This window comes from Bradyrhizobium sp. USDA 3315 (assembly GCF_054056795.1).
This window is the reverse complement of record NZ_JBSRYP010000001.1, coordinates 6,347,562-6,403,290: the sequence shown is the minus strand read 5'-3', so window position 1 is coordinate 6,403,290 and position 55,729 is coordinate 6,347,562. Positions and strand designations below refer to the sequence as shown.

General features: G+C 64.2%; 55 protein-coding genes (2 of these 55 only partly in view). 16 read left to right on the top strand and 39 right to left on the bottom strand.

Annotation, left to right across the window (positions count from 1 at the left end; all coding sequences use genetic code 11):
- Nucleotides 1-253, bottom strand: the 5' portion of a protein-coding gene (gene clpS, locus ACVIYL_RS29915) for an ATP-dependent Clp protease adapter ClpS (protein ID WP_028336409.1). It extends 80 nt beyond the left edge of the window; 253 of the gene's 333 nt are visible here — the first part of the coding sequence; its start codon is at nucleotides 251-253; its stop codon lies beyond the left edge, outside the window.
- Here clpS and ACVIYL_RS29910 point away from each other — a divergent pair.
- On the top strand, nucleotides 246-422 hold the full coding sequence (locus ACVIYL_RS29910; protein ID WP_176936713.1) for a hypothetical protein: 177 nt from the start codon (nucleotides 246-248) through the stop codon (nucleotides 420-422). The genes clpS and ACVIYL_RS29910 overlap by 8 nt on opposite strands.
- Nucleotides 423-766: 344 nt before the next feature.
- Entirely contained in the window at nucleotides 767-2,461 is a 1,695-nt protein-coding gene (locus tag ACVIYL_RS29905) for a TadE/TadG family type IV pilus assembly protein (protein ID WP_253608334.1), read from the top strand.
- Between the two features lie 72 nt (nucleotides 2,462-2,533).
- Here ACVIYL_RS29905 and ACVIYL_RS29900 read toward each other — a convergent pair whose 3' ends face one another.
- The gene (locus ACVIYL_RS29900; RefSeq protein WP_016844841.1) at nucleotides 2,534-2,872 is read right to left on the bottom strand and encodes a phasin family protein; all 339 of its coding nucleotides are present in this window, start codon (nucleotides 2,870-2,872) and stop codon (nucleotides 2,534-2,536) included.
- Nucleotides 2,873-3,295: 423 nt separating this feature from the next.
- Between ACVIYL_RS29900 and ACVIYL_RS29895 the strand changes: the two genes are divergently transcribed.
- On the top strand, nucleotides 3,296-5,089 hold the full coding sequence (locus tag ACVIYL_RS29895) for a serine hydrolase (protein ID WP_253608333.1): 1,794 nt from the start codon (nucleotides 3,296-3,298) through the stop codon (nucleotides 5,087-5,089).
- A gap of 238 nt (nucleotides 5,090-5,327) precedes the next feature.
- Here the strand turns inward: ACVIYL_RS29895 and ACVIYL_RS29890 are convergent, their stop codons facing one another.
- From ACVIYL_RS29890 to ACVIYL_RS29875, 4 genes are all read right to left on the bottom strand, one after another.
- Nucleotides 5,328-6,047, bottom strand: coding sequence for a DnaJ domain-containing protein (locus tag ACVIYL_RS29890; protein ID WP_076834525.1), 720 nt, complete (start codon nucleotides 6,045-6,047; stop codon nucleotides 5,328-5,330).
- An 84-nt stretch (nucleotides 6,048-6,131) separates the two neighbouring features.
- Nucleotides 6,132-6,872, bottom strand: a complete 741-nt coding sequence (locus ACVIYL_RS29885; protein WP_253608332.1) for a vWA domain-containing protein — start codon at nucleotides 6,870-6,872, stop codon at nucleotides 6,132-6,134.
- 89 nt (nucleotides 6,873-6,961) lie between these two features.
- Nucleotides 6,962-7,903 carry an alpha/beta hydrolase gene (locus ACVIYL_RS29880; protein WP_050999547.1) on the bottom strand — a complete coding sequence of 314 codons (942 nt, stop codon included), beginning with the start codon at nucleotides 7,901-7,903 and terminating at the stop codon, nucleotides 6,962-6,964.
- Between the two features lie 390 nt (nucleotides 7,904-8,293).
- Complete coding sequence (locus ACVIYL_RS29875; RefSeq protein ID WP_057020819.1) at nucleotides 8,294-9,217, bottom strand: division plane positioning ATPase MipZ; 924 nt, start codon at nucleotides 9,215-9,217, stop codon at nucleotides 8,294-8,296.
- A 280-nt stretch (nucleotides 9,218-9,497) separates the two neighbouring features.
- Between ACVIYL_RS29875 and panC the strand changes: the two genes are divergently transcribed.
- The gene (gene panC, locus ACVIYL_RS29870) at nucleotides 9,498-10,349 is read left to right on the top strand and encodes a pantoate--beta-alanine ligase (protein WP_028336416.1); all 852 of its coding nucleotides are present in this window, start codon (nucleotides 9,498-9,500) and stop codon (nucleotides 10,347-10,349) included.
- A 141-nt stretch (nucleotides 10,350-10,490) separates the two neighbouring features.
- Nucleotides 10,491-11,237, top strand: coding sequence for a hypothetical protein (locus ACVIYL_RS29865; protein ID WP_253608331.1), 747 nt, complete (start codon nucleotides 10,491-10,493; stop codon nucleotides 11,235-11,237).
- Between the two features lie 43 nt (nucleotides 11,238-11,280).
- Here ACVIYL_RS29865 and ACVIYL_RS29860 read toward each other — a convergent pair whose 3' ends face one another.
- The 5 genes from ACVIYL_RS29860 to ACVIYL_RS29840 form a co-directional block, all read right to left on the bottom strand.
- On the bottom strand, nucleotides 11,281-11,721 hold the full coding sequence (locus ACVIYL_RS29860) for a DUF1489 family protein (RefSeq protein WP_028336418.1): 441 nt from the start codon (nucleotides 11,719-11,721) through the stop codon (nucleotides 11,281-11,283).
- Nucleotides 11,722-11,859: 138 nt separating this feature from the next.
- Nucleotides 11,860-12,807, bottom strand: a complete 948-nt coding sequence (locus tag ACVIYL_RS29855) for a hypothetical protein (protein WP_253608330.1) — start codon at nucleotides 12,805-12,807, stop codon at nucleotides 11,860-11,862.
- A gap of 153 nt (nucleotides 12,808-12,960) precedes the next feature.
- Nucleotides 12,961-13,164: a hypothetical protein gene (locus ACVIYL_RS29850; RefSeq protein ID WP_018272021.1), complete on the bottom strand. Its 204-nt coding sequence runs from the start codon at nucleotides 13,162-13,164 to the stop codon at nucleotides 12,961-12,963.
- 217 nt (nucleotides 13,165-13,381) lie between these two features.
- Nucleotides 13,382-13,750 (bottom strand): YidB family protein, encoded by a 369-nt coding sequence (locus ACVIYL_RS29845; protein ID WP_253608329.1) that lies wholly within the window; start codon nucleotides 13,748-13,750, stop codon nucleotides 13,382-13,384.
- Nucleotides 13,751-13,867: 117 nt separating this feature from the next.
- Entirely contained in the window at nucleotides 13,868-14,521 is a 654-nt protein-coding gene (locus ACVIYL_RS29840) for a glutathione S-transferase family protein (RefSeq protein ID WP_253608328.1), read from the bottom strand.
- A gap of 119 nt (nucleotides 14,522-14,640) precedes the next feature.
- Between ACVIYL_RS29840 and ACVIYL_RS29835 the strand changes: the two genes are divergently transcribed.
- A complete protein-coding gene (locus ACVIYL_RS29835) occupies nucleotides 14,641-15,318 on the top strand; it encodes a DUF599 domain-containing protein (RefSeq protein ID WP_076834541.1) in 678 nt (225 codons plus the stop codon).
- A 193-nt stretch (nucleotides 15,319-15,511) separates the two neighbouring features.
- Here the strand turns inward: ACVIYL_RS29835 and ACVIYL_RS29830 are convergent, their stop codons facing one another.
- The 14 genes from ACVIYL_RS29830 to psrA all read right to left on the bottom strand — a co-directional run bounded on the left by ACVIYL_RS29830 (nucleotide 15,512) and on the right by psrA (nucleotide 32,815).
- Nucleotides 15,512-16,420 (bottom strand): hypothetical protein, encoded by a 909-nt coding sequence (locus tag ACVIYL_RS29830; protein ID WP_253608327.1) that lies wholly within the window; start codon nucleotides 16,418-16,420, stop codon nucleotides 15,512-15,514.
- A gap of 205 nt (nucleotides 16,421-16,625) precedes the next feature.
- Entirely contained in the window at nucleotides 16,626-17,411 is a 786-nt protein-coding gene (locus tag ACVIYL_RS29825; protein ID WP_310880562.1) for an aldo/keto reductase, read from the bottom strand.
- A 63-nt stretch (nucleotides 17,412-17,474) separates the two neighbouring features.
- Nucleotides 17,475-18,806, bottom strand: coding sequence for a cytochrome-c peroxidase (locus ACVIYL_RS29820; RefSeq protein WP_253608325.1), 1,332 nt, complete (start codon nucleotides 18,804-18,806; stop codon nucleotides 17,475-17,477).
- Between the two features lie 109 nt (nucleotides 18,807-18,915).
- Complete coding sequence (locus tag ACVIYL_RS29815; RefSeq protein ID WP_256558989.1) at nucleotides 18,916-20,562, bottom strand: phospholipase C; 1,647 nt, start codon at nucleotides 20,560-20,562, stop codon at nucleotides 18,916-18,918.
- Nucleotides 20,563-21,036: 474 nt separating this feature from the next.
- Nucleotides 21,037-21,921: an alpha/beta fold hydrolase gene (locus ACVIYL_RS29810; RefSeq protein ID WP_253608323.1), complete on the bottom strand. Its 885-nt coding sequence runs from the start codon at nucleotides 21,919-21,921 to the stop codon at nucleotides 21,037-21,039.
- A gap of 45 nt (nucleotides 21,922-21,966) precedes the next feature.
- Nucleotides 21,967-23,379: a dihydropyrimidinase gene (gene hydA, locus ACVIYL_RS29805; RefSeq protein ID WP_253608322.1), complete on the bottom strand. Its 1,413-nt coding sequence runs from the start codon at nucleotides 23,377-23,379 to the stop codon at nucleotides 21,967-21,969.
- Complete coding sequence (locus ACVIYL_RS29800) at nucleotides 23,379-24,143, bottom strand: aspartate/glutamate racemase family protein (RefSeq protein WP_253608321.1); 765 nt, start codon at nucleotides 24,141-24,143, stop codon at nucleotides 23,379-23,381. The genes hydA and ACVIYL_RS29800 overlap by 1 nt, the downstream gene beginning before the upstream one ends.
- Entirely contained in the window at nucleotides 24,140-24,898 is a 759-nt protein-coding gene (locus tag ACVIYL_RS29795; RefSeq protein ID WP_057020880.1) for a GntR family transcriptional regulator, read from the bottom strand. The genes ACVIYL_RS29800 and ACVIYL_RS29795 overlap by 4 nt, the downstream gene beginning before the upstream one ends.
- A gap of 63 nt (nucleotides 24,899-24,961) precedes the next feature.
- Nucleotides 24,962-25,738: a maleate cis-trans isomerase family protein gene (locus tag ACVIYL_RS29790; protein ID WP_076834556.1), complete on the bottom strand. Its 777-nt coding sequence runs from the start codon at nucleotides 25,736-25,738 to the stop codon at nucleotides 24,962-24,964.
- A 52-nt stretch (nucleotides 25,739-25,790) separates the two neighbouring features.
- On the bottom strand, nucleotides 25,791-27,095 hold the full coding sequence (locus ACVIYL_RS29785; protein ID WP_028336433.1) for an MFS transporter: 1,305 nt from the start codon (nucleotides 27,093-27,095) through the stop codon (nucleotides 25,791-25,793).
- A gap of 440 nt (nucleotides 27,096-27,535) precedes the next feature.
- On the bottom strand, nucleotides 27,536-28,852 hold the full coding sequence (locus tag ACVIYL_RS29780) for an MFS transporter (protein ID WP_253608320.1): 1,317 nt from the start codon (nucleotides 28,850-28,852) through the stop codon (nucleotides 27,536-27,538).
- A gap of 84 nt (nucleotides 28,853-28,936) precedes the next feature.
- Nucleotides 28,937-30,385, bottom strand: a complete 1,449-nt coding sequence (phnY, locus tag ACVIYL_RS29775) for a phosphonoacetaldehyde dehydrogenase (protein ID WP_253608319.1) — start codon at nucleotides 30,383-30,385, stop codon at nucleotides 28,937-28,939.
- Between the two features lie 26 nt (nucleotides 30,386-30,411).
- Nucleotides 30,412-31,659: a phosphonoacetate hydrolase gene (phnA, locus tag ACVIYL_RS29770; protein WP_375166701.1), complete on the bottom strand. Its 1,248-nt coding sequence runs from the start codon at nucleotides 31,657-31,659 to the stop codon at nucleotides 30,412-30,414.
- Between the two features lie 25 nt (nucleotides 31,660-31,684).
- On the bottom strand, nucleotides 31,685-32,815 hold the full coding sequence (gene psrA, locus ACVIYL_RS29765; protein WP_253608317.1) for an iron-containing alcohol dehydrogenase PsrA: 1,131 nt from the start codon (nucleotides 32,813-32,815) through the stop codon (nucleotides 31,685-31,687).
- A gap of 80 nt (nucleotides 32,816-32,895) precedes the next feature.
- Here psrA and ACVIYL_RS29760 point away from each other — a divergent pair, with 80 nt between their 5' ends.
- A complete protein-coding gene (locus ACVIYL_RS29760) occupies nucleotides 32,896-33,804 on the top strand; it encodes a LysR substrate-binding domain-containing protein (protein WP_253609994.1) in 909 nt (302 codons plus the stop codon).
- Here ACVIYL_RS29760 and ACVIYL_RS29755 read toward each other — a convergent pair.
- The 4 genes from ACVIYL_RS29755 to ACVIYL_RS29740 are packed head-to-tail and all read right to left on the bottom strand — an operon-like array spanning nucleotide 33,773 to nucleotide 36,400.
- Nucleotides 33,773-34,939 carry an MFS transporter gene (locus ACVIYL_RS29755; protein WP_253608316.1) on the bottom strand — a complete coding sequence of 389 codons (1,167 nt, stop codon included), beginning with the start codon at nucleotides 34,937-34,939 and terminating at the stop codon, nucleotides 33,773-33,775. The two genes, ACVIYL_RS29760 and ACVIYL_RS29755, sit on opposite strands and share 32 nt — an antisense overlap.
- Nucleotides 34,936-35,358: an arsenate reductase (glutaredoxin) gene (gene arsC / locus ACVIYL_RS29750; protein WP_253608315.1), complete on the bottom strand. Its 423-nt coding sequence runs from the start codon at nucleotides 35,356-35,358 to the stop codon at nucleotides 34,936-34,938. The genes ACVIYL_RS29755 and arsC overlap by 4 nt, the downstream gene beginning before the upstream one ends.
- Nucleotides 35,355-36,041: an aquaporin gene (locus tag ACVIYL_RS29745; RefSeq protein WP_253609993.1), complete on the bottom strand. Its 687-nt coding sequence runs from the start codon at nucleotides 36,039-36,041 to the stop codon at nucleotides 35,355-35,357. The genes arsC and ACVIYL_RS29745 overlap by 4 nt, the downstream gene beginning before the upstream one ends.
- Nucleotides 36,041-36,400, bottom strand: coding sequence for an ArsR/SmtB family transcription factor (locus tag ACVIYL_RS29740; protein WP_253608314.1), 360 nt, complete (start codon nucleotides 36,398-36,400; stop codon nucleotides 36,041-36,043). The genes ACVIYL_RS29745 and ACVIYL_RS29740 overlap by 1 nt, the downstream gene beginning before the upstream one ends.
- Before the next feature lie 49 nt (nucleotides 36,401-36,449).
- Here ACVIYL_RS29740 and ACVIYL_RS29735 point away from each other — a divergent pair, with 49 nt between their 5' ends.
- A complete protein-coding gene (locus tag ACVIYL_RS29735) occupies nucleotides 36,450-36,977 on the top strand; it encodes a DUF6428 family protein (RefSeq protein WP_253608313.1) in 528 nt (175 codons plus the stop codon).
- Between the two features lie 768 nt (nucleotides 36,978-37,745).
- On the opposite strand, the gene ACVIYL_RS29730 is transcribed toward ACVIYL_RS29735, so the two are convergent.
- Together ACVIYL_RS29730 and mgtE are read right to left on the bottom strand one after the other, a co-directional pair.
- Nucleotides 37,746-38,066: a helix-turn-helix domain-containing protein gene (locus ACVIYL_RS29730; protein ID WP_456780426.1), complete on the bottom strand. Its 321-nt coding sequence runs from the start codon at nucleotides 38,064-38,066 to the stop codon at nucleotides 37,746-37,748.
- Between the two features lie 126 nt (nucleotides 38,067-38,192).
- Nucleotides 38,193-39,614 (bottom strand): magnesium transporter, encoded by a 1,422-nt coding sequence (gene mgtE, locus ACVIYL_RS29725; RefSeq protein ID WP_253608311.1) that lies wholly within the window; start codon nucleotides 39,612-39,614, stop codon nucleotides 38,193-38,195.
- Between the two features lie 84 nt (nucleotides 39,615-39,698).
- On the opposite strand from mgtE, the gene ACVIYL_RS29720 reads away from it, so the two are divergent.
- Nucleotides 39,699-40,514, top strand: a complete 816-nt coding sequence (locus ACVIYL_RS29720; protein ID WP_253608310.1) for a polysaccharide deacetylase family protein — start codon at nucleotides 39,699-39,701, stop codon at nucleotides 40,512-40,514.
- Between the two features lie 96 nt (nucleotides 40,515-40,610).
- Complete coding sequence (locus ACVIYL_RS29715) at nucleotides 40,611-41,990, top strand: polysaccharide deacetylase family protein (protein WP_253608309.1); 1,380 nt, start codon at nucleotides 40,611-40,613, stop codon at nucleotides 41,988-41,990.
- 6 nt (nucleotides 41,991-41,996) lie between these two features.
- Here ACVIYL_RS29715 and ACVIYL_RS29710 read toward each other — a convergent pair whose 3' ends face one another.
- The 4 genes from ACVIYL_RS29710 to ACVIYL_RS29695 all read right to left on the bottom strand — a co-directional run bounded on the left by ACVIYL_RS29710 (nucleotide 41,997) and on the right by ACVIYL_RS29695 (nucleotide 46,748).
- Nucleotides 41,997-42,371, bottom strand: coding sequence for a hypothetical protein (locus ACVIYL_RS29710; protein WP_057020844.1), 375 nt, complete (start codon nucleotides 42,369-42,371; stop codon nucleotides 41,997-41,999).
- A 660-nt stretch (nucleotides 42,372-43,031) separates the two neighbouring features.
- On the bottom strand, nucleotides 43,032-43,208 hold the full coding sequence (locus tag ACVIYL_RS29705; RefSeq protein WP_456780425.1) for a hypothetical protein: 177 nt from the start codon (nucleotides 43,206-43,208) through the stop codon (nucleotides 43,032-43,034).
- A gap of 140 nt (nucleotides 43,209-43,348) precedes the next feature.
- Nucleotides 43,349-44,221: an alpha/beta fold hydrolase gene (locus ACVIYL_RS29700; RefSeq protein WP_456780424.1), complete on the bottom strand. Its 873-nt coding sequence runs from the start codon at nucleotides 44,219-44,221 to the stop codon at nucleotides 43,349-43,351.
- Between the two features lie 40 nt (nucleotides 44,222-44,261).
- Complete coding sequence (locus ACVIYL_RS29695; protein WP_456780423.1) at nucleotides 44,262-46,748, bottom strand: alpha/beta hydrolase; 2,487 nt, start codon at nucleotides 46,746-46,748, stop codon at nucleotides 44,262-44,264.
- A 98-nt stretch (nucleotides 46,749-46,846) separates the two neighbouring features.
- Between ACVIYL_RS29695 and ACVIYL_RS29690 the strand changes: the two genes are divergently transcribed.
- The 5 genes from ACVIYL_RS29690 (at nucleotide 46,847) to ACVIYL_RS29670 (ending at nucleotide 50,275) form a co-directional block, all read left to right on the top strand.
- Nucleotides 46,847-47,806, top strand: a complete 960-nt coding sequence (locus ACVIYL_RS29690) for an alpha/beta fold hydrolase (RefSeq protein ID WP_456780422.1) — start codon at nucleotides 46,847-46,849, stop codon at nucleotides 47,804-47,806.
- A complete protein-coding gene (locus ACVIYL_RS29685; protein ID WP_456780421.1) occupies nucleotides 47,803-48,408 on the top strand; it encodes a hypothetical protein in 606 nt (201 codons plus the stop codon). Before ACVIYL_RS29690 ends, ACVIYL_RS29685 begins: the two co-directional genes overlap by 4 nt.
- Before the next feature lie 92 nt (nucleotides 48,409-48,500).
- Complete coding sequence (locus ACVIYL_RS29680) at nucleotides 48,501-49,148, top strand: CoA transferase subunit A (protein WP_456780420.1); 648 nt, start codon at nucleotides 48,501-48,503, stop codon at nucleotides 49,146-49,148.
- A 3-nt stretch (nucleotides 49,149-49,151) separates the two neighbouring features.
- Nucleotides 49,152-49,811 (top strand): 3-oxoacid CoA-transferase subunit B, encoded by a 660-nt coding sequence (locus ACVIYL_RS29675; protein WP_456780419.1) that lies wholly within the window; start codon nucleotides 49,152-49,154, stop codon nucleotides 49,809-49,811.
- Nucleotides 49,812-49,816: 5 nt separating this feature from the next.
- Nucleotides 49,817-50,275, top strand: a complete 459-nt coding sequence (locus tag ACVIYL_RS29670) for a MaoC family dehydratase (RefSeq protein ID WP_456780418.1) — start codon at nucleotides 49,817-49,819, stop codon at nucleotides 50,273-50,275.
- Between the two features lie 15 nt (nucleotides 50,276-50,290).
- Here the strand turns inward: ACVIYL_RS29670 and fabI are convergent, their stop codons facing one another.
- Genes fabI through ACVIYL_RS29650 form a run of 4 tightly spaced genes read right to left on the bottom strand, consistent with a single transcriptional unit; the run spans nucleotide 50,291 to nucleotide 55,501 of the window.
- Nucleotides 50,291-51,082, bottom strand: coding sequence for an enoyl-ACP reductase FabI (gene fabI / locus ACVIYL_RS29665; protein WP_456780417.1), 792 nt, complete (start codon nucleotides 51,080-51,082; stop codon nucleotides 50,291-50,293).
- Nucleotides 51,079-52,293, bottom strand: a complete 1,215-nt coding sequence (locus tag ACVIYL_RS29660) for an acetate/propionate family kinase (protein ID WP_456780416.1) — start codon at nucleotides 52,291-52,293, stop codon at nucleotides 51,079-51,081. Before ACVIYL_RS29660 ends, fabI begins: the two co-directional genes overlap by 4 nt.
- A gap of 5 nt (nucleotides 52,294-52,298) precedes the next feature.
- Nucleotides 52,299-53,264, bottom strand: coding sequence for a phosphate acetyltransferase (locus tag ACVIYL_RS29655; protein ID WP_456781903.1), 966 nt, complete (start codon nucleotides 53,262-53,264; stop codon nucleotides 52,299-52,301).
- A 26-nt stretch (nucleotides 53,265-53,290) separates the two neighbouring features.
- Nucleotides 53,291-55,501 carry a DUF3141 domain-containing protein gene (locus ACVIYL_RS29650; protein ID WP_456780415.1) on the bottom strand — a complete coding sequence of 737 codons (2,211 nt, stop codon included), beginning with the start codon at nucleotides 55,499-55,501 and terminating at the stop codon, nucleotides 53,291-53,293.
- Between the two features lie 115 nt (nucleotides 55,502-55,616).
- Between ACVIYL_RS29650 and ACVIYL_RS29645 the strand changes: the two genes are divergently transcribed.
- A protein-coding gene (locus ACVIYL_RS29645) for an N-acetyltransferase family protein (RefSeq protein ID WP_456780414.1) crosses the window boundary here: on the top strand, nucleotides 55,617-55,729 show its start. It continues 406 nt past the right edge of the window; only the first 113 of its 519 coding nucleotides appear in the window; it begins with the start codon at nucleotides 55,617-55,619; its stop codon lies beyond the right edge, outside the window.

Sequence of the window (55,729 nt, the reverse complement as noted above, 5' to 3'; positions counted from 1 at the left end):
CGATCTCGTAGGTAAAAACGCCGCACTCGCCGATCCCGTGGTGATGAACGTGCAGCATGATCTTGGTCGCCGCCTCGGCGTCCTTGTTGAAGAATCGTTCCAGCACATGAACGACGAACTCCATCGGCGTGTAGTCGTCGTTCAGGATCAGGACGCGGTACAGGTTCGGCCGCTTGGTCTTCGGCTTGACCTTGGTGATGACCGAGGTCGACGGGCCGCTGCCCGCCCCATTGCGGTTGTCGTCATTGTTCATTTTCGGCGCCGGCGCGGCGGCCACCGCCGGCATCGACGAAACCGGCTCGGAAATCGGGACTGTCAACGTGGATCGCAACATGGCTCAGGCGTTCGAATTCCCCAAGGGAAGCCGGATGGCGGGAAACCGGATGGCAATTGGATGGTGGTCGCGATTGCCGCAAGACTGATCGCGGAACCCCCAGCAATGCTTTCCAGATTGCCGCTCCCGGTCCGATCCGGCGGCCGGATCGACTTCCCGAATATGGGCCTCGCGAGGCCCTGCCGCAAGCGCAGACCCGGCGCGGCCCACCGGTCCGATTCCCGGCGCGGCAACCCTCGAAGGTTAATCATTTCTGCCCGATTTGACAAAGGAGCCGGGCCGCCAATTTAGACGTCATTGAGGATAGCGAGCGCTTTTGCCCGGCTTTTGAGCCTCCCCCGCGCCACCCTGCCGGGTTTCCCGCGCCCGATTCACCATCTGTTTAGCGGCGCCGGTCGAGATGCCACCGCAATCCATTTCGACGAGAGTGCCATGCTTGGTTCAGCCATTTCCGATCGCGTCTGTGCGGTTGCTCGCCGGTTCTCCAGGGCAAATAACGGCAATGTCGCGGTGATCTTCACCTTCGCAATGCTGCCGCTCCTCGCTTTCGTGGGAGCCGCGATCGACTATACCCGCGCCAACAACGCCCGCTCCGCGATGCAGGCGGCGCTCGATTCGACCGCGCTGATGCTGTCCAAGGATCTGACCATGGGCAACATCACGGCCGCGGACATCCCGAGCAAGGCGCAGACCTATTTCACGGCGCTTTACACCAACAAGGACGGCCAGGGCATTTCCGTCACGGCCAACTATACCACCCCGACCTCTGGCGCGGCGGCCAACATTCTGCTGGGCGGATCCGGCCACATCAAATCCGATTTCATGCAGCTGGCCGGTTTTCCGACGCTGGGTTTCAAAAGCTCGACGACCACCACATGGGGCAACACCCGTATGCGTGTCGCGATGGTGCTCGATAACACCGGATCAATGGCCCAGAACGGCAAGATGGCAGCACTCCAATCCGCTGCCAAAAGCATGATCGATACGCTGTCGACGTACAACAAGCAGACCGGCGATGTTTATATTTCGATCATTCCGTTCTCGAAGGATGTGAATGTTGATCCGTCGAATCTGAACCAGTCTTGGTTGAATTGGACGGAGTGGGAGGGTGAGCCGCCGATTCTCAAGAACAACTATCCGAGCGGCTGGAACACGATCCAAGCAGGATCGGATTGCCCGTTCACGAACAAGACGCACGGCTTTACGTGCACGGACCGGCCAGCGACCGTGAGCGGTGCCCGAAGCACGAGCACAATCCCCTCGAGCGGCACGTATGCAGGTTACATCTGCCCCAGCATGGACAGCGGCAGAAAGCTACCCGGCAAGACCAGCATCTACTACAACGGGTGCTACACGACTGTTACCGTGCCGGGCACGACCGTGGCTTCCGGCTCCGGCGCAAGCTGCGGCTCGACCAGCAATTGCACCTGCTCCGGGAGCGGCAGCAGCAGAGTCTGCAGCACGCCGACGACGTATTCTCACCTCTGGCGCGGCGACGGTACCACCGCGACCGCGGCAGCCGCACCCAGCCACAGCACGTGGACCGGCTGCGTGAACGATCGCGATCAGGACTACGATACGAAGAATACGGGCCCCTCCTCCGGCAGCGGGACGCCGTCCACGCAGTTCTATGCCGAGCAGTTCGCGGATTGTCTTCCCGGCACGGTGACGCCAATGAGCAACCAGTGGAGCACGCTCAAAACCCAGATCGACAATATGTATCCAAGCGGCAACACCAATCAGGCGGTGGGGCTGGCGTGGGGATGGCTGTCGCTGAACACCGCAAACCCGCCGATCACGGCACCGCCGAAAGAGAGCAACTACGCATACAAGGACTATATCGTCCTGCTGTCCGACGGACTGAACACCCAAAACCGGTGGAGCACGACCCAGTCGGACATTGACACTCGGCAAGAGTTGCTGTGTTCGAACGTCAAGGCCGATCCGACCAGCAGCATCACAATCTTCACGATTCAGGTGAACATCAACAACGCGGACCCGAAATCGCAGGTGCTGCAGGATTGCGCGACCGACGGCAACTTCCAGATGATCACGTCAGCCGGTCAGACGGCTGACGCCTTTCAGAATATTCTCACGCAGATCTCGAAGCTGCGGCTGGCCAAATAGTCGCCCACCTCAGGCACAACAAAAAAGCCCGGCCAAACGGCCGGGCTTTTCGCTTGTCTTGGTCCGCTGCGCTTACTGAGCGGCGGGCGCGAACTTGGAGACCAGGCCCTCATAGGGCTTGAAGGTCTGCTTGGCGCAGTCGCTGTACAGCCCGGCGATCTTCTGCGATTCCGCAACGAAGGTCTCGTAGGACGAGCGCAGGTACTCGGTCTGCGCCTCGAGCGCCTTGTCCAGCGACTTCACGCCCGACAGCTTCTCGACGAACGACTTGGTGTCCTCAAAGGACTTCTTGGCATAGTCGCCATAGGCGGTAGCGATGGCCTGAACGCCGCTCTGCAGGTTGTTCGCCGACGCGGTGACCGACTCGAAATGCTCTTTGCCGTAGTTCTGAATGTCTTCGATCTTGACCATGGATGGAATTCCTTTTCCCAGACTTGAAGGCGCAAATTCCCATTGCCGGGAAGCTCCCGGCCCCCTGACGCCGATAGCCATATCGCATCGCACAATAGAGTCAATGAATATTGTGCATCGCACAATCACACAGCCCCGAATCTCCGGCATTCGCGATAAACCCCGGGGGACTACGCAACGGTTGCTTAATCTTTTGGAAACTCGGTCCGCCTAACCTGATTCCCGGACTTTGTTCGCCTTCCGACAGACAGCCTCGAAAGCTGTTTGTGAACAACACCTTAGCTAGAAGAGCGACCTGAGCCGCCACGTGGGCCGATGGTTCTGCCCGAAGTGGTTTGTTGCGCAGGCAAGGATCGATGGCCGCTGGGCACAATTTCGCCTCACGAGCCAGTGATCTAGATAGAAATTGGGACGGGGAAGTAGATGCTTCGAACAACCTTGGCCTCCTCGCGGGCGCTGCGAGTTGGCGTTCTTGGGCTCGTGACCGTCACGACGGCGATCCTGATCACGAGTGATAGCGCCGAGGCGCGCCGTCACCGGCGCCACTACGCCCGTCACCACCACAGCCAGGAAGCGCGCGAGAGCTACAGCCCGCAATTCGCGTCGATCATCGTCGACGGCAACACCGGTTCGGTGCTGACCGCCACCAGTCCCGACGGCCTGCGCCACCCCGCCTCGCTGACCAAGATCATGACGCTCTATCTGCTGTTCGAGCGCCTCGATTCCGGAAAGATGAAGCTCGACACCGAAATGCCGGTGTCCGAGCACGCCTCCGAACAGGACCCGACCAAGCTCGGCCTGCGGCCCGGCTCGACCATCAAGGTCGAAGACGCCATCAAGGGCCTGGTCACCCGCTCCGCCAATGACGCCGCGGTCGTGATCGCCGAGGCGATCGGCGGCAGCGAAGACGATTTCGCCCGGATGATGACCCGCAAGGCCCGCGCGCTCGGCATGAGCCGGACCGTTTATCGCAACGCCTCCGGCCTGCCCAACGATGAGCAGGTGACGACGGCGCGCGATCAATCGACCCTCGGCCGCGCGATCCAGGACCGCTTCCCGCGCTATTACCGCTACTTCTCGACCTCGGTGTTTAACTTCCGCGGCCAATCGATCCGCAACCACAACCATCTGCTCGGCAACGTCGAGGGCGTTGACGGTATCAAGACCGGCTACACCCGCGCGTCCGGCTTCAACCTCGTGACCTCGATGCGCCGCGGCAATCGCTTCCTGGTCGGCGTGGTGCTTGGCGGCCGCAGCGGCGGCTCGCGTGACGCCATCATGCGCAACCTGCTCGCCGAGAACGTCGCGAAGGCCGCGACCACCCGCACTGCCGCAGCGATCACCGAACGCAATCCGGCCGACGCCAATGTCGAGGTCGCCGACGCGGATAATGCGCGTGCGCCGGACACTTCGCCGGTCGCGGCATCGGAGCCCGCCTCTGCAGCTGCCGCGATCCAGGCGCCGCGCCCGGCCAGCAAGCCCTCGCTGATGGCGGCGGCCGCTGCCGCGCTGCCGCCGCTTCCGGCCAAGCCGGAGCCGCAGGCCAAGCCCGAGCCGGCGCCGCTGACCTCAGGCGTGATCCAGACCCAGCCGATCGCCGCGATCCCCGGCTCGGCTGAACCGATGAAGCCGGTCAAGGTGAAGACGGTGCAGGTCAAGGCCGGCCAGATCAAGCTCGCCGCGGCCGGCCCCGCGCAGTCCGCGCCTCCGATCACCAACACGATCCCCTCGCGCGGCGAGGTCCCCGAGACCTCCAATGCGATGATGGCGCGGGCCGCCGAGACCTCGAGGCCGGAAATGCCGCCGCAGCCGGCCAATTTCGGCACCGGCAACGGCATCCTCGGCGTGCTGCCGGCCTCGGCCGTCCATGCGCCCGCTACCCCGGCGCCGCAGGCCGTGGCGTCGATCGAACCTGCAACCCGCAGCGTGCAGGCCGCCCCGCCGACCAGCGCGGCCAAGCCGAGCGCCGCGCATACCGGCTGGATCATCCAGGTTGGCGCGCTGGAGTCCGAGGGCGAGGCCAACAAGCGCATCGACCTGGCGCGCAGCTCCGCTCGCGGCCTGCTCAGCAAGGCGGATCCGTTCACCGAGGTGGTCGCCAAGGATAATCGCAAGCTCTATCGCGCCCGCTTTGCCGGCCTCGAGCGCGATCAGGCCGAGGCGGCTTGCAAGACGCTGAAGCGCGCCGAGATCTCCTGCATCACCGTTCGCAACTGATCGTCAGCGTCTGCTGATTTCAAACGGCCGGCGCCGCGAGCGCCGGCCGTTTTGTTTTTGCCGCCGCGAAAACAGCCGGCCGGCCGCGCGCGGCGCAACCATGAAACTTCTCGTCAAGATTTTACGGTTAAGTTTTCCCGAAAGAGCGATCGGCCACGCCGGACAGCGGCGGGCCAACGGGGCATCAATCAGAAACGGAAGGCAGCTCTCGGCTGTGGCGTTGGTAGCGTAGCCGGAGTTAGAGATGCGTGCGAAGCAGAGTGTCCTTGGCCTCGTTCACACGGGCCGCGAGGTACGTCGAGCCCCCCTGGTCGGGATGGAGTTTCTTCATCAGGGTACGGTGAGCCCGGCTGATGTCGTCGCGCGTCGCTCCCGGCTGCAGGCCAAGGATCTGATAGGCCTCCTCGTTCGTCATTTTGCCGCCCGACGCCGCACGGCCCTGCCCCCGTGCCCGGTCGCCCTGTGCGTCCTGACGCCAGGCGGGAAAGCGGCGGTCCAGATAGCTTTCAAGTAGCGCGACGCTCTCGGCGTCGAAGCTCGGGACCATCGCCAATAGCTGCGACAGGTCGAACTCATCGAGCATGCGGCCGGCCTGCGGTCCGGCCACGATCTGGCCCCTGAGCACGCCGCTGCCGTGATCGAGGGTCATATCGAGATATTGCGAGCGCACCCGCGAGCTTTGTCCCTGGCTGCGCGAACCGCCGAACATACCGCCGAGATTGGGAAATCCGGTGCTTCCGAACGGCGACCAGCCGAGCAGTCCGGCGCCGAAAATGCCGAGCGGAATTGCCACCGCCAGTTCGCCCCGCACGCCGGTAAAGGCCGCGACCGCCAGCGCGAGCACCCCGCCGCCGATCTTGATCGCGCGCGCAAGCACGGCGGGATTGGCCGCACGGAACATCTGCAGCGCGGAATAAAGGACGACAACGGCGATGACGCCGGCGATCAGCGTTGGCATGTCGGGAATATAGGCGGCCCGGCGGCAAAAAGCATGCGAAGCTTCGTCTCACCGGCATCAGGCGGAGCCTGACGCGACGCGGCGCTATTTCATCTGGCCGATCAGCTTCGCCGCGCCGCTCGTCGTCTTCGCCAGTTGCAGCAGCGCCTCGCGGCCGCCGGCGGCATAGGCTGCGGCGGCACGCAGCAATTCGCGGAGCTGGGCGGCCGCGCCGGGATCGAACCTGCACCAGGCGCCGCCGGTCAGTCGCGCGATCTCGCGAAACGTTTGCTCGGCGGTCGCATCCCTGCCCTCCTGGAACATGAAGACCGGCACCTTGAGCAGGCCGAGCTCACCGGCTTTGGCGCAGAGATCGTCGGCGCTCTCCTCCATCGCGTCGCCGACGAACACCAAGGCGCGCACCCCTGCCTCGACCGCTTCGCGACGCGTCTCGGACAGCACCTTGCCGATCTGGGTGTTGCCGCCCTGGCAATCGATCTTGCTCATCAGCCGCGCGAGCTGCGCGCTGTCGGAGATCCAGCCCGACGCACGGCATTCATTGAAGCCGCGATAATAGACGAGGCGGATATCGAGACTGCCGAGCGCGCCGGCCTCGCGGAACATGTCCGCCTGCAGCGCGCACGCCATGTCCCATGTCGGCTGCCGGCTCATCGTGGCGTCGAGCGCGAACACCAGCCTGCCGTGGGCGCCGGCGCGATGCGGCGACATCGCCCGCGCCTTGGCGACGAATGCCGCGATGTCGTTCGCGCTGGATGCCGGCACGCCAGGCGCATGGGCCGGGCGTACATCGCTTCCGGATGTCGGTTTGATCGTCTTGCCGGCCATCAGCGCTTGCCTCGTACAGCAAACACTATGTGGGCCGCGGCAGTGGATTGGTCAACTTGACCGGCGAGCCTCGATCGCGGGCCGCCCGGTCAATTCGTGACCGACGGATCCTTCTTCGTCTCGGTCTTGGTCAGCGAGAGCGACTTCTTGAGCTTATCGGTCAAGGTCTGAGGTTTCTCGACCGGCACGTAGAGCGAGACGGGACCGGGCTCCAGAATCTTCGGCGGCGCATTCCTGGTGTCGACCGGCGCGACAGCGCTGTCGGTGTCGGCGAGGAATTTATCGAGCATGGCCTGGATCGAGTCCTTGGCCTTCTCGGGCCCGGTGTCACGCATGTCGTTGTGCTGGAAGTTGGTGTTCACCACGGTGATGCCGGCCTTCTCGCATTCGTCGGCATCGGGAACGACACCCGGATCCGGCTTGAACTGCGAGTCATGCGAACGGAATGACAGGATCTTGAACTTGCCGTCGGTCATGAACGGCACGCGCAGATTGTCCAGCGTCACCACCTTCTTGATCTCGTCCGGATACTGCTTGGCGAAATACATCGCGATGTCGCCGCCATTGGAATGGCCGACCATCGTCAGCTTGCTGTAGTCCGCGTTCGGCTGGCGCTTCTTCATCTCCTCGATCGCGAACTTGATGTTGGTGATGCCGCGCTGGTACTGCGGCAGGCGGCCGACATAGAGCTCACCGACCTTGGTCACCATCGGTCCGTCCGACGGCAGGTCGTTCTGAATGCTGATGGTCAGATAGCCGCGCGCCGCGAACACGTTCGCGAGGAAGGAATATTCGGTGAATTTGACGGTATTGCCATGATTGAGGATCGCAACCGGCAGCGTGATCATGCCAGCGTCGGCCTGCATCTCCTTGTCGAAGCGCACGGCAACGTCGACCGCGACCGGCCGCTCATCGCGCGTCGGGTCCTTGAACATGAGAGTTTCGTGACGGATCGCCCACTTGCTCGCGGTGAAATAGGCCGCCGTGATCACCACGGAGAGAGAAAGCAGAACGAGAATTCCACGCTTCATGACGTCCTCGAGGTGCCCGCCTTTTCAGGGCTATTCTTGGCCGGAGACTCTTCGGCCTCCTTTTGAGAATATATGTCACAGCGCTGTGACAGGAAGTCTAAAAGTTGGGACTTCGCAGCACGTTCATTGTGCGGTGCACACAACCTTTGTGCATTCGCTTCTGGCGCCATGGCTCTGCGGCACGATAATACCTCAAGACCAACCGACGGGGAGCGGAAACGCGGCTGGCTTGGGAAAACCGGATCTGGCCAGCTTTGTTCCGGCATATTGGCGACGGAGTGGCCGAAAACCCCGCAAGACTACCGTACTTCTGGACGGGCCAGGAAGTGACGATAGTCACTTCCTGGACGCCCGACGCCCTGGAACCTGCCAGAAGGAGTGCCCGGCGGTCTAGCTGCCGATGATGTCGTCGACTTCCAGCGGCTTGTCGACCTGGCTGAACCATTCGGCCCGGTTGGCGGCCCTGCGGCGGCCGCGCTCGTCGAGCGGCAGCTTGAGCTGGCGCAGCAGGCTCATCACCTCCTCGCGGGCGGTGACGTGACCGAGGCTCGGGCGGGTGCCGAGCGTCGCCTCGTCGATGTCGTCGAGCGCCGTCAGCCCGCGCGGGAAGAATTCGCGATAGACCACCCGCTCGGCAAAGCCGTCGACCGCACGGAACCCGAGCCGCAGCGAGAGCTGTTTCAAGCCGTCGGCCACCAGCTGCTTGTTGCGCGAGCCGAGCATCGAGAGCCGGTTGCGCACCACGATCCAGTCGGTCGAGGCGCCATCGAGCTGGCGGCGCTTGCGTCTGGTGTCGCGCACCATCTCCGCATAATGGCTCTCGCCGGTCACCGCATAGGTCGCGGGATCGACGGTGCCGAGCACGTCGAAATCGAGGAAGCTGTCGTTGATCGGGGTCACCAAAGTGTCGGCCATCGAATGCGCGAGCCGCATCAGGTAGCTGTCCGCGCCCGGGGTATCGATGACGATGAAATCGCAGGCGCGTTCCACCGCGCTCACAGCGGCCATGAACTGCTGGAATTCCGCGTTCTCGTTCTCCTCGATCTGCATCGTCTCGCCGTACTTGATGCAGTGGTGTGCCGGGAGCTCGAGGTCGAGCCCGGTGCGTCGCGCCCAGGCCTGGCGATTGCTGATGTAGCGGGTGAAGCTCTGCTGGCGGCAGTCGAGATCGATGCTGGCGACGCGTTGCCCGGCCTTCAGCAGCGCGACGGCGATATGCAGGGCGGTGGTCGACTTTCCCGATCCACCCTTCTCGTTGCCCAGCACGATGACATGTGCGGAGCCGGATTGACCCTGACGAGCCTGCACCAACATGATTCAAATCCCCGCAATGATCTTCAAAGCGAGCGCCGCTGCGGTCAAGTGAAATGCATCGCTGCGACAGGAAATCGATTGCGGCCGTGCTGATGAATCGATCAAGCAAGACTGCTGCGTCGATCGGCGGCTTTGATCCGCGCACGTTCGAGATCGTGTAAGGCTTATCGGCCGGTTTGCCGATCGTGGTTCGGACTTGGTAAGCTGCGTGACCTGCCGAACGCCAACCCGTCCCGCCCAGATTCGTTCCCACCCGGATTGCCCCACGAGCCGAGACCAGATGCCGAGAAATCCCACCGTCGTCCGTACCGTCCCCGCCCTTCGTCGCGCCGTCGACACGCTGCGCGCCAAGAAGGCAACCGTCGCGCTGGTCCCAACCATGGGAGCGCTCCATGACGGCCATGTGTCGCTGGTGCGGCTCGCCAAGCGCCGCGCCAAGCGGGTCGTCGTCTCGATCTTCGTCAACCCGACCCAGTTCGCGCCGACCGAAGATTTCGGCTCCTATCCGCGCACCTGGAAAGCCGACGTCGCCAAGCTCGCCGCCGAGGGCGTCGACCTGATCTGGCATCCCGAGGTGAAGGCGATGTACCCGGACGGCTTCGCCACCAGGATCGTGCCGGAGGGGCCGGCCACCGCCGGGCTCGAGGATCGCTTCCGGCCGCATTTCTTCGGCGGCGTCGCCACCGTGGTCGGCAAGCTGTTCACCCAGGTCCGGCCCGACGTCGCGATCTTTGGCGAGAAGGACTTTCAGCAGCTCCGGGTCGTCACTCAGATGGCCGCGGACCTCGACCTCGGGGTCAAGGTGATCGGATCCAAAACGGTGCGCGAGCGCGACGGTCTCGCGATGTCGTCACGCAACGTCTACCTCTCGCCGGAGGAACGGCGCGCCGCCCCTGAGCTTCACCGGGTGATGAAGCAAACGGCCGGCCGCCTGCGCGCCGGCGAGGATACCGCGACCGCAATGGCTGACGGCGCCGCGGCGATCACCAGGGCCGGCTTCGTGCTCGATTATCTCGAAGTGCGCCACGCCGCCTCCCTGGCGCCGATCGGCTCGCTGAAGGACGGCCCGATGCGGATGCTGGTGGCGGCAAAGCTCGGCAGCACGCGCCTGATCGACAATATCGCGGTCTGAGACCGGACCGGAAAAGTGTGAAACGGTTCATGCGCAGAGAGGATGCGAGCCTGTAATGAGGGCTCGGCCTCATCTGTGCGGCCGGGTGCTTGCGCCACGCTCGCGACGCATGGATGATCGCGCCTTTCAAGGGCGATCGGAATGAACCATTACTTCAGGCAAGGCATTGTTCTTGGCATCGCGCTGCTGGCCGCGGCTGGGGCGCAGGCACAGACCCGGCCGCCGGTCGGCGGCGTCAATTCGGCGCCCGGCGCCATGATCTTCTACGTCGCGCATGGTGCGCCTGATGCCTGCGGCCCCGGCTGCTCGGACTGGATCGCGGCCGAAGGCGCGGTGCAATGGGACACCTACAAGCGCCTGCTAGCGATCCTCGACCGGCAGAACGGACGCAAGCTGCCGGTGGTGATCAATGTCAAACCGGGCTCCGACCTCACCGTCGCTGCCAGCCTCGGTCGCATCCTGCGCGGTCGCGGCATCGATGCGGCGGTGGCGGCAACCGAGGTCGAGGCATGCAACGGAAAACCCGAGGAGGAATGCTTTGCACTGAAGCGGCCTGGCGGCCCGCTGGATGCGAAGGAAAAGCTCTCCGGTGTGCCCTGCGAGCTTGCATGTGTATTGATGCTTGCGGGCGGCGTGCATCGTAACCTGCCGCCCGGCAACCGCGTCATCCTGACCGCAAGGATGCAGATCTACGACCGGCTTGCACCCAACGTCTCTGCCGAGCACCGCGAAGGCCTTACCACAATCTTCACCGATCAGTTCCGGAGATATCTCAGCGAGATGGGGATCGGCCATGAACTGTTCGACGTCACCGCCGACAGGGCGGGTGGCCGTTATGTCGAGGTCCCGGCCTCAGAATGGGCTCGGCTGCATCTCGTGACCCAGTGATCCCGGATCACTGCCGTTCGATTGCTCAGAGCAACCCGATTGCTTACAGCAAGCCGAGGTCGCGCAACTCGCGGCGCATCGGCTCGGGCATCGATGCCACGCTGGCGGCGCTCGACTTGGTGAGATCGGCCGGCGCGGAGTCTGCGGTCAGGTAGCGCCAGCCCTGGAACGGCCGCATCGGCCGCGGCGAGACCGCGATCACCTTGGGCTGCATCACCAGCCGGCAGCGTCCGATGCCGTCCTTGTCGCGGAACGGCTCGATGGCGATGATCTTCTCGCGCGCGGCGATCTCGCCGCGGATCACCCAATAGAGCGAGCCGCCGGCAAGGATCTCCTCCTCGCGCTTCGGCGTCATCCGCGTGATGTGGACGTGACGGAGCGGCAGGCCCTTTTTCTTCGCGGTCGCCATCCGTTCGGCAACCCAGCCCTTGAGTTCCTTGACGGAGTCGCAACCGACGGCGAGCTTGATGAGATGAAGCGGCATGCGCCGGATGTAGCGGCCGGCGAGCGCTTTGAAAAGGGAGCGCTCTCCGCGGCGGTGGATATCGGGACTAGAGCGCTTTTCGAGCCAAACGAAGCCGGAACAGCGCAACGACGGCGGCTCAAGCCGCCGTCATCACGCTCATTGCTCGTTCGCAGCCGCCGGTGCGCTGGCGGCGGCAGGAGGCGACGCCGGCGCGGCCGGGGCCGGCGCGATCTGGACCGGGCGCTTCGCCGCCGGCGGACGCTTCGGGGCTGCGGCGGGCGGCGCGGCGGCGCGCGCGGCCGGCGCTGGTGCGGCGGCGGCCGGCTTTGCCGGCTCGGGCGTCATGATGCTGACCGGCGGCGTGTTCGCTGAGCTCGGAAACTCCGCATTGGTCGGCTTGCCGGTGGGCAACGACTGCGGCAGCGCCGCGACCAGGCCGGAGGCAGCCGATGCCTGGGCGCCGGCCGGCGCGTTCCACGACCCTGCGTAGCGCGTGATCAGGTTCTCGTAGGTCCGCTCGTTCATGTTGGCGATGATCTGATGGTTGTCGCCGAGCGAGCGGAACGCGGGGCACGCGGTCGGCGTGCAGTGGTCGCGCGCCATCAGCGCATAGGCGACCAGGCCGTAGCGGTCATGCTCGATGGCGCGGCGCAGCGCCTGCAACTCGGTGGTCGAATTGCGCTCGGCGGTCGCGAGGTCGCCCAGCGCGGTCAGGCGCGAGACCTGCGCCGCCGCGTAGCTGACCGCCGCCGCGGCCGTATCCGATGAACCGAACAGCACCTTCTCGCAGGCGTTGAGAACGGCGTCTCCGGCGAGGTCGTCGACGCAGGCCAGCGCCGGCACCGTCTGGCTGGCCAGTTGCGCCGTCCGTGTCTCGGCCGGCGCCGCCTGCCCGCCCGGGCCGAAGCCACGGATCGTCGCGGCGACCGCAACCGCGATCGACAGCAGCGTGATCACGGTCAGCGCGCCGTTGGCGACGGATTTTTCCGCACGCAGCAGCGTGACCAGAACGACGATCCCAAAGAACCCCGCAGCGGCCAGCGTCAGCCACATCGGGAAGGTCGGTGAGCGCCAGATCTGATCCAGCGAGGAAGCCCAGTTCATGCGCGATGTCCCTCAACGCAGCGTAAGCACAATCGGCGACGGCGAACGCCGCCACCCCGACGTCCAACCTTCAGCACAATGGTTCTGCGAACAGGGCCTTTTGACGGCGGCGGCGCGGAACCCGCTCCAGCCTCCGGCTTGCGCACAACTCCTTCAGGACAGCGCGAGCTGACTCTCCTTGGCCACCCGTTCGAAAGCTTCGGTCGAGCTCTTGATGCGATATTGGCAATCATCACCGTCGGTCGGCAGCAGACGGATCACTTGATAGGTGCCGCTCGCGGCGGGGCGCGCCACGTTGCTGGCCGTGAAATAGACGGTCTCGCCAATCGAGTACTTATGCTTCAACGCCCTCTCCATTTTCTTAGAGATTGCTGGCTGAGCTGACAGTCCCGATAGCTCAGGCCGGCATTTTGAGAACCCTGCGGCAAGCTAGCACATCGCACCTCCCCAAATCCAGCAAGATTGGGGCATAGCGAAGGTGCGATTTTGCAGGTTTTTCAGGGCGATAGGCAGCAATTTGCGTGCCAGCCGGAAATTGCCCACCGAGCCCGGTTGGAACCCTGATTCCACCGGCTCAAGCGGTCTGCGGCAGCTTGCCGCCCGGGCTCGCGCCGTCGACCGCAGCCGGAAGTTGTTGGGCGAGCACCTTGGACAGCTGGTCCACCGGAATGTTGAACCTGGCGGCGAGCTGCTTGACCGTGTCGCTGCCGAGCACCTGCTGGAGCTGCTCAGCGGTGATCGGCAGGTTCTTACCGGTACCGATCCAGGATTTGACCTGCTCGCCGAGCCCGGCCTGCTCGAGCTTGGCGACGATCGCGGACAAGCCGCCCTGCCCGCCATTGCCCAGGACCTCGCCGAGCACGACGGGGATCACCGCCGCGCCAAGCTGGCCAAGCATGCCTTTCAGCTCCGGCGAATTCTCCAGGGAATCGAGAATGCCCATGGTCTAAGTCCTTTCACGACTTGCAAAACCAGCCTTCCGGGATTCGACGCCTTCGGCCCCGCGGCGTCAAGCCGCGATCTTTGCGACCGCTGTCACAATTCGGAAGCGCAGCAACCGTCAGACATCCTCGAATCGGGCGATCCGCAGCGTCTCGGCAACGCCGTCGCGGGTCCATTCCTGGAACGCCGGAAGCTGCATCATGGCATCGACATAGTGCTGCACTTCGGCCTTCACCGGGATCGCGTAGGTGCGGAAGCGATGCACCACGGGCGCGTACATCGCATCGGCCGCGGAGAATGCGCCGAACAGGAACGGACCCCGCTTGCCGTAGCGCGCATGGCACTCGGCCCAGATCTCCTGGATCCGCGCCACGTTGGCGCGCGCATCATCGGAGAGCGCAACGGCGCGGATCGGCCGGTGCAGGTTCATGCCGCATTCGTTGCGCAGCGGCATGAAGCCGGAATGCATCTCCGCCGAGATCGCGCGGGCATGCGCGCGCGCGGCGCGATCCGCAGGCCAGAGCTTCGCCTCGGGAAATCTCTCGGCGAGATATTCGATGATCGCCAGCGAATCCCACACCGTGACGTCGCCATCGATCAGCGTCGGCACCTTGCCGGCCTTGCTGAAAGATAGGATGCGGTCCTTGTCGACCTGGTCCGTGTAGAGCGGAATGAAGACCTCTTCGAACGGGATGTTGTTGGCGCGCAACGCCAGCCAGGGCCGCATCGACCATGACGAATAGTTCTTGTTGCCGATGACGAGCTTGAGCATGTCCGGGAATCCTGTTGCCTCGGTAGTTTGCCATAGTGCATTGCACGCGTTCAACCTGTACATGACGCGGATGCGGCCCGGCGCGGACAGTCAGCCGCGCGCTCACGAAGGAAGGCAACATGACCGGCTATTGGACCGACATCCTGGCCGTCGGCTTCTTTGCGCTGGAATGGCTGGTCTACGCCATCACGCTGGAGCACACCGCGTATGGACGCGACAGCCTGTCGGCGCGGATGCACGTCTATCGCGAGATCTGGGTGCGGAATCTGCTCAACCGCGACGCACGGATGGTCGACATGCAGATCATGGCGAGCCTGCAGAACGGCACCGCGTTCTTTGCCTCCACCAGCCTGATCGCCATCGGCGGCGGGCTGGCGCTCTTGCGTGCCACCAATGACGCGCTCGCCGTGCTCGGCGCGCTGCCGGTCAACCTCACGCCCTCGCCCGCTTTGTGGGAGGTCAAGTGCATCGGGCTGATCCTGATCTTCATCTACACCTTCTTCAAATTCGCCTGGGCCTATCGCCTGTTCAACTATGTGGCGATCCTGTTCGGCGCGATGCCGCCGGCCGACCAGCGCGATACGCCGGAGGCCGAGGCCCATGTGATCCGCACCACGCGGCTGTTCGAGACGGCGGGCCGGCACTTCAACCGCGGCCAGCGCGCGTTTTTCTTCGCCCTCGGTTATCTCGGCTGGTTCGTCAGCCCCTGGGTGCTGTTCGTCACGACAGCCGCCGTCGTGATCGTGATCTGGCGCCGGCAGTTCGCCTCGAATGCCTGGCAGGCGATGGGAAGCTGACGCGACGGTCGAGGCCGTGCTGCGCTCCCTCTCCCCGTTCTTACGGGGAGAGGGTTGGGGTGAGGGGCTGTTTCCGCATCGACGGAGAGAGACGCGTTCGCGGAGACTCCCCCTCACCCGGATTGCATCTGGCGATGCAATCCGGCCTCTCCCCGCACGCGGGGCGAGGCCGAGTGCGCCGCTCGTCCCTGGTCTACGACGCGAAATCGCGCGGGCTGAAATCGAGGTCGAGCACCTTCCATTCGCCATAGCGATCCCGCGGCAGCATCGCATAGGGCTGGCAGGCCTGCAGCGCATCGGTCGCGCTCTTCAGCAACAGCGGCCCCTTTTCCGAGGCGGTGGCTTCGATCAGCAAGGGTGACGCGGCGAGCTTGCCGTCAGGCTTCATGAACACCCTGAGCTTGATCTTCACGTCGTCGCCCGCGCTCAGCGTCGGCGGGAGCTTCAGGCAGGTCTTCAGGTGACGGCGGAATTCGGCAACCACGCTCGAGCCGACATCGGCCTGCTCGGTGGCGGCCGCGTCGAAATTGTCCTTGCCGGGTCCGGGGCCGGACGGCGCGCTGGCTGGCGGTTTCACGGAGATATCGGGCGGCAGGCCGAGCATGACGTTGTATTTGACCGAAAGATCAGGCTCGGGCTGCGCATAGGCAGGCGGCGACGCTGCCGCCTGTTGCTGCGCCGCTGGCTGGGGCATCGGTGGCGTTTGCTGTGCCGGCGTGGGCGGCGGCTCGGCCGCGGCACGTTGCGGTGCCGGGCTGGGCTTGGGCGCCGGCGGCGTCGCCTGCTTCTCCGGCGGCTGCGGCGCGGCCTGCTGCTTCTGCGGCGCGGGCGCCTGCGCCGATGGTTCGGGCTTGGCCGAATCCACCGGCTTATCGAGCGACGGCAACTGCAACTCGGGCGTCGGCGACGGGCTCGGTGCCGGTTCGGGCTTGGTCTCGACCTCGGACTTGGCGACCTCCTGCGGCGTCACGATCTCGACCGGCACCGTGTCAGCGGCAACGGGATCGAATTGATGGACCTCCGAATAAAGGAAAATCAGCGCGAGCAGCATCAGGTGCACGAACACCGACGCCATCAGATCCGCGTTTGGCCGAAACTTCATCCCACTCGATCACATCAGTGACGTCTCTCCCCGCCGGGCTACAATACCGGCCGGAACCCGCCTGCCTCAATCCCCATTCGGTCCAAAGCCGCAATCGGCCAGCGGGGCATTAGCATGATCCGGATCAGGACCCAGCCATTTTTCCAAAACTTGATGCTTTCCAAGACTTGATGCTCAGGCAAAGACCCATGCATCGCGGGGCTCATCATCGCGCGTCAGCGCTCCCGATCGCCGAGATCTCGCGCATGTCGTCAACCGACAGTTCGAAATCGAAGATGTCGATGTTCTCCTGAAGACGTTCGAGCTTCGAGGTACGCGGGATCGCGGAGACATTCTGCTGCACCAGCCAGCGCAGGCTGACCTGGGCAGCGGTCTTGCGATAGCGGTCGCCGATCCGCGCCAGCGCGCGGTCGCCCTTGACCCGTCCCTTCGCGATCGGGCTGTAGGCAACGAACGCCATGCCGTGGCGTCGACAGGCCTCGATCACATTGGCCTGGTCGAGATAGGGATGGTACTCGACCTGGTCGCACGCCAGCGGCTCGGGACATGCCGCCACCGCCTCCTCGATCAGCGCCACGTTGAAATTCGAGACACCGATATGCCGCGCCAGGCCCGCCTGCCTGACCCGCGCCAGCGCGCCGAGCGTCTCGGCAAGCGGCACCTGTGCATTGGGCCAGTGCAGCAACAACAGATCGACCTCGGTTAGGCGCAGCCGCGCCAGGCTCTCCTTCGCCGACCGTTCGAGATCCTTCGCCATGAAATGCGTGGTCCAGACCTTGGTGGTGACGAACACGTCGTCGCGCTTGATGCCGGAGGCACGCAGCCCCTCGCCGACTTCGCGCTCATTGTCATAGATCTGGGCGGTGTCGATGTGGCGATAGCCGAGCCGCAACGCCTGCTCGACGATGCGGGCGCAGGTCCGCCCGCGCAGCTCCCATGTGCCGAGCCCGATTGCCGGGATCCTGGCACCGTTGCCTTCGACGACATTCATGCGCTCATTATGCGCGCATGACGAGGCCCTGCCAACTCGCAGTTCGGTTCCGCGATGGAACGTTCACCGCTCCGGCTGGTAGCCGTCGGTCAACGTCTTCAGGAAGGCGACAATGTCGGCCTCGTCCTGCGCCGTCATCGCGGGCGTGTCGCCGAGATGGCGCTCGAACGGCGGATCGCTGACGTCGACATTGCCGTGATATTTCTCCGGCAGGTCATCGTACTTGCGCACCGTGCCGTCGGCGCTGCGCGGAAAGACCTTCTCCGGATTGGTATCGCGGAAGTTATAGAAGTCGAGCACCTGCTCGAGGCTCGTGAAGACACCGTTGTGGAAGAACACGCGACGCGTTGCCGTGTTGCGCAAGGTCGGCGTCAGAAACATCCCGCAATATTGCGTCTGCTCGGCAATGTCGGTGCGGTACGGACCGCAGACCCCGAGATCGAAATGATCGGGATCGCGGTTGCCGGCGAGCGCGGCGTTGCGCGGCGCACCGAGCGCCTCATATTGGTGATCGGTGAACAGCGGCGGCAGATCGTCCCGGGTCGGCTGCGACGTATGGCAGCCGCCGCAATTGGCCTTGTCCGGATCATTGAACAATTGCAGGCCGCGCAATTCGCTCTCGTTCAATCGCGCCCTGCCCTCCAGCCAGTAGTCGAACTTGCTGGTGTAGGGATGGAAGCTCGGCTCCTCCACCTGATAGCGCGCGACGGCAAACATCGCCTCCGCGACCAGCAGCCGCGTATTGTCGAAGACACCGGCGCCGAACAGCTCGGCGAAGCGCGGCGCGTAGCTCGCCTGGCGCAGCTTCTGCGCCACGATTTCGATGCTGCCGCCGTCCATCTCGTTGGGATCGAGCAGCGGGAAGATCGCCTGGTCCTGCAGCGTATCGGCGCGGCCGTCCCAGAACAGTCCGCCCTGCGGCACGATGTTGACCGCCGACGCGGCAGTCCCGGTCGCGACCTTCTTGGCGCGCGGAGCCTGCTGGCCGAGCGCGGCCAGTTGCGCGAAGTCGACGACATTGTCGTCTTCGTCCTTTTCCGGCCCGATGCTGAAATTCGGCTGCCGCTCGAGATAGGTCAGGCCCGGCACGGCGCGTGTCCCTTGCCGGGATTGCGCGGGCCCGCCGAGCATCACCGGCCCATCATTGGGTGGCCCGTAGGCGTGGTCCGGACTGTGACAGGACGCGCATGACAATGCGCCCGACGAGGACAGCGACGCGTCGAAAAAAATCTTCTGGCCGAGCTGCGCCATGGCGGACAGCGGAGCAACAGGCGGACGCCTGAGCTGCACCGGGTTCGGATTGGTCCCCGGAAGTCCCTGCGTCTCGACGGCCGCAACGGCGCCGGCCATGCACAGCAGGCCGGCGCCGAGAAGCCACAAGGTGCGGCCATTCATATCAGATCCAGTGTCGTTAAGCGTTTTCGCGCGAACTGGAGACCAGTTCGCGCGAGCAGAACGCGTCAGGGCAGAGCTTCGGTTCTGATTGGATCAGAACCGAAGGGCGTTAGTGGTGATGGTGATCGTCCGGCGCGCTGACGATGACGGTGCCGGCGGTCGGATCGAGAAACAGCGTGTCCTGCCGGTACTCGTGGTCCTGGCCGTGGCCGCGCTCGAAGTCGAACATGTCGGCGATCGATTCGACGTTGTCGTCGAACGAGCCGCCGCCGAGACGCTGGCCGTGCAGCCAGTTGTCCTCGATGAAGCGAACGACGGAGGCCTGCGAGATGCGGGTGTGGCTGACGTAATTCCGCTTGGCGAAGGGCGAGATCACCAGGAACGGGACACGCGTACCGGGACCGCAGCGGCCGTTTACCGGCTGGCCGTTGAGGCCGTTCGGCGGCGTCTGCCTGCCGATACCGCGACCGCACTGGCCGGGACCGTTGACCTGGTCGGCGGTGGGATCATACGAGGCGCTGATCGGTGCAAGGTACTGGTGGTCGTACCAGCCGTCGGAGTCGTCATAGGTGATGATGACGGCGGTCTCGCCCCACTCCTTCTGCTTCTGCAGGAAGTTGATCAGCTCGACATTGCCGGCCTGCTCATCGAGCGGATCGGAGTTGCCAGGATGACCGTCCTGATAGGCCGGCATCTTGATGTAGGAGACGGCCGGGAAGTTGCCGGCCTTCACCGAAGCATAGAAGTCCTCGAGATCGTAGGCATGATTGGCCGGATCGAGCGTCTTGCTGCCGGGCATATAGGAGTGTCCGACCGCATTCACCGAGCTCGGTCGCGCATGGGTCGGGTTCGCGGTCGACTTGTAGTACTGGAACCAGGCGTGGTGCGGGATGTAGTCCACGACGGTGCCGTTGACGTTGCTCGAGAACGTGCTGCGGCCGCAGTTGGTGGTGCCGTTGCTGTTCTTGAGCGTCAGGTCGAAGCCGCCCATGAAGCTGCCCCAGCTGATCTGCTCGGCATTGAGCAGGTCGCCGATGTTCTTGCTGGTCATCAAGACCTGGCTCGTCGTGCTCGAGCAGGCATCGTAGGCAGGGTCGGTATCACCGATGAGCGTCAGGCCGCCCTGGCCGTCGGCGATCGACGATGACGAGCCGACGATGTTCTGCGCGCCGTTGGTCTGGCCGGACACGACCTCGAGCGCGCCGGGCGTCGACGGACCAAAGGTGTCGGTCCAGCTGTTGTCGCTCATCGCGAAGTTCTGGGCGTAATTCCAGAACGCGGTGACGGTGTTGCCGTCGAAATAGCCCATCACCTGCCCGTTGGTGCCGAACGCGCCGACGCCGCCGGCGGTGCCGCGACCGGTGAATTTCGGAAACAGGTCTTCCTTGCCGTTGTCGACCGCCTGCTGCTCGGGCGTATAGGCGTGGTTCTGCGACTTGGTGTTGGCCTGGGTGCGGTCGAGGCGGAACGGATTGGTTGCGCCGGTGCCGTTGGCCGGATTGGTGTTCGGGTTATTGGTCAACAGATTGGCGCTGGCGAGATTGTTGACCTTCGGCGTATGCGGCTTCGCCGTGAACGGAATCGAGCCGGTCGGGTTGGTCGCAACCGGGTAGGTTGCGAAGTAGTGATCGAACGAGCGGTTCTCGTTGAAGATGACGACGAGATGCTTGATCGGCGTTTGGGTGTGGATGTCGTGCGGATGATGATCGTGGCCGTTATTGCCCTTGTTGTCGTCCTGAGCGGCGGCGCTGCACATCACCGCAGCGGCAGCAACCAGACAGACTCCGACCGTCGAAAGAAATTTGGCTTTCACCGTAGTGCCCCTTTTTATTTTTAAGGATTTATGACGTCGACCTGCGACAAGTTATCCACCACCGATGACAGCGCTGTGTCGGTCGAATGAATGCGACGAACGATGATGCGCGCTCATGTCCGCATCGGTTGCAGATATCGGGGGACCAATCTTTGCGCGCATGACAGACGCCCTCCTCTTCCGTCTCACGCGATCGGCTATCTGTGGACGCGGTTTCGGTCACAAGACATGGAATTGAACGGATCGCGTTGGAGATGACTGCAGCAGTCAGCAATCATGCGAACAGGTTGTGCACCGCCGGCTGTCGCGGCTTGCTCACGCCCGAAAAAAATCCGCGCCTTCCGGGGATGTGTCCCGAAAAGCGCGGATGCTTGGTCTGGTGGCGGATGAAGGCCGCGATTCAACTCGGCGTGAAGCCTACCCCTTCATTCCCGTGATCGAAGCACTGACCGCGCGCGGATCGCGCTGCGGCCAGCGGCCGCTCTCGACCTGCGCCAGGAATTCGCCGACGATCCGGTTGTATTCGTCGGGCTCCTCGATGTTGATGGCGTGGCCGCAGTTCGGCATCACCGCGAGCGCGGCCGACGGGATGCTCTGCTTCATCAGGATGCCCGGCAGCAGGCAAGGCCAATCCTCGTCGCCGGTGATGATCAGCGTCGGCACCTTGATCCGCTTCATCTCGTCGACCAGCGTGTAGAGCGAAGGGCGCTCCTTCTGTACGCCCTGCTGGGTGTTGGCCGATCCCACCGCCGAATGCTCGGCCAGCATGGCCTTGAACTCGGCATGGCCGCGCGGGTCCTTGTTCTCGTACTGCACGCGGGTCGGCCCGTAGGCGTAGCGCTCGGCGAAGGTCGGAATGCCCTCCTTGCGGATCATGCCCGCGATCACGTCGGCCTCGGCGCGAAACGTCTCGCGCTTATCGAGCTCGGCGCCGTAGCCGCAGCCACCGATGCATAGCGACAGCGCCCGATCAGGGTGACGTAATCCGAAATGCAGCGTCGCAAAGCCGCCCATCGACAGACCAACGATATGCGCCTTCGGCGCGCCGATGTGATCGAGCACGGCCAGGATATCGTCAGCGGCGCGCGCCTGCGAATAGGACGAGACCTGCTCCGGTACATCCGACGGCGGAAAGCCGCGCGCATTGTAGGCGATGGTCCGGAAGCGCTTGCCGAAGTGCCGCATCTGCGGCTCGTAGCTGCGCAGGTCGCCGGCGAACTCGTGAACCAGGATCACCGGATGCCCCGATCCGGTCTCCTCGAAATAGAGCCGCACTCCGTCGTCTGTCACAGCATAGGGCATGTTGATCTCCTGCCCTCTCTCCTTGCTTGTTACGGATTGGTCGCGTTACGGAATGGTCGCGGCCTTCAACGGCTTGGCGCGCGGCAGATAGGTGCCGTGCTCCTTGCCGCCGATGAGCGTACCGTTATCGACGACGACCTTACCGCGCACCATGGTCAGCACCGGCCAGCCCGTGACCTCGAGCCCCTCATAGGGCGTGTAGTCCGCGCCGTCGTGGATCAACTCGTGGCGAATCGTGACCTTGCGCTTCGGGTCCCACAGCGCGATGTCGGCATCCGAGCCGACCGCGATGGTGCCCTTGCGCGGATAGAGGCCGTAGATCTTGGCGTGGTTGGTGGCGCTGAAGGTGACAAAGCTGTTGAGGTCGATCCGTCCCTTCACCACGCCTTCGGAGAACAGGATCGGCAGCCGCGTCGCCACACCCGGGATTCCGTTCGGCACCCAGCGGAAGCTGGTACGTCCCTTCGGCGCAAGCTTGCCCTGCGGGTCGTCGTAACGGAACGGACAATGGTCCGACGAGAACACCGAAAACACCTTCTGCTGCAGCCCTTCCCAACAGGCCTGCTGGCTGGCGACGTCGCGCGGCGGCGGCGAGCAGACGTATTTTGCGCCTTCCATGTTGAGCTGATCGAGATCCTTTTCGGTCAGCATGAGGTATTGCGGACAGGTCTCGCCCATGACCCGCAAGCCCCTTTGCTGCGCGCGCCGGATTTCGTCCATCGCCTCGCGGTTCGAGACATGCACGATCATGATCGGCACGTCGACGAGCTCGGACAGCGAGATCGCGCGATGGGTGGCCTCGCGCTCGACCGGGATCGGCCGCGAGGTCGCATGGAAGCGCGGCGCGGTGTTACCGGTCCGTTCGAGCCGGTCGGTCAGGAAGCGGATGGCGTCGAAATTCTCCGCATGCACCATCAGCATGGCGCCGGTCTCGCGCGCGACCGACATGGTCTCGAGCAGCTCGCGGTCCGACAGCGCGAGGCCCTCATAGGTCATGAAGACCTTGAGCGAGGTGTAGCCGTCCTCGACCAGGGCCGGCAGCTCCTGGCCCAGCACATGCTCGGTCGGATCGGTGAGGATGAGATGGAAGGCGACGTCGACATGGCACTCGCCTTCGGCCAGCGAATGGTAATGCTTCAGCGCCTCGCGCAGGGTCTGGCCCTTCTCCTGCAGACAGAACGGCAGCACGGTGGTGTTGCCGCCGAAGGCCGCCGATCGCGTGCCGCTGGCAAAACCGTCGGCCATTACGATGCCGTCACCGGACGGCTGGGCGAAGTGGACATGGCTGTCGATGCCGCCGGGCAGCACCAGGCGGTCGGTGGCGTCGATGATCGTGGCTGCATCGCCGAGATCATGGCCGAGCGCCGTGATCTTGCCGCCACGGATACCGACGTCGCAGGCGAAGGTGTCGGCCGCGGTCACCACGGTGCCGCCGCGGATAATGGTGTCGAAGGACATCAGTTTGTTCCCTCCTTCGGTGAGCGGTGTTCGATGATTGCGGCGAGTGGCTCGGCCAGCCCGCGCGTCGGCTTCGGATCGGGACGGCGGAAGGTGCCGGCCACCGCCTTGCGCGGCTTGAGCACGGCGAGCGTCTCCGCCTGCCGCACCGCCGCCGCGACCGGATCGACCACCGGCACCGGAATGCGGTCGCGGACTTTTGCCGCGAGTCCGGCAAGCGGTGCGCCCGACAGAATGACGACGTCGGCGTTGTCCTGATCGACCGCACGGTTGGCGAGCGCGACCAGCAGCTCCTCCTTCTCGGCCTGCACCTGCGAGATCGACTGGAAATGACCGTCAAGCGTGCGAATGCCGGCGCAGCGCGAGCTCAGCCCGTGCATGGCGACGCATTCCTCGTACCAGGGCGCCAGCGCGCCGGCGAAGGTGACGATACCAAACCGGCGGCCGAGCATGCAGGCCGTGAGCATCGCAGCTTCGGCCAATCCCACGACGGGGAAGGCGAACAGCTCACGCGCGCCGAACAGGCCGGGATCGCCGAACGCCGCGATGACAGCGGCATCGACGCCGGGGCCGGCTTCGGCCAGCATCTCCAGCGCGATCGCACCACCGATCTGGGCCTCGGCGCGGGTCGCGATATAAGGCACGCCGCGCGCGGCGGTGAGCGGCACGAGCTCGGTGCCGGCGGATGCCGCCTTGCTGCCGGCGGCATGGAGCAGATCCGTCACATCAGCCGTCGTGTTGGGATTGAGCAGCAGGATCTTCATGGCGCAACGTTCCTCGTCTTGCGGCCGCGCGGCCTTGCCGGTGCCTCCGGTGCCGCGGCGTCGTCCGCCTTGTCGTTCATTGCCTTGGCATCCAGCGTCTCGGCGACGATCTCGCCAGTGCGGCGCACGTGGTGGGCCAGTATCTGTCCGGCCCGGGCCGCATCACGCGCCTTCAGCGCCGACAAAATCTCCTGATGCTCTTGCACCGATTCATCCCAGCGGCCGAGCACCGACAGCGCGAAGAAGCGCGCCCGCTCGGCCCGCGCCAGCAGCGCCTCGTGCGTCGCCTTCAACACGGCATTGCGGGCGAAGCCGACGATCGCCGAATGGATCTGCTGATTAACTTGAAAATAATCGCGCAGCTCGCCGCGGCCGTGATGCCATTCGATCTTGTCCTGCAGCGCCGCGAGCCGTTCGAAGTCGTCCGGCTCCATGCGCAGCGCGGCGAGCTCGGCGGCGCAGCGTTCGATGCCGCTGACGGCCTCGAACAGTTCGGCGAGTTCGGCACGGCGGAACGGCGCCACCACGGCGCTGTGGTTGAGCCGCAGCTCGACCAGGCCCTCGCTCGCCAATTGCTTCAGCGCCTCGCGCAGCGGCGTGCGCGAGACGCCGAGCGCGTCGGACAGGTCCGCCTCCCCCAGCGATTGCCCCGGCGCCAGCTCGCCGCGCACGATCATGGTGCGCAGCCGCGCCGCAGCCTGCTCGTGTAGCCCGACCCGCGGCACACGCAGGCGGCGCCGTTGCAGCGCGGTCATCGCGCGCTTGGGTTCCTTGTTACGTCTGGTCGCCTTGGGTTCAGTCACCGCTTGCCTTCACTGTCATGATTGGAGATCGCGCCCTCCCACGTGGATCGCGGCGGCCGCGCGCAGATCGGGGTTCGAGAACAGGCTGCCCCAGCCCTGCACGCGCGACGGATCGCAGCCGGCCGCGGCAAGGCATGCCCACAGCGTCACCGCAATCGAATCCAGCACCGGGACGCCAAATCCGCGCTCCAGCCGCTCGGCCGCGCCGGCGCCGCGCATGTTGGTACAGAGCACGACGGCGGCATCGCAGCCCTCGCGCACCACCTCCTCGATCAGCCGCGCGACCTCGGCCTCGCTGACCTCGGCAAAGGAGAAATTGTCCTGCAGCGACAGATGCCGCTCGGCAAAACAGTGCAGCCCTTGCGAATTCCAGTTGGCGACGATCCGCTCCTGCACGTCCTTGCGATACGGCGTCACCAGCCCGATACGGCTGGCGCCGATCCGCCGCAACACGTCGCGATAGGCCAGCACCGTGGTACAGGCCTTGATACCCGTTGCCGCCGTGATCTCTTCGCACAGGCTCTCGTCGCGGTCGAAACCGAGCCAGCTTGCCGAGGTGCCATTCCAGGCGATGACGTCGACCTTGGCATGCGCCAGCAGCTCGGCCGCGCGAAGAATCTCGCTGGCGTCGAACTGGCGCAGCGCCTGCTCCGACAGCGCGATCTCGGTCACCTTGAAGCGCGAGAAATGCGCCGAGACGTCGTCGACGCCCGATAGCATCGCGCAGGTGATCGGCTCGAGCGCGGTATTCGACGACGGCGTCAGCATGCCGAGCCGGACGGGACGTGTCATTGGTGAGCCTCATCAAGTGGGCGAATCCTTGGCGGATTCGGCCGCATCCGTTTTAGACCGGGAGCTTGCGGCTGTAATCGATCAGGGTCGAGCAGATCAACAGCGCAATGCCCGCGGCGGCGAAATACATCAGGGCCAGGAAATAGGAGCCGGTGGCCTGCACGATGAAGCCGACGATCAGCGGCGTCGTGATGCCGGCGATGTTGCCGCCGAGATTCATGCAGCCGCCGAGGAAGCCGGACTTGCCGCGGCCCGCCAGCGCCGACGGAATCGCCCAGTACATGCCGCACCAGCGCAAGAAGAACAGCGTCGTCGACAGCAGCACCACGACCGCAACCGCGTTGGTGACGTAGGCGACGAGGAAGATCGACACCGTCGCCATGATCGCCGCGATGCCGAACAGCGTGCGGAACACGGTGTTGGGCGACCCGCCCCGCTCCCGCCAGTTATCGCCGATCCAGCCGCCGACCAGTTCGCCGACGAAGCCTGCGAAGAAGATGATGAAGGACGCGCCGCCCAGCGCCTTGATGTCGAAGCCGTGCACCTTGAACAGGTAGGTCGGCATCCAGGTCAGCAGCCCGTAGAACGTGGTGTTGAAGAACATCCAGCCGAGGCACATGCACCACACCGAGCGAAACCGGAAATACGCCATCCAGCTTGCGCCCGAAGACGGCGGCGTCGCCGCATCCTCGATCGCGTGCGCCTCCTCGAGATAGCGCGCCTCGGCTTCATTGACCGACGGATGCTCGCGCGGCACGTTGCGGATGTAGTACCAGGCCCACAGCCCGCACAGCATGGTGCCGACGCCGGCGATGACGAAGGCGACGCGCCAGGAGCTGAACGCCGCCATCAACCAGGCGATCACGATCGAGCCGAGCGCCGCACCAAGCGGCGCGCCGCCGTCCAGCAAGGTGGCGCCGCGGCCGCGCTCGGTCTGCGTCATCCAGATCGCGTTGAGCTTGCCGCCGGCCGGATAGATCGGCGCTTCCGACGCGCCGAGCCCGAGCCGGGTCAGCAGCAGCAGCATCCAGCTGGTGGACAGCGCCGCCAGCGCCTGGAAGAAGCCCCAGAACAGCGTCGCGAGCGCGATCACGATACGCGGCTTGAAGCGATCGGCGAGCATGCCGCCCGGCACCTGCATCAGCGCATAGGTCCAGAAGAACGAGCTCAGGATCAGGCCCTGCATCGCCGGATCGATATCGAACTCCTTGGCGATGACCGGCATCGCGACCGAGAGCGAGGCGCGATCGATATAGTTGATCGAGATCAGGAACAGCATCAGCAGGAAAATCTTCCAGCGCACGCCTGAAGGCTTTGCCGTATCTGCCATTGCGATGGTGGACACCTGATCGCTCATTGCTTGCTCCTCCCGACAGATTGTTTTGCCCTGCCGCGCCCCTCGTCCTTGACGGTCGCTGGCCTCTCCTGCCCTGCGTGAAGTCTGCTTCAAGGCGGCAAACGGGACAAGCACATTTTGTATTCTGCATACAATTTAGTTTATCTTATTGATATAAGTCGATATTTTATCAATCTTGCGCTTCAATTGAGCAGCCGATGATCAGGAATTGGGCGTCAGGTCAGCCGCACGAGGCAGGCGATTGCAGGGAATTGGCCCGGCGTCGCCGCTGCAACAATCGCCCGCCTCGGTGCTCTGCTCACTGCAAAAACGAGCCTAGCCCGCATGAGCGAAGCGACATGCGGGGACAAAACCAGCCCCGGATATCGCTTCGCTCATCCGGGCTACGTAGGCACGGACAGCGGCGCCCCGGGGCCGTTGCCCGGGACGCAGTGAGTGAGCTAGCGACGGATGAAGGCCGCCACCACCGCGCTGGAGGTTGCGCAGACGGCGACCACCAGGAACACCAGCGAGGTCTGGTTATGCTTGTCCATGAAGTGGCCGATCATCGGCTCGCCGAGACCTGCGAACAGGTAGGCGAAGAAGTTCATCACCCCGGTCGCGGTCCCTGCCCGTTTGTGGCCGACCAGATCCGGGCACAGCGCCCAGAACGAGGATTGCGGACCGTAGGTGAAGAAGCCGCACAGGAACAGCACGGTCATCCCGAGAACGATGTCCGAGGTCGGGATCGCGTACATGCACAGCGAGGTGACCGCGGCGAGCGCCATGTAGAGCACGATGGCGAGGTAGCGGCGCGAGCCGAACACCTTGTCCGAGACCCAGCCATTGCTGAACGCGCCGACCGCCATGCCGACCGGCAGCGCGATGCTGATCCAGCGCGGATCGATCACCGAGGCGGCGCCGGCCTTGGCCCAGTTGCCGCCGAGGAAGTGGACGGGCACCCACACCAAGAGGCCGTAACGCGCCGCGTTCTGGAAGCCGATCGCGACGCCGGCGACCAAAAGGCGCCAGTTCGACAGCACCGCCTTGTAGCGCGCCAGCGAGCCCTCATTGGCGCTGACCGCAGTTTCCGCAGAGGCGACATCGTCGGCCTCGTCATGCGGCGAGGCAAAGCCCATGTCCTCGGGCTTCTCGCGCGCGATCAGATAGAACGCGATGCCGCCGAGCAGCAGCAGCACGACCGGGATACGGAAGATCCAGCGCCAGTCGAGCTGGAAGTAGCCGACCACGACCAGCGAGGTGACGAACGACAGCACCGAGGCGAGACCGGCCGCGAATGTATAGAGTCCGTAGACCGTGCCGCGCTCGTGGCGGCCCCACCAGTTCGACAGCAGCCGGCTGCCCGGCGCCCATCCCATCGACTGGAAATAGCCGTTGATGCCCCAGAACGCGGTGAGGCTGACGATCCCGGTCGAGAGACTGGTGGCCCAGTTCATGATGAAGGAAAGGATCGCGCCCGCGCTCATCACGCGGCGGCCGCCGAACTTGTCGCCGAGATTGCCGTTGATCGCCTGCCCGACCGCGTAACACCAGAGCAGCGCCGCGCTGGCCCAGCCCAGCGCCTCCTTGGTGACGCCGAACTCGGCCTGGATGCCGGGAATGGCGAAGCCGAAGGTTTGCCGCCCGGTGTAGAAGAACAGATAGCAGAACATCGCCGCGAACAGCATCCGCCACTGCGCGCGGCGGAACGATGTCGCGAGCTCCGGATTTTGCACTCCGACCGAGCCGACGCCCGACGGACTGAACGTGATCGACATTAAGGCCTCCCCTGATTGATTGGTGATTGCAGTCGGCCGCCGCGTTGTTCTTGTTGCGCGCGTGCGGCCCTCGTTCGGACGTCCCTATGCCGGCCAGGGCAGCGAATAGGTCTTGACGTTGGTGAAGCTCTTGATCGCCTCCTGCACGCCTTCCTTGTAGCCAAGGCCGGAATCCTTGATCCCGCCGAACGGTGACATCTCGATCCGGTAGCCCGGCACTTCCCAGACGTTGACGGTGCCGACGTCGAGCTCATTGACGAACCGCGTGATGTAGTCGAGCCGGTTGGTGCAGACGCCAGACGACAGGCCGAACGCGGTCGCGTTCGAGATCCGGATCACGCTGTCGATGTCGTTGGGCACGCGGATGATCGGGATCACAGGCCCGAAGGTCTCCTGCATCACCAGCTCGCTGGTGTAGCGAATCCGGTCGACCACGGTCGGCGGATAGAGCGCGCCGTCGCGAGCGTTACCGTGCAGCAGCTCGGCGCCGTCGGCGACGGCGGCATTGACGCGGCGCTCGAATTCCTTCGCCGCGCCCTCATGGATCACGGTGCCGACGTCGACCGTCGGGTCCATCGGGTCGCCGCATTTCAGCTTGCGCGCCTTCTTCAGCACCAACGCGACAAAATCGTCAGCGACCGCCTCGACGCAGAGGATGCGCTTGACGGCGGTGCAGCGCTGGCCGGAATTCTTGGTGGCGCCGGTGACCGCGAGTTCGGCCGCCTTGTCGAGGTCGGCGTCCTCCATCACGATCAGCGGATCGTTGCCGCCGAGCTCGAGCACCAGGCGCTTGTAGCCCGCTTTATTGGCGATGTGCTTGCCGACCCTGACCGAGCCGGTGAAGGTCACGAGATCGGCGTCCGGATCGGTGATCATCGCATCCCCCATCGAATGCGGATTGCCGGTCACCACCGACAGCATCTCCGGCGGCAGCCCGGCTTCGTACAGCACGTCGGCGAGCGCGAGCGCGGTCAGCGGCGTCAGCTCGGTCGGCTTCAGCACCACGCGGTTGTTGGTCGCGATCGCCGGCGCGATCTTGTGGCTCACCATGTTGAGCGGATGGTTGAACGGTGTGATCGCCGAGATCGCGCCGAGCAGCGGGGTGCGCGTCGTGAAGATCTTGCGCGCCTTGCCCTGCGGGCTGATGTCGCAGGAGAACGTCTCGCCGTCGTCCTTGATCGCGAGCTGGCCGGCAAACGAATAGACGTCATAGGCGCGCCCGGCCTCGTAGAGCGAATCCTTCCAGCACAGGCCGGACTCGGCGGTGATCAACCGCGCAAATTCCTCCTTGCGCCCGGCCAGGATCTCGGCGGTGCGCAGCAGGATGCGCTGGCGCTCGTAGCGCGTCAGCTTCGGCTTGAACGCGGCCGCCTTGGCGAAGGCGCTGCGCACATGCTCCGGCCGCGCCGCCGGCACCGTGCCCACCACCTTGTTGGTGTAGGGACTGAAAACCTCGACATGCTCGTCGGTGTCGACGAGGATGCCCGCGATGCGCATCTGCTCATGGCGAACGGCCGGGCTCTGGATGTTCATGGCACTGTCCTTGGGGTCCGAATGCGTCACTGGATGCGGTTGAGCGCGACGTCGAAGGCGTCGAAGTTGCGCAGGGCGTGGCCGGCGGGCAGCGCGATCTTGCGGTTGGCGATCAGCGGCACCCGCTCCTCGGTCAGTCCGCCATGCGAGCGCAGCGGCTCGGTCAGGCCCGACAGATCGTGACGCGCCTCGCTGGTGCCGAGCACCTTGTGCCTGGTCGAGATCACGACGATGTCGCCGATCCGGTCCGGCGGCAGCTCGAACCTGGCGCAGGCCTCGTTGCGCGTCAGCGCGACCTCGATGCCTCCCGTCGCACGCAGCCGCGACAGCAGCGTGTCGACGTTGGCGCCCTCCGGCGTGTAGATCGTCGCGAACGAGCCGAGCGAGCCGTGATGGGCGACATAGGGATCGGTGATCGGCAGGATCACGCGTGCGGCACCCGTACCCGTCCAGTCGTCCATGACGTCCTGGAGGTAGATCACGTCGGGCTTGCCGTCGGGCAGGAACTTGTCGTTCATGCCGTGGTCGGCGGTCGCCACGATGTTGCAGCCGAGCGCATCGAGCTTCGCGAGATAGCCGTCGATCATCGCGTAGAAGTCGTTGGCGATCTTGGTGCCGAGCCCGACCTTGTGCTGGATGTAGTCGGTGGTCGACAGGTACATCAGATCGGGACGGTAGCGCTCGACCAGCTTGACGCCGGCCGCGAACACGAAGCGCGACAGATCGGCGGAGTAGACCTCGGGCAGCGGCAGGCCGACGAAATCGAGCACATCATCGATGCCGTTGGCGGCCTTGGTGGCCTGGTCGGCCTTCTCCGACGAGAACGCGATGGCGCGGCCGCTGGAATAGTCCAGACCGTACGCAAGCAAGGTGCGCAGCTTGTCCTTGGCGGTGACGGCGGCGACCTTGTAGCCGGCGTCGTGGACACCGGCGAGGATGGTCGGTGCGCGCAGGAACTTCGGATCGTTCATCATGACTTCGGCGTTGTTCGCCGTGTCATAGAAGTAGTTGCCGGCGATGCCATGCACCGCGGGCGGCCGTCCGGTGATGATCGAGAGGTTGTTCGGATTGGTGAAGCTCGGGATCACGCTGGCGGCATGGACATGCGCGCCCTCCTTCATGAAGCGCGCGAAGGTCGGCGCGACGCCGGCCTCGATCGCCCGCTCGATATAGCCAGGCTCCGAGCCGTCGAGGCAGATCACGACCGTCGGCCGCGTCGGCGCGTCGTAACGGCGCCCGTTGACGGTGATTGTCTTGCGATTGTCTTGCATGATACCTCTCCTTGTCACTGCGCCGCCGTCACGCGCTCACCGCGCTCGGCATCCGCTGCGTCTGCGCTGCCTCGATCAGCCGTTCCTTCGATCCCAGGAAGTTGCGGCCGCGCTCGCCTTCGAGCGAGTCCGCGATCAGCGCGTGCCATTCGGCGCGCTCGATCCTGTAGGCGGCCGGATTGCAGGAGATGCCGAGCCGCGCCATGAAGTCCTCGAGATCGTCGGCCGCGCGCGCGAGGTCGCTGCCGAAGATCTGCCGGAGGCTGTCCTCGCAGAGCCCGCCTGCCCCTTTGACGCTGCGCAGCACCATCGGCAGCGAGAACGAGCAGGCGATGCCGTGCTGCACGCCGTGCCGCAGCGTGATCGGATAGGACAGCGAATGCGCGATCGCGGTCTTGGTGTTGGAGAACGCGAGGCCGGCAAACAGTGCCGCCTGCGCCATGCGGCTGCGCAGCTCGAGATTGCCGAGGTCATTGGCGAGCTTCGGCAGCACGTCGAGGATGCTGCGCGCCGCGGCCACCGCGTGGTTGGCCGACACCGGGTTGTTGTTGACGTTCCAGATGCTCTCCAGTGCATGCGACAGCGCGTCGAGCCCGGTGCTGACGGTGAGGAGTTGCGGCTTGCCGAGCATCAGGCGCGGATCGATCACGGCATGGGTCGGATAGAGCGACGGACGCGCCAGCGAATATTTCTTGCCGTTGGCCTCGTCCCACACCGTGCCCCAGCAGGTCACCTCGCTGCCGGTGCCGGCGGTGGTCGGCACCGCGATGATCGGGATCGCCGCGAGGCGCTCGGCGCCCTGCTGCGTCTCCAGATAGGTCTTGACGGTCGCGAAGTCGCCGCCGGCGGCCGCGAACACCTTTGCGGAGTCGATCACCGAGCCGCCGCCGAGCGCGACGATCACCTCGGGCTGCCTCGCGAGCCCGGCAAAGCGCGCGGTCTGTTCGGTGAGCAGGCGGTAGTCCGGATTGGGCGCGACGTCGCGGATGGTCAGGACCGACGGTCCCGCCGCGGCGCGCAGCCGCCGCTCCAGCTCGTCGAAGACCGGCTCGCCATAGGTCACGAGCGCGTAGGCGCGCTTGCCGATCAGTCCCGGCAGCTTGTCGAAGCTGCCGGCTCCGAATTCGATCCTCACCGGGTTGGAATAAGTCCAGTCCATCAGCGCGTCCTCCGTTTGGCGCGAAGGTACGGCGCCGGCTGCTATTGACAAATTCATTCTACGGATGCGTTCTATTGATTATGTCAATAGTGTTCAGCCAGCTGCGCGCCTTCCATGCGGTCGCCGCCCATGGTGGCTTCACCGCGGCCTCGCGCGTGCTCAACGTCGGCCAGCCGACATTGACCATCCAGGTCAAGGAGCTGGAGGAGAGCTACGGCGTCGAGCTTTTGATCCGGAAGCCGCGGCATACCGAACTCACCGAGGCCGGCGCCGCGCTGTTCGAGATCACCCGCGGCATCATGACGTTCTGCGACGAGGCCCACGACCTCCTGGCCGCGCACGGCAAGGCGACCAAGGGCCATCTGCGGGTCGCGACCGTCGGACCGTTTCATGCCACCGAAATCATCGCGGCGTTCAAGCGCGATCATCCGGAGGTGCAGATCTCGACCCTGCTCGGCAATTCCGAACGCACCTTCCGCCACATCGTCGACTTCGAGGCCGACGTCGCGATCCTGGCGGAGGTGCCGGAGGATCCGCGCGTCACCATGATCCCCTACCGCACGCACCGCGTGATCGTGTTCGTCAACCGCGACCATCCCTGGTTCAAACGCAAATCGGTCAGGCTGCGCGAGCTGGCCGACCAGCCTATCGTGCTGCGCGAGCGCGGCTCGACCACGCGGCGCGCGTTCGAGGCGACGATGCAGGCCGAGGGCATCAGGATCGAGCCGGTGTTCGAGATCGAGAGCCGCGAGGGCGTGTGGAAGGCGGTCGAGCGCGGCCTCGGCATCAGCGTCGTCGCCGACTTCGAATTCGTGCCGCATCCCAACCTGCGCGCGCTGGAGATCAGCGACCGCACCATCAAGACCCAGTACAGCATCGCCCATCACAGCGGGCGCGGTCATTCCCCGATCATCAAGGCGTTCATCGACACGGTTCGGCGGATGAAGGGGCGTGATGCTACCGCGAGGGGGTCTTCGGCCCGGCCTTGAGTGCGAACAGCGCCAGAAGCGCGGCCAAGCTCAGAGCCGATGTGACCGCAAGCGTGTAGCCACCGAGCGGCGAGATCAGGAATCCGAATATGAGGGGCGCGAGCGCTTGAGACAGTCGCGACGGCGCGCCGAGCAGTCCCAGGCGGTAGCCGTAATCCTTCGGACCGAATATCGCCAGCGGCAGCGTGCCGCGCGCGATGGTCAGGATGCCGTTTCCGGCACCGTGCAACAGCGCGAACACCCCCGCGAAGCCACCGCCGAACAGACCGATGACGCAGGCGCCCAAGGGATGTGTGATGCAGGCCAGGCGCGCTGACCAGAGCGGATGGAAGCGCTTCAGCAGGCTCGCTTCGACAATGCGTGCCGCCACCTGCGCCGGGCCGATCAGTGCGCCCGCCGCGATCGCCTGCGCCGGCGTCGCACCGAGCGACTCCAGAATTCGCGGCAGATGAACCGCCATCGCCGACGTCACGCTCCAGGCGGCGGCGAAGGCAAAGGCGAGCAACACCATCGCGCGATCGATGGCAATGTGCGGCTTCGGCGTGTCGGCCGCGATCCGATGCTCCCGCTTTAGCCCGGGGATCAGGAGGCCGTTGAGCGGCAAGCAGATCAGGATGTGCGCAGCGGCCCAGCCGAAGCAGGTCCAGCGCCAGCCGATGGTTGCGAGCCCCCACGCACTCAGCGGCCAGCCGATCGTGCTGGCAAAGCCCGCGATCAGGGTAATGCCGGTGATGGAGCGACGGGCGGCGTTGCCGTAGATGCGCCCGAGCGCCGCGAAGGCTGCATCATACAGGCCAAGACCCATGCCGACGCCGAGCAACAGCCAGCTCACCGCCATCAGCACGCCGCCCTGCGACAGCCCGAGCAGGATCAGACCGGACGCCAGGATGAGGTTGGACGCGCAGAGCACTTCGCGTCCGCCCATCCGGTCGATCTGGCGGCCGACGCGCGGACCGAGCAGCCCGGAGATCACGAGCGCCATCGAGAACGCGGCGAACAGCCAGTTCGTCGAGATGCCGAGGTCCCGCGCGATCGAGTCCGCGAGGATGGCAGGCAGATAATAGCTCGACGCCCAGGCAAGGGTTTGCGTGGTCCCGAGCGCAACAATCAGGACGTTGTCTGCACGGCGGCTCATCCGGCGCGCGCACCCGGCGTCCTGGACGGAACCACTTCTCCGTCTTCCTTGACGAACTGGCCAATGTCCGTGGCGAGAAGGTCAAGCACGACCTCGGACGGCCGGCACAGTTTCACGCCGTTCGGCGAGACCACGATCGGCCGATTGATCAGGATCGGATGCGCGATCATGAAATCGATCAACTCGTCGTCGCTCCATTTCGGATTGGCAAGGTCGAGCGCTGCATAAGGCGTGCCTTTCTCGCGGAGCAGCGCGCGGGGCGTCATGCCCATGGCCTTGATCAGGGAGATCAGCGTGTCGCGCGCGGGCGGCGTCTTGAGATACTCGACGATCTCCGGCTCCTCCCCGCTTTGGCGGATCATGGCCAGCGCGTTGCGCGACGTCCCGCAAGCGGGATTGTGGTAAATCGTGATCGTCATCGGATTGCTTCCATCTTCGTTTCGCTCTGCCGCAGGAGCCACGTCATCAGCGCCAGCGCGGCCATCGCCCCCAGAATCTCGGCGACGATGAATCCCGGCAGGTCCTGCGCGCGGATACCGGAAAACGTATCGGTGAATGATCGCGCGATGGCAACGGCTGGGTTGGCGAAAGACGTGGAGGCGGTGAACCAGTAGGCGGCGGTGATGTAGAGCCCGACCAGCCATGGGATAGCGGCCTCGCGAAACCGCAGGCCACCGATGATCGTTGCGACCAGTCCGAACGCGGCAACGAATTCCGCAAACCACTGCGGGAACCCGGTCCTCGCCCTGGCGGAGAACTCCAGGAGCGGCAGGCCGAACATGGCATGCGCGACCATCGCACCCAGGATTCCCCCGAGCACCTGCGCCGCGACGTACTGCGCCGCGTGCGGCAGGCGGAGTTCGCCCTTGAGCGTGAACACCAGCGTAACCGCCGGATTGAAGTGCGCGCCGGATATCGGTCCAAGGATCGTGATCAGCACCACCAGGATGGCACCGGTCGGCAGCGTATTGCCGAGCAGCGCCAGCGCCACGTCCTTGGTCAGGGTTTCTGCCATGATGCCGGAGCCAACGACGGTCGCGACCAGAAGCAACGTGCCGAGACCTTCGGCCACAAGGCGCCGTGGCAGATCGAAATCGCGCATCAGACGCGCGCCTTCTTCTTGCTCGTGGAAGGCTTGCACTGGGCGGCGGCGAGCGCCGGCGCGCAGATCTCCGGGTGGCCCGCGCAGCAATCCTTCATCAGGAAGGCAATGAGGTCGCGCAAACCGGTGAAATCCGCCGAGTAGATGATCGAGCGCGCCTCGCGGCGCGGCAGGATCATGCCGGCGTGTTCGAGGTCCTTCAGATGGAACGACACGTTGGATGGCGACACCTCGACCGCCTCGGCAATCGCCCCCGCGGCCATCCCCTCAGGACCGGCCTTGACCAGCAATCGCACGATCCGCAGCCGCGTTTCCTGCGACAGCGCGGCAAACGCGGTTCGGGCTTGACGCTCCTCCATCTTTCGATAATCCTACAATTCAATAATCATTGGAATGAGGATAGCAGCCATGGACACGCTTGCCAATACCCGTTCGATCGTCGGCGCCCTGCTTCCGGTGGAAGAGCTGTCATCCGCGGCCCTCCTTTCCGGCCTTGAGGCGCACAAGGAGAAACCGCTGATCTTCAGCTACGACGGCCGGGACGTCCGCCCCAGCTACCACGTGACCGAAGTCAAGACCGGTTCGTTCAGGGCGCTCGATTGCGGCGCGAACCCGGAGAGCTGGAGCGAGACCTTCATTCAGCTCTGGGACATCGAGGAGGAAAACCGCGGTCACATGCCGGCCGGAAAATTTCTTGCGATCATCCGCAAGGTCGACGAGGCCGTCGGCTTCGACCCGCAAGCCCGGCTGACGTTCGAGGTGAGCGACGGTGTTCGGCCGATGCAGATCTATCGCGCCGAACGCATGGATGCCGGCGACGCGGCGATCCGCGTCTATCTCTCGGCGCGCCCGTCGAGCTGCAAGCCGCGCGACCGATGGCTCCAGGAACAGCAGTCCTGCTGCGTACCGAAAGCCAAACAGCCTTGCTGCGGGTGATGGATGCTTGAACGCCTGATATGGCCAGACGTGTCACGCGGATTGGCGCTCGCGGCAAGGCTGCCCGGAAATCGCCGATCACTGAGTTGCCCGACAGGTCAAGCCTCCGAAGCAAAAATATTTCGCTTTATCAGAAGCGCAACTCAGTGTATGAATAACGCGTCTCACCCGATCGAGGGGCGCTGCGCATCGTCACGGGTGTTGCGGTGAGATGCGGTGGACGCGGCAAGCGCAACTGACGAGTGCGCATGATGCGGACGGCGAAATCGTGCAGGCCTGACGCCCTAGCGGCAGGTGTCCTCTCGCAAAGTGCGCAAACGTTTGCGAGGGCGGCGACAAAAAAGCCCAGTCTCGCCGGGGAGAGCACGTATAAGCCGTAACCCATCGCGCAGGGAAAGCCGGGTTGTTTCCGGTTACACCTGTGGTCCTACCCCCCGAGCTTTCTACCTTTTGCTCGGGGCCCATGGGTGCGATCGGCACCCGGCTTTCCCTGCGCCCTCTGTTCAAGAGAGGGCGGAACAAAAAGCAAAGCTCGGGCAGATCATGTCGCGAGAATGCGAAAGTTTGACTCCCGATCGTGCAACACACTCGCTGTCGTCCCTGCGAAAGCAGGGACCACCACAGATCGGCATTGTCGCGGGATGGTTGAACGACGAGTCCCGTTCACAACACGGGCCGCGGAGTATGGGTCCCTGCTCCCGTGCGCAATTGCGCACTAGGCAGGGACGACACCGAGATTGCAGCGATGATGGAGCGCGCCCTACCCGCTCAAGCCGCCGTCGGCTCGCTCGACAGCGCGGCGAACACCGTCTCCGGCGAATGGGCGATCACGGCGAGCAGCGCGCGGGCAGGTCCGCGTGGCGCGCGCTTGCCCTGCTCCCAGTTGCGGATGGTTTCCACGGGCACGCCGAGCTTGGCGGCGAATTCCAGCTGGGTGAGCTGGGCCCGGCGGCGCAGATCGCGTACGGCCGGCTGCGCGGCCGCAGGCTGCATCGCCGCCCGGTCGGGATGTGCGGGCACGAGCGGGATTTCCTGCCCGTCGCGCAATTTGACGATCCGTCCGTCCGCCTTGAGCCGCAACCGCTGCATGATGGCCCCCGTGATGGCCCCTTGGAGATAGCGGCATCATCGATGAAGCGCGTTAAGTTCGGATTAACGATAAGCGGCCCGGCGCGGCTCGCGCCCGAACCATGCGCCGCCCTACCCGCGAGCGCGTTACTTGAGGCCGAACCACAGCGTGGCGATGCCGAGGAACGAGAAGAAGCCGACCACGTCGGTGACGGTGGTGACGAAGGTGCCGGAGGCGACCGCGGGGTCGGCCCGCACCCGTTCCAGCACCATCGGGATCAGGATGCCGCCGAGCGCGCCGGCGACCAGATTGCAGATGATCGCAAGCCCGATCACGATGCCGAGGCCGGGGATCTTGAACCACGCCACCGCGGCAACGCCGGTGATGACGGCAAAGGCGATGCCGTTGACGAGCCCGACCATGGTCTCGCGCAGCACCACCCGCATCGCGTTGTACGGGCCGAGCTCGCGGGTGGCGAGCGCGCGCACCGCGACCGTCATGGTCTGGGTCGCGGCATTGCCGCCCTGGCTCGCCACGATCGGCGCCAGCACCGCGAGCGCCACCATCTTCTCGAGCTGGCCCTCGAACAGACCGAGCACCGACGAGGCCAGGAACGCGGTAGCGAGATTGACCAGGAGCCAGTTGAAGCGGCCGCGGGCGATGGTCCACACCGTGTCGGACAGCTCTTCGTCGCTGGTGACGCCGCCGAGCGCCTTCAAGTCTTCGTCTGCCTCCTCCTCGATCACGTCGACGACGTCGTCGATGGTGATCACGCCGACCAGCCGGTCGATGGTGTCAACCACGGGAGCTGCGACCAGGTTGTACTTGCCGAACATCCGCGCGACCTCTTCCTGGTCTTCCAGCGCGGAAACCCGGCGACGGTCCTCGTCGATCAGATCCTTGATCGGGACCGGGCGGCGCGCGCGCAGCAGCACGTCGAGCGGCACGGCGCCGAGCAGGTGCTTGTCGGCATCGACCACATAGATTTCGTAGAAGCGATCCGGCAGGTCCGGCGTGTCGCGCATGTAGTCGATCGCCTGCCCGACATTCCAATCTGGCGGCACCGCGATGAACTCGGTCTGCATCCGCCGGCCGGCGGAATTCTCCGGGTACAGCAGACTGCGCTCGATGTCCTCGCGCTCGGCCGCCGGCAGCTTCTCCAGGATCTCTTCCTGGTCCTCCTCGTCGAGACTCTCCAGGAGCTCGACGGCGTCGTCAGATTCGAGCTCGCGGACGCCCTCGGCAACCGTCTCCGGCTCGAGTTCCTCGAGGATCTCCTCGCGGACGGTCTCGTCGACTTCGTTGAGCGCCGAGAAGTCGAAATCGGTGCCGGTGATCTCGACCAGGGTGACGCGGTCGTCCGGCTCCAGCGCCGCGATCAGGTCGCCGAGATCGGCCTCGTGCAGTTCCGCCACCACCTCGCACAGCAACGGCCGGTCGGCGGCGTGGATGGCCCGGGTGATCGCCGCGACGAATTCGCCGCGGAGCTCGCCCTCCTCGTCCCGCATCGGCATCCGGGCCAGCGGATCGGCCTCGGCGGGTTCGGCAACGTCGAAATTCTCGGCCATGCCGTGTTTCGCCGGTTTGACAGGAGGGGAAAAACTGGTTGGATGAGTGCGGAACGGATTACCTAATCGGTGGGGCCCAGTGCAATGAGAAAGATGTCGAGCGCACCGCGACCGCTCCGGAAGGCTTTCGCGGCGCTGGTCGCGCTCGCGCCTATTGCACTGTTCGGCTCGGCGCACGCCGCCGAATGCCAGCGCAAGGACGCGCTCGGCACCTCACGTGTACTCGAGGTCGACCCCGCGACCTATCCGCGCGTCGGGCTGAAGAGCTTTCCGCAGACCCTGCCGCTCAGGGATGGCGAGGTCGTGCTGACCTTCGACGACGGACCGACGCCGGGGGTCACCGACAAGGTGCTGACGGCGCTGGCGGCTGAATGCGTGCAGGCAACCTTCTTCATGGTCGGCCGCAACGCGGCCGATCATCCCGATATGGTCCGCAAGATCGCGCGCCTCGGCCACACCATCGGCTATCACAGCTGGGACCATCCACATCTCAACAAACTCCCGCCGGATCAGGCCGAGGCGAACATCAACCGGGGGATCGAAGCGGTCCAGAAGGCCCTGCGCGGCACCGAGAGCAAGATTCCGAGCACGCCGTTCTTCCGGTTCCCCTATTTCGAATCGACACCCGCCCTGCTGGACCACCTGGAAAAGCGCGGTATCGCGGTGTTCGGAGCCGATTTCTGGGCCAGCGATTGGAACAAGATGACCCCCGAGGAGGAACTGAAGCTGCTCACCGGGCGGCTCGAAGGCCACCGCAAGGGAATTGTCCTGCTGCATGACCCGCAAATGCGGACAGCCGAGATGCTGCCCGCCTTCTTGAGGTACCTGCAGGAGCATAAATACCACGTCGTCCACGTCGTCCCGGCGGCGCTGAAAACCGTGTCCGACCGGTCACATTGAACCCGGGACCCAAGGTGGATTACAGACCGTTAAGGCGGCATTCATGGCGCCGCACCTAAGGATTCGTCAGTGCGTTTGGAATGCGGCCGAGATTCGATGATTGCAAACGTCCTGGTGATGATCCGGAAGCGGTCGCGGACCGTGGTCCGCGCGGGGCTGCTGGGCTGCGGCTTGATGACGCCGTATGCCGCCCTCGCCGCAGACTGCCCTAACCCCAACGCACTCGGCACCTCGCGGACCCTCGTCGTCGATCCCAAGGAGCATCCCCGGATCGGCACCATGCAGTATCCGGAGACCTTGCCGCTCGCCGATCACGAAGTGGTACTGACCTTCGACGACGGGCCGTTACCTAAATACAGCAACCAGGTGCTGGCGATTCTCGCCAGCCAGTGCGTCAAGGCGACCTTCTTCACCATCGGCTCCCAGGCCCGGTTCAATCCGGAGGGCGTGCGCAAGCTGATCGCGGCCGGACATACCGTCGGCACGCACAGCCAGAACCATCCGCTGACGATGAACAAGATGCCGCTCGAGAAGGTGCGGCAAGAGGTCGACGACGGCATCGCCTCGACGCTCGCCGCCCTCAATGGCGACAAGAGCAAGCTCGCGCCGTTCTTCCGGATTCCCGGCCTGATGCGCGCCGAGATCCCGGAGGCCTATCTGGCGTCCCAGGGCATCCAGGTCTGGAGCGCCGACTTCCCCGCGGACGACTGGCGCCACATCTCGCCGCAGCGGGTCTATGACCTCGCGATCCAGCGGATCGAAGCCAAGCGCAAGGGCATCCTGCTGCTGCACGACATCCAGCCGCGCACCGTTGCGGCGCTGCCGCGCATCCTCAGCACGCTGAAGGAGCGCGGCTACCGGATCGTTCATGTCGTGCCCGCAACGCCCGATCGCCCGGCGACGCCGACCCAGCCGCAGCAATGGTACCTGCATCCGCCGACCGAGACGGTGGCGACCACGCGCTGGCCCAAAATTCCGAATTTCGTGTTCACCGCGACGCGGACGCTGCCTGCCCCGGTGTTTGCCGACATGGATTGGCGCGATGCCGACATCCTCGACCACGCACAGCACGCCCGGGTTGCGATGCCCGTCCGCACGCTGTGGCCGCAGCCCCAGCTTGCCCGGTTCGCATCCGTCTCGACATTGCCGGTCCCGGCGTCCGACGTGTTCCGCGTTCCCGAGGCGCTTGACCTGACCCTGCTCGCAGCCCGATCGGCGGCCAATCGCCGCCTCGTGCAGCGCGCGGCAGTTGGCGTTGGCATACCGCGCGCGCAGGCGTTCTCCGCGCGCCAGGCCAGGCATCCGAAACAGGCCGCGCATCACGTGCCCGCCGCGGCGCACGGCAGAGCCCATGGCGCCCCCTTGCATGTCGCACCGCCGGCCGCGGACAATGCGTCAGTTCACGTCGCCAATAATCTGAAGAAGCGTACGCCGCGCGCCGAGGCGGCGGCGGCCGGCAGGCGCGTGCCTGATTGACGTGATCTAGCTGGCCACGATCTTGGCGACGCAGAGCAGGATCACCAGCGCCAGGAAGAAGATATCGATATAGGATTTGATCTCGCCGGCATGCCTGAGCACGGTGACATCGGCGACGATCTGCCTGCGCGAGGCGACAGCATTGGGCCCCTCGCCGGCCGCCGCGGCGAGCCGTCGCGTCTCGCCCTCCAGGCGCTCGATGCGCTGGAAGAAATAGAACGAGCGCAGGCCGGAAAAGGCGTGCATCGCCGCATAGACCAGGACCAGAATCGCGACCGTCGCGCGCTGCTCGTACTTCTCCAGAAGGTTCAGCGTGAAATAGACCAGCCCCAGGAACACGAAGTTGGAGACGACACGGTAGGCGTAGCTGGCAAAGATCATCAGGCGCTCCGGGTAAGCAAGCTTGCATCCGCGCAATCGCCAGAATCGGTGGCCGCGGTACCGGCATCTATTCGGTCGGCGTTACAGGATCGCGTCGAGCGGCATCTCCGCCTCAGCAGCCGGCTCCAAGTCTGGACATGAGTCACGCGCGGCCGGCGAGCGGCCGCGCTACGAAAACCTCAGCGATTTCAAGGATTAGTTGAGGCATGGTGCGCTCGGAGGGCGTTCGCATTTGCCGCGATTTCAATGCCTTGCCGGAAGCGGCGACGTCGCAGGGAGCATTTCCGGCGTTTGGGTGCCTTTTAGGCCAAAATCGCAGGGCCGGCTGCTGGAGAATACAACCTGGCCCAATTGCCCGGAGCCCGTAGTTCTACGGGTGGGATGGACGCGGCCTTGAATTAACCAAGGGAAATCTTTCGGTGGGTTTTCAAACTGACCCACCACCGCACCCGCCCGCTCAACGCGCCGTAGGCCAAATGGCCGAGCAGCGGATTTCTACTGCGGGTTGCAGGTTCGAACCTTGCCGGATCGTCAGTTCACTCGCCCGAGCGCAGCGGGTCTGTCAACCGCGTTGAGCATCGCTGACTCGTTTCCGGCCAAAGGCTCAGGAGCCGATGACGTCACGGGGCTTCGTTCGGGCTACCACAACAACGAGTTCCCCTAGTCGCGGGTGCGTTTGAGCCGATCCAGGCGCAGCCTCTGCGCTCTCATGCGCCTTATTTCTTCGTCGAGCGCGCTCATTATCTCGTCATGACGTTCGTTCTTCGACTTCGGCTCATCGCTATTTCGCAATTTCTTTAGCGCCTTCTCGACCGAGAGTTTTGGGGTGTCAGCCATGGATCCTCCGAAGCGATCCCTTCGATTCAAATTGGAGCTAGCAACAGTCAGTTGAGGTTCCAAGCGAGCAGGCCTTCTTCTGCGGCATGCCGCTTCTAATCGCCCGTCGACCGAACCAAGGATTCGGATCTTCACGAGTTTCACCATCGCTGGTCGTTCAGGCCTCCAAACCAGGCGCCAAAATAGCCGGCATAGAGTGGCGGCATTTCCAGGTTCATTGAGTGGCCGACGCCCGGCACGACGACCAACCGGCAGTTCGGCATCGCCGCCGCCATGGTCCGGAGGTCGGCGGGCGCGATCCAGCCGTCACCTTCGCCCCAGACGACGAGATGTGGATGCCGGATTTCGGGCATCCGCCGCTCGAGCTCGCGGCTTTCCCGCTCGCGTGTCAGATTGACGGGCGTGCCGATCCATATTCCCTCGGAGACGCCAAACGTCTGCTCCAGGATACGCTCGAACAGGGCTGGGATCGCGCCCAACCCCTCGCGGAACACCGGCACCGCATTCGGCGCCATGCTGTCCGGAAGGAACAAGGAAGAAGCAGCCGTCGCCATCATAGCGCGCGTCACCTCGCGGCTCGCCATCATCGCGCGGAACAGCCCGATCTGCTTCGCGTTGAACGCGAGCCCGAGTGGCGTCACGGGATCGAGCGCGAATACCCGGCCAAACCGCTCCGGCCGCATCAGCAACATCCGCGCCGCGATGATGCCGCCGGTGGAATGCGTCGCGAGATGACAGAATGGGATCTGCAGAGCATCCAGCGCCGCCAGCATGTCGAGCGCATGTTGCTGCATCGAGTAGTTGGTATAGTCCGGCGTCGCGGCTGGGCGATCGCTGTCGCCACAACCGCGCCAGTCGATTCCGATGACCCGAAGGCCGCTCGGGAACAAGGGGGCGGCGAGCTCGATCCAGTCCTTGCTGGCGAGATTGCCGTGGACGAAGACGACCGTGGTTTCGCCTTCGCCCCACTCCCGCCAGCCAAGGTCGACCTCTCCGGCACGCACTTTGGGCATTGCTACAGTTTGATCCTCTCGTTGCAACTCAGCCTGCTGGTCACTTATTCAAACCGGCTGTCGGATTCGGTCCGTCCGGCGTCGGCGCAACAGCCATCGCCGACACCACGCCGTTGATAATTCTGTCCGTCTCGAGCGGCGAACTGGTGTCGAGATTGCCGGTCATCACGAAATCGGTCACGTCAGCCGGAAATTCCACCGGATTGTCGGTGTGGATGAAATGACCGGTGTCAGGATAGATTTTCAGGATCGGCCGGTTGTTCGCGCGCGTCATCCGCGTCATGAACGGGGTGATGATGTCGCGACCGAGGTCCTTCAACCCATTAAAGGGCGTTCCGGGAATGAACGGCTCCTTGTCGCCGAAGGCCAGGAAAATGGGCACCTTGATGTCGGTCAGCCGCCGATACAGGTTCTTCGGATCATCCTGCTGCAACTCCGATACCATACCGTAGATGTCGAGAATGTACACGTTGGCCCATTGCTCGAGCTCCTTCGGGTTGCCCTTGATGAGGCCGACGCGCTGCTCGGTATGCAACCGCGCATACTCGCTGTCGTTCATGAAGTAGCCACTCTTGCTGCGCCCGACCACGCCGGTAGCGGGATCGCGCTTCTTGAAATAGAAGAAGTCGCGAATGTTCTGCTCCGGCCGCGCGATTTCGTTGGCTAATACCTGGGTAGGCCCCCAGACATCCTTCCACTTGTCGAAGTTACCCGCGAGCGAGGCGTCGAACAGCTTAGCAGTCTTGCCCGGTGCAATCGTTACCTCGCGTGGATATTCCTCGAGGCCCGCGGGCGCCTCGAGAATGAGGCTCTTCACCGCATCCGGATATGTCAGCGCATAGCCCAGGATCAGTTGGCCGCCCAGGGAATGGCCAAGGTAGGCCGCTTGCTTGACCTTGAGCTGGTTGACGATCACGTCATAGACCACTTCACGCATGTCCTGCATGGTCCGCGCCGGGCTCTTGTCGAGATTGCCCGGGCCCGACATGCCGTAGTGCGGCAGGTCCGGCGCGATCACGCGCAACCCACTGCGCAGGGCGTACTGCATGATATTGCCGTAGTGGCCAGCGAATGCCCCCTTGCCGTGGATGATGACCAGGACCTTCGGATCCTTGTCGGTGCCGTAATATTCATCCATGTAGCCGATTTGCCAGGTCGTGCCCTTGGCGTCCTTGGCGTTGGCGTATTTTACCGGATAGGGATAGGTGACGTAGTCCTTCCAGAAGGATTTCTTCGGGTCGATGTCCGACGCCACGCCCGGCGTGCGGAAATTCTTGTCGACGAACTGCTGCGCCCTGTCGAGACTCGCGACGTCATCCATGAACGACACGAATTTCGGGTCGTTCTTGTGGCCATTGATGATCGAGAACACGCCGTAATGTGCGACCGGGCTCTCTTCGGCAATCAGGTCGGCGCCTGGGATGTTTTCGACCGCTTTCTCGGCAAGCTTGAAGTTGAGCCACAGGTCGTTCTTGATGTGCATGACCAGGGTGCGCGACTGGATGCGACCGAGATCATTGTTGATGTTGTGAAGCTCGCCAACGCGGTTGCGCCACACGAGGTCGACGGCGTCATACAGCTTGGAGCGATTGATGACGTTGAGCCCGGCCTTCTCGTTCGGCGGATCCCAATAGAAGATTTCCGGCTGCACCGCGGTGAAAGCCTGCGTGGTCCGGTATGAAAGATCGTAACCGGTCAGCCCCAATACCGACCAGCCGAACGCCATGCCCATCAGCGGGTGCTTCTCCTTGGGCAGCTTGTAGTAGTCGCCCTTGGTCTGTTGCCAGACCGGATCCGACTCGATCGCCGCCGTCATCAACTGGAAGGTCCAGTTGCCGACGGGATCTCCCGCGTCCGATTGCGTCGTGCCTCCGATCGGCATCAGCGCGCTGACATATTCCGGATGCATGACGCCCCAGACATAGGTCTGCGTGCCACCCATCGAGACGCCGGCCGCAAGCGCGACCCTGGCGATCTTCAAATGATCGCGAAGCATCCGGTAATTCGCCTGCACCATGTCGTAGTAGGTGTACTGGGGAAACTTGATCCCGAGGCCATCGGAGGGCTTGCTTGCGCCCCAGGTCCCGAGCGGATCGACCATTACGACGTAATAGCGGTCGGTGTCGATTGGACGGCCCGGTCCGATGATCGGAACGCCCCCCGATAGGGCGGCACCCTTGACCCACTGCTCGTACATGTCGGTGGAGTCGCCCGAGTAATACGAGTTGATAACCACCGCGTTGGTGATCTCGCCGGCGGCGTTGCGCCGCGGCGTGCCAATCGCAATGTAGGCGGTGCGTAGCTTACCGCCACCGAGCGATTCAAGGGTGACGCCCCCCTCGCCGCCATTTTCCCACTTGGACGGATTGGCCAGATCATACTTGCCGCCGAGCTTGAAGTCGGCGATCTCGTAATATTGCTTCAGGCCGTCATGCTGCACTTGCGACGAGCGGCGCGTGAACGGCTGGGCGGTCGCAACCGATGCGCTGACGGCGAGCAGCAGCAGGCCAACAAAAAGACGCCTCATGGAAAGCCTCCCTGACCGAAATTTTGGGAAGATTTCCGCTGGGTACGCGCGATCGATATTGACCTAAGTCAAAGGAACGGACGGGCGCGCATCCCAACTTGGCGGCCGAAAGCATCGAGCAAGTGAAACGAATGCCGTTCCTGTCGCATGGCTCGTACCGCGTCCGTTATGAGCTGGACGGTGCCACGGACGCGCCGGCCTATGTGCTCGTTAACGGGCTTACTCAATATTCGGAGCTCTGGGCAGCTTATCGGGACGCGCTGGTCGGCAAGGGATTTCGTGTCGCGACCTTCGATCTGCTCGGTCAGGGCGCCTCAGCCAAACCGGAGTTGTTCATCAGCCAGGATGATCAGGTTGAGGCGCTTCGGCTCCTGATTGATGAGCTCGGTGATGGTCCGATATTCCTCAGCGGCATCAGTTTCGGCGCACTGATCGCGCTGCGCTATGCGATCTTGCACAGCAACAGGCTGTCGGGCCTAGCGCCCATGAGCGCCTTTGCGGAACTCTCGCCGCAGCTTTTGTTGCTCGGTAATGCACTGCGCACCGGCTTGATCCTGGGCGGCACCAGCTATCTGCAGGACCTGTTGCTGCCAATGAACCTCTCCGATTCATGGCTCAAGCCGCTACTCGGCAATCTCGACGCGGTGAAACGGCAGGGCTGGTTAATCAACGACGTTTATGCGGTGCAAAACTTGATGGAATCCTTCCTCGACTTTCAGCCCCTGACGCCACAACTGGCGTCGATCAAGACACCGACGATGATCCTCAACGGTGAATTTGACTTCCTCACGCCGCGCTCGCTGCACGAAACCCTGCGCACTCACATTGCCGACAGTTCACTGGTCATCGTCCCCAATGCCTACCACGCCTTTACCCTCGAGAAGGCCGCACTGACGGCCGATCTGCTGGCACGCTTCGCCGAAGACGTGCTGGCGAAGCGCTGGCAGGGCAAACAGGCGGTATGGATCGCACCCGACGACGCCGGTGGCGAGATGACGCCTTTCCCGGCCGGCTTCGACCACCTGCGCGCTATTCCCGTGCCAAGGGCGACCTCATGAACCAGTTCCTGGGCCCGCTCGATGCCTCCGGGCGCGTGCCGCCGTTGCAACAAACTCGGGTGGCATCATTCCTGGTCTCGATGCATGGCGCGCTTGCGCGGCAGCTGGCTCTGACCTTGCCAGGCCAGTTCAAGGCCGGTTGGCAAACAGAGTTGAACACACAGCTGCATCGCGAGACGGAGATCGTTTCCCTTCTCCTGCGCGCGACCTCGTGGGCGCCTGATATCATGGCTTTCTACAACACGTTGATCTGGGAAATGGCTTGGCTGCCCGCCCCAGCTTCCGGCGTCGCCGATCGCCGGCTTGCCACAACGATCGACATTGCGGCCCTCGGGCATGCCGCGCACGGCGCCATCCGGCCTGCCGCCCTCCTGCCGGTCGAGGCGTCCGCGGATGATCCCTTTGTTGTGGCTTTGCGCCGGATCGAATTTGAAAGCAGCCGCCTGATCCAGGCCCAGATCCATTTTCTGAAAAGTGACGATCTGAAGCCCGCCCGCGACGCCGTCAGCGCGGCCGTAAACGATCGGCATCGACAGGTGCGCAAATTGTGGGCGGAGATGCTCGACAGCATTGGGATTAGCCACCGCGCAGACGACGAATGACGAGGGCTTTGACCCAAATCAACGTAAGCACCACACCAAACGACAATGTTCGCTGAAACATCCCGCCTCGGACCGATTGCCGGAGCCCAATCATGAAGGCCGTATCCGCCGAAGAAGCTGTTGCGATGATCCCGAACAACGCGCGCATCATGGTCGGCGGCTTCATGGGCGTGGGCACGCCGGAGCGCCTGCTGGACGAACTGGTCCGGCAGAAGAAATCGGGCCTGTCGCTCATCAGCAATGATGCGGCCACACCCGGCAAGGGTGTCGGCAAGCTGTTCGACGGCGCCCAGGTGTCGAGCATGATAGGAACTCATATCGGGCTGAATCCGAAAGCGCAGCAACAGATGCTGGGCGAGCAGATCACGGTCGACCTCATTCCGCAGGGCACCTTCGTCGAACGGATCCGCGCCGGCGGCTGCGGTCTTGGCGGCGTCCTGACGCCCACCGGCGTCGGCACGCTTGTCGAGGAAGGCAAGCAAAAGATCGAAGTCGACGGCAAGCCGTATCTGCTGGAGACCGCGCTGCGCGCCGATTTCGCGCTCGTCCACGCCTTCCTGGCCGACTACGCCGGCAACCTGTCCTATGCCCTCACTGCGCGAAATTTCAACCCGGTGATGGCGATGGCGGCCGACATCGTGATCGTGACCGCCGAACATATTGTTCCGGTCGGCGTGATTGCGCCGGATCATGTGATCACGCCGGGACCGCTGGTCGACTATCTCGTTGCGAACGGGTGAGCCATGGATGCACAAATCATCATTGCGCGTCGCGTAGCGAAGGAACTGCGGCCAGGTAACCTCGTCAATCTCGGCATCGGGATTCCGACCCTGGTCGCCAACTACGTTCCTGCAGGGCTCAACGTGTTCTTCCAGTCCGAGAACGGCTTGATCGGCACTGGCCCGATCCCCGAACAGGGCATGGCTCATCCGCTGCTGACCGATGCCGGCGGCAAGCCGATCAGCGCGTTGCCGGGCGCGGCGACCTTCGATAGCGCCATGTCGTTCGGCCTGATTCGTGGCGGCCATGTCGATATCACGGTGCTCGGCGGCCTGCAGGTCGACGCCACCGGGCATCTCGCCAACTGGATGATCCCGGGCAAAATGGTGCCGGGCATGGGCGGCGCCATGGACCTCGTCAGCGGTGCCAAACGGGTCATCGTCGCCATGCAGCATGCGGCAAAGGGAAAGTCGAAGATCGTGGCCAGATGTAACCTGCCGCTGACATCAGCGCGCCCTGTCGATCTTGTGGTGACAGATATGGCGGTCATCGCGTTCCCGGGCGGCAAGGCGACCTTGCTTGAAACGGCGCCGGGCCTGACGGTTGCAGAGGTGCTGGCGGTGACGGAAGCCGAACTCGTGATTCCCGATACCGTCCCCGAAATGACGTTCCAAAGCGAGTAGATGCCATGAGGATTTTCAACGGGTTTGACGAGCTCAAGTCGGCGGTCGGAACCGAGATTGGTGTCAGCGAATGGGTCGAGATCACCCAGGAACGCATCAACAAATTCGCCGATGCGACCTGCGACGAGCAGTGGATTCACGTCGACCAGGAACGCGCGAAGGCAGAGATGCCCGGAGGCAAGACCATCGCCCACGGCCTCTTATCGTTGAGCCTGACGCCGATGTTCATCCGCTCGGTGATGGGCCTGAAGGGATTGAAGAACACGCTTAACTATGGTGCGGACCGGATCCGCTATCTGGCGCCGGTGCCGGCCGGATCAAAGTTGCGCGGCCGCGTCGGCATCGCGGAAGCCGAAGACGTGCCGCCGGACGGATTGAGGGTTCACTACCGTGTGGTGATCGAGATAGAGGGCGGTACCCGCCCTGCCTGCGTCGCCGAAGTTATCGGGCTCCACTATAGTTGACCGGTCCCGCGCACCTCAATCAATGATGTGGTAGCCTCCATCGACGTAGAGCACGTCTCCCGTGATCAGCTTTGCACCGTCGAGGGCGAGGAACGCGGTGGCCTTGCCGACGTCGTCGATGCTGACGAGGCTGCGCGTCGGCGCCTGCGACTGCGCCTTGTCCATCAGCTCATCGAATTCGGGAATCCCGGATGCTGCGCGCGTGGCAAGTGGTCCTGGCGAGATGGCGTGGACCCGAATGCCTTTCGGCCCGAGCTCGGCCGCGATGTAGCGCACGGCTGCCTCAAGCGCCGCCTTCGCGACGCCCATCACATTGTAGTTCTTCACCACCATCTGGCTGCCGTAATAGGTCATGGTGAACATCGTACCGCCGTGCTTCATCAGCGGTTCGGCGAGATGGGCCATACGCATGAACGACCAGCAGGACACGTCCATGGTCTTCTGGAAGCCGGCGCGATCGACATCGACCACACGGCCATGCAAGGCGTCCTTCGGCGAGAACGCGATCGAGTGAAGCAGGAAGTCGAGCTGACCCCACTCCTTCTGGATCCGCTCGAACACCTTCTCGGTCTCGCCCTCGACCATCACGTCAAGCGGCATAAAGATCGGCGATTCCAGCGCCTTGGCCAGCGGTTCGACGTGCTTCCTGGCCTTCTCGTTCAGGTAGGTGACAGCGAGGTCGGCGCCGAGTGCCCGAAACGCCTTGGCACAGCCCCAGGCGATCGATTGGTCATTGGCTATGCCGACGATCAATCCCTTCTTGCCCTTCAGAGCGACGTTGGTCTCAGGATAAACCGGGATGTTCATGATACTCTCTCGCTTTTTGGATTTGGCGATCTCTGGTTCATGAGCAGCGTCAGCGTATGCTGCGCGATCATCAATTCCTCATCGGTCGGCACGACGAAGACGGGGATTCGGCTTTCGGATCGGGAGATCCTGGTCGCGTGCCGCGCATTCTCGGCGGGATCCAGCATGATCCCGAGCCATGCCAGTCGTTCGGAGATGCGGGCACGGATCGAAACGGAGTTCTCGCCGATCCCCGCGGTGAAGACGAAGCCGTCGAGTCCCTCCAGCGCGGCTGCCAGCATGCCGGCGTTAAGGCCAACGCGGTAGACGAAATAATCGATCGCAAATGCAGCTCGCGGGTCTACGCTTGTCTCGAGCTCGCGCATGTCGTTGCTGACGCCGGACAGGCCCTTCAAGCCGCAATCGCGATACAGGAAGTCCTGCATCTTGGACGCGGACATTCCCTTCTCGGTGAGCAGGTACAGGACGACACCAGGGTCGATCTGGCCGGGTCGCGTTCCCATCGCGAGACCATCGAGCGCCGTGAATCCCATCGTGCTCTCGACGCTCCGGCCCGCCCGCATCGCGCACATCGAGGCGCCACTGCCAAGATGGGCAACGATCACACGTCCAACTGCGACCTCCGGCGCCACCTGCGGCAGCCGCTTGGCCACATATTCGTAGGACAAGCCATGGAAGCCGTAGCGCCTGACGCCTTCGGCGTACAGCTGGTGCGGAATGGCATAGTGGTCGGCCAGCGGGGCATGATCGCGGTGGAACGCCGTATCAAAGCAGGCCACCTGCGGCAACGTCGGAAAATTGGTCAGCAGGGACTTAATGGGCGCCAAATTGTGCGGCTGGTGCAGCGGCGCCAGCGGCGCGTAGCGCTCCAGCCGTGACACGACCAGGGGGTCGATCAGCACCGGGTGCGCGTAATCCGGGCCGCCGTGAACAACCCGATGGCCTACGGCCACAGGGTTGATGTTGAGTTCCTCCCTCAACCAGGCGCCCGCGACGGACATGGCGGCAGGAACGTCGGCAACCGCCTCGATCGGATAGGCGCGGTCGGCCAGCGGTTCGCCACTTGAGCCGCCGGCACGCATCCGTGGCCGGCTGCCGATGCCATCGATCTGGCCCTTCAGCTGCCGCGCGAGCCGGCCCTCGCCCTCCACGGCAAAGACCTGAAACTTCACGCTGGAGGAGCCGGCATTGACGACGAGGATCGTATCCATGGCAGTCACGCGGCGGCGATGGGAGCACGGCGACGCCGGGCATCCGCGTAAAGGCATGCAACCGCGGCTGACGCCATCCGTGACCGCGCCGAATCGGCGCGCGATGTCAGCACCACCGGCACCCGCGCGCCGAGCACGATGCCGGCGCCATCGGCCTTGGCAAAATAGGCCAGATTCTTCGCCAGCATGTTGCCGGACTCGAGGTCGGGCACGACCAGAATCTGCGCCCGGCCGGCGACCTCCGACCTGATTCCCTTGATCCGCGCCGCTTCCAGGTCGATCGCATTGTCAAAGGCGAGCGGACCATCGAGCAGCGCGCCGGTGATCTGCTTGCGGTCCGCCATCTTGCAGAGCGCGGCCGCTTCGATCGTCGAAGGGATCTTCGAAGTCACCGTCTCAACCGCCGACAGGATCGCCACGCGCGGTGTCGTGCCAAAGCCAGCCTCATTGTAGAGATCGACGGCGTTCTGGATGATATCGCGCTTGGCATCGAGGTCCGGGAAGATGTTGATGGCGGCATCGGTGACGAACACTGTTTCGGTGTAGGCCGGCACGTCCATCACGAACACGTGGCTGATGCGCCGGTCCGTGCGCAGCCCGCCGACCTTTGCCGTCACGCTGCGCATCAGCTCATCGGTGTGGAGGCTGCCCTTCATCAGGACTTCGCCTCGCCCCTCATGAATCAACTCGACGCCCCTGGCCGCCGCAGCAGCCTCAGTTGGCGGCGTATCGACGATCTCATAGCCCGCAATATCAATATTGTGCTTTGCCGCGGTATCCCGGATCCGCGCGGCCGGACCGACCAGAACCGCCTTGATGATGTCGGTCTCGGCGGAGTCGATCGCCCCTCGCAGTGAGCTTTCGTCACAGGGATGCACGACGATCGTGGAGACCGAGGGAACGCCCTTCGCGGCGACGATGAGGCGATCGTATTTCGATCCCGGCTGGGCTTGGTTCGGTCCGGCTGCCATGACACCCATCGCTCCGCTCTGAATTGCTACGATGCCCGGGCTTTCGGATCGAAAGGGACGGTGTTGTCGTGACCGTCGAGCCCGAACAGCCCGGCGACCTGCTTCAATCGCCTGGCCACTTCACCGGATATCTCTGCGCTTGCCGACAACACGTCCTGAATGGCGGCAAATGCCCTGCGACGCTCGTCCATGTTGTCCGGCAAGAGCCTTGGAATGGCCGCAAGTGCAGCCTCCCGATCAAGGAGCAGCATGAAGAACTGCTCGCGGACCAACATCTTGAACTCCCCGAGCGTCATGCGCGCGGTCTCATCGGCCTGGCGAAGCCGTCGCAAAGCCTCGAGGCTGCGCTCGTCCACCATCCCCCGGGCCGATCCGACATAAAGCAAGGCCCGAAGGCCGGCCTCTCGCATACCACCGGAGGCGATCCTGGATGTCAGTTCCGCGATGCGGGCTTGCAACAGCTCACGGTGCTTTGGATCCATGTCGCGGCGTTGGGAGGGTGTCGACTGCGGATCAACCCCGACTGCGGCTTGCAGCGCCGGCGAGCCATAAATGGCAAGGAACATCGCCTCGCTCAGCGCCTCCTGCGAGTCGCGCCACTGATCGAGCGAACTGACGATCTGCTTCGATACCCGCTCCTGGAATGCCAGGAAGGGATTGTCCTTGGCGACGGGTTTGCGATCGTCGCGCGCCTTGTCCGCGGCGTTCTCCACCATCTTCATCCAGGGGTTCGCGCTGCTGAACGCCTCGTATTGCAGGCGAAGCGGATGCCAATTGCGCATCATCTCCGCCATCTGTGGCGTGATCATCGATTTGACCCAGGGCTGCAGGTATTTCTGGTAAGCGGCGAGATTCATTTCCGAGACACGCTTGGCAGTCTCGAACCGCCGCTCATCCTCGGGCGAGTTCCCGCCCATCGCACGGATGTCGTCGAGCGTGCGGGCCTCGCACCGCATCACCCACTGGCCGACCGCAAGCTCATCATGGAGGGTGTCGGATCCCTTCGCCTCGAACGTCGCCTCGTAGAGGCCCGGCGGCAACACATCGATCAAGTCGATGTTGCTCGAGAACTCCGCGTGCTCCTTCTTGGCCACGCCGCCGGAGACAAAAATGCCGAGATGACCGACCGTCTCATGCACCGTGTAGACAATGGTCTGCCCATGTGCCCTGATCTCGTCGACGTCAGCGTAAAGGTCCAGAATCCAGTGCAGCGCCTGTTGCGGGGGCGTGATGTTGTCGCCCTTTGAGCAGAACACCACGATCGGCGAACGAATATTGCGCAGATCGACCGTGGCCCCGTCAGACATCTTGACACGGCCGGCCGCCAGATTGTTGCCGATAAATAGCTCGTCGACGATGAACTGGATCTCCTCGGCGTTGAGGTTGACGTGCCCGCCCCACCAGCGCTCGAATTCGAGATAGCGGTCGGCCTCGGTGTCGACTTTGGAGTAGACGTTATACTGCTTGGTCCAGAGCGTATTCGACGGATTCTGGTTCTCGAAGTTCTGCACCAGCCAGGCGCCGTCGAACTTGCCCGCGCCGAGGTCACTGGAAAGCGCGGTCAGCCAGCTTCCGCCGAGCAGTCCGCCGGAGTACCGCATCGGATATTTGCCGTGCACGCCAGCCCAATAAGCGAGCGGCGCGCCCGCCACGATCACCGGACCGAACAGTTCCGGCCGTAGCGAGGCGAGGATCATGATCGCCCAGCCGGCCTGGCAGTTCCCAATCACACATGGTTTTCCATCAGCTCCGGGATGCCGCTCGATGACCTTTTCGATGAAGATGGCTTCAGCGCGGGCAATGCGCTCGATGGTCTGGCCCGGCATCGGCTCGGGCAGGAAGCCGATGAAATAGCAGGGATGCCCTGCCTTCATCGCGACACCGATCTCACTGTCGGCCTTGAAGCCGCCGATCCCCGGTCCATGACCCGCACGCGGGTCGACGACTACGAACGGCCGGCGCTTGAGGTCGATTTCCACGCCCTTGGGCGGGATGATGCGCACCAACGCATAGTTGACTGGCTGCTCGAGCGTGCGGCCGTCCAGGATGAGCTCGGCTGCATAGCTTAGGACGTGGGGCGCCGTCTGAGCAACGTGCTCGCGATACTGATCGCCGCGCTGGCGCAGGATATCCAGCAGCAGCACGCTGCGCTGCCCGGCATCAACCATATATTCGACCGCCTTGGCGACGACCCCTGACATCGGGCCGCCCGGGAGTTGCGGATTGTCCAGCGACATCGTTTGGGTCCTTCCGCCGACGCATCGATTGAAAGCGTCTGCGCGCTCGGATCGTTGATCTAGGTCAAGCCATGAGCGCGACCGTGCGCCTTTCTGGCGCCGGGAGGACACGTTTATGCCCGTGCCCGAGAATTATGCAGCGAGCGAACGTCTGCGCGATGGCCGGAGCGTCGAGATCCGCATATTACGGGCGGACGACCAGGGAGACATGTTGGCTGCGATCGGTCG

Coding starts and splice junctions, on each gene's coding strand:
- ACVIYL_RS29800 (WP_253608321.1), bottom strand. CDS start 24,143: ATGAAGATCCTGCTGCTCAATCCCAACACGACGGCTGATGTGACGGAT.
- ACVIYL_RS29860 (WP_028336418.1), bottom strand. CDS start 11,721: ATGCCGCTTCATCTCATCAAGCTCGCCGTCGGTTGCGACTCCGTCAAG.
- psrA (WP_253608317.1), bottom strand. CDS start 32,815: ATGGACTGGACTTATTCCAACCCGGTGAGGATCGAATTCGGAGCCGGC.
- fabI (WP_456780417.1), bottom strand. CDS start 51,082: ATGAACATCCCGGTTTATCCTGAGACCAACGTCGCTCTGAAGGGCAAG.
- ACVIYL_RS29695 (WP_456780423.1), bottom strand. CDS start 46,748: ATGAGGCGTCTTTTTGTTGGCCTGCTGCTGCTCGCCGTCAGCGCATCG.
- ACVIYL_RS29885 (WP_253608332.1), bottom strand. CDS start 6,872: ATGGCCGGCAAGACGATCAAACCGACATCCGGAAGCGATGTACGCCCG.
- ACVIYL_RS29655 (WP_456781903.1), bottom strand. CDS start 53,264: ATGGCAGCCGGACCGAACCAAGCCCAGCCGGGATCGAAATACGATCGC.
- ACVIYL_RS29675 (WP_456780419.1), top strand. CDS start 49,152: ATGGATGCACAAATCATCATTGCGCGTCGCGTAGCGAAGGAACTGCGG.
- ACVIYL_RS29820 (WP_253608325.1), bottom strand. CDS start 18,806: ATGAATGGCCGCACCTTGTGGCTTCTCGGCGCCGGCCTGCTGTGCATG.
- ACVIYL_RS29810 (WP_253608323.1), bottom strand. CDS start 21,921: ATGCCCTATGCTGTGACAGACGACGGAGTGCGGCTCTATTTCGAGGAG.
- ACVIYL_RS29670 (WP_456780418.1), top strand. CDS start 49,817: ATGAGGATTTTCAACGGGTTTGACGAGCTCAAGTCGGCGGTCGGAACC.
- panC (WP_028336416.1), top strand. CDS start 9,498: ATGCCGAGAAATCCCACCGTCGTCCGTACCGTCCCCGCCCTTCGTCGC.
- ACVIYL_RS29880 (WP_050999547.1), bottom strand. CDS start 7,903: ATGAAGCGTGGAATTCTCGTTCTGCTTTCTCTCTCCGTGGTGATCACG.
- ACVIYL_RS29700 (WP_456780424.1), bottom strand. CDS start 44,221: ATGCCCAAAGTGCGTGCCGGAGAGGTCGACCTTGGCTGGCGGGAGTGG.
- mgtE (WP_253608311.1), bottom strand. CDS start 39,614: ATGGCCGAGAATTTCGACGTTGCCGAACCCGCCGAGGCCGATCCGCTG.
- ACVIYL_RS29755 (WP_253608316.1), bottom strand. CDS start 34,939: ATGAGCCGCCGTGCAGACAACGTCCTGATTGTTGCGCTCGGGACCACG.
- ACVIYL_RS29715 (WP_253608309.1), top strand. CDS start 40,611: ATGATTGCAAACGTCCTGGTGATGATCCGGAAGCGGTCGCGGACCGTG.
- arsC (WP_253608315.1), bottom strand. CDS start 35,358: ATGACGATCACGATTTACCACAATCCCGCTTGCGGGACGTCGCGCAAC.
- ACVIYL_RS29720 (WP_253608310.1), top strand. CDS start 39,699: ATGAGAAAGATGTCGAGCGCACCGCGACCGCTCCGGAAGGCTTTCGCG.
- ACVIYL_RS29840 (WP_253608328.1), bottom strand. CDS start 14,521: ATGCTCAAGCTCGTCATCGGCAACAAGAACTATTCGTCATGGTCGATG.
- ACVIYL_RS29865 (WP_253608331.1), top strand. CDS start 10,491: ATGAACCATTACTTCAGGCAAGGCATTGTTCTTGGCATCGCGCTGCTG.
- hydA (WP_253608322.1), bottom strand. CDS start 23,379: ATGTCCTTCGACACCATTATCCGCGGCGGCACCGTGGTGACCGCGGCC.
- ACVIYL_RS29790 (WP_076834556.1), bottom strand. CDS start 25,738: ATGACACGTCCCGTCCGGCTCGGCATGCTGACGCCGTCGTCGAATACC.
- ACVIYL_RS29855 (WP_253608330.1), bottom strand. CDS start 12,807: ATGAACTGGGCTTCCTCGCTGGATCAGATCTGGCGCTCACCGACCTTC.
- ACVIYL_RS29705 (WP_456780425.1), bottom strand. CDS start 43,208: ATGGCTGACACCCCAAAACTCTCGGTCGAGAAGGCGCTAAAGAAATTG.
- ACVIYL_RS29900 (WP_016844841.1), bottom strand. CDS start 2,872: ATGGTCAAGATCGAAGACATTCAGAACTACGGCAAAGAGCATTTCGAG.
- ACVIYL_RS29660 (WP_456780416.1), bottom strand. CDS start 52,293: ATGGATACGATCCTCGTCGTCAATGCCGGCTCCTCCAGCGTGAAGTTT.
- ACVIYL_RS29730 (WP_456780426.1), bottom strand. CDS start 38,066: ATGCAGCGGTTGCGGCTCAAGGCGGACGGACGGATCGTCAAATTGCGC.
- ACVIYL_RS29825 (WP_310880562.1), bottom strand. CDS start 17,411: ATGAATGTCGTCGAAGGCAACGGTGCCAGGATCCCGGCAATCGGGCTC.
- ACVIYL_RS29740 (WP_253608314.1), bottom strand. CDS start 36,400: ATGGAGGAGCGTCAAGCCCGAACCGCGTTTGCCGCGCTGTCGCAGGAA.
- ACVIYL_RS29685 (WP_456780421.1), top strand. CDS start 47,803: ATGAACCAGTTCCTGGGCCCGCTCGATGCCTCCGGGCGCGTGCCGCCG.
- ACVIYL_RS29650 (WP_456780415.1), bottom strand. CDS start 55,501: ATGTCGCTGGACAATCCGCAACTCCCGGGCGGCCCGATGTCAGGGGTC.
- ACVIYL_RS29795 (WP_057020880.1), bottom strand. CDS start 24,898: ATGACCGCGCTGCAACGGCGCCGCCTGCGTGTGCCGCGGGTCGGGCTA.
- ACVIYL_RS29735 (WP_253608313.1), top strand. CDS start 36,450: ATGGACACGCTTGCCAATACCCGTTCGATCGTCGGCGCCCTGCTTCCG.
- ACVIYL_RS29830 (WP_253608327.1), bottom strand. CDS start 16,420: ATGAAGTTTCGGCCAAACGCGGATCTGATGGCGTCGGTGTTCGTGCAC.
- ACVIYL_RS29680 (WP_456780420.1), top strand. CDS start 48,501: ATGAAGGCCGTATCCGCCGAAGAAGCTGTTGCGATGATCCCGAACAAC.
- ACVIYL_RS29760 (WP_253609994.1), top strand. CDS start 32,896: ATGTCAATAGTGTTCAGCCAGCTGCGCGCCTTCCATGCGGTCGCCGCC.
- ACVIYL_RS29785 (WP_028336433.1), bottom strand. CDS start 27,095: ATGAGCGATCAGGTGTCCACCATCGCAATGGCAGATACGGCAAAGCCT.
- ACVIYL_RS29850 (WP_018272021.1), bottom strand. CDS start 13,164: ATGGAGAGGGCGTTGAAGCATAAGTACTCGATTGGCGAGACCGTCTAT.
- ACVIYL_RS29890 (WP_076834525.1), bottom strand. CDS start 6,047: ATGCCAACGCTGATCGCCGGCGTCATCGCCGTTGTCGTCCTTTATTCC.
- ACVIYL_RS29780 (WP_253608320.1), bottom strand. CDS start 28,852: ATGTCGATCACGTTCAGTCCGTCGGGCGTCGGCTCGGTCGGAGTGCAA.
- ACVIYL_RS29710 (WP_057020844.1), bottom strand. CDS start 42,371: ATGATCTTTGCCAGCTACGCCTACCGTGTCGTCTCCAACTTCGTGTTC.
- ACVIYL_RS29905 (WP_253608334.1), top strand. CDS start 767: ATGCTTGGTTCAGCCATTTCCGATCGCGTCTGTGCGGTTGCTCGCCGG.
- phnY (WP_253608319.1), bottom strand. CDS start 30,385: ATGAACATCCAGAGCCCGGCCGTTCGCCATGAGCAGATGCGCATCGCG.
- ACVIYL_RS29895 (WP_253608333.1), top strand. CDS start 3,296: ATGCTTCGAACAACCTTGGCCTCCTCGCGGGCGCTGCGAGTTGGCGTT.
- ACVIYL_RS29745 (WP_253609993.1), bottom strand. CDS start 36,041: ATGCGCGATTTCGATCTGCCACGGCGCCTTGTGGCCGAAGGTCTCGGC.
- ACVIYL_RS29835 (WP_076834541.1), top strand. CDS start 14,641: ATGACCGGCTATTGGACCGACATCCTGGCCGTCGGCTTCTTTGCGCTG.
- ACVIYL_RS29815 (WP_256558989.1), bottom strand. CDS start 20,562: ATGTGCAGCGCCGCCGCTCAGGACGACAACAAGGGCAATAACGGCCAC.
- ACVIYL_RS29845 (WP_253608329.1), bottom strand. CDS start 13,750: ATGGGCATTCTCGATTCCCTGGAGAATTCGCCGGAGCTGAAAGGCATG.
- ACVIYL_RS29875 (WP_057020819.1), bottom strand. CDS start 9,217: ATGTTGGTGCAGGCTCGTCAGGGTCAATCCGGCTCCGCACATGTCATC.